The sequence below is a fragment of the Lederbergia citrisecunda genome (genome assembly GCF_018343695.1).
Taxonomy (GTDB): Bacteria; Bacillota; Bacilli; order Bacillales; family Bacillaceae_C; genus Lederbergia; species Lederbergia citrisecunda.
In genome coordinates, this window is the sequence record NZ_JAGYPJ010000001.1 from 4,165,772 (window position 1) to 4,221,630 (window position 55,859).

51 protein-coding genes and 2 other annotated features are annotated in these 55,859 nt (G+C 38.6%); of the genes, 28 read left to right on the top strand and 23 right to left on the bottom strand.

The features are described 5' to 3' along the window. Positions 1-115: 115 nt before the first annotated feature. A complete protein-coding gene (locus tag KHA93_RS20470) occupies positions 116-1,465 on the bottom strand; it encodes a spore germination protein (protein WP_213112407.1) in 1,350 nt (449 codons plus the stop codon). A gap of 706 nt (positions 1,466-2,171) precedes the next feature. On the opposite strand from KHA93_RS20470, the gene ltaS reads away from it, so the two are divergent. Further along, positions 2,172-4,094: a lipoteichoic acid synthase gene (gene ltaS, locus KHA93_RS20475; RefSeq protein WP_213112408.1), complete on the top strand. Its 1,923-nt coding sequence runs from the start codon at positions 2,172-2,174 to the stop codon at positions 4,092-4,094. Between the two features lie 473 nt (positions 4,095-4,567). Here ltaS and KHA93_RS20480 read toward each other — a convergent pair whose 3' ends face one another. The 7 genes from KHA93_RS20480 to KHA93_RS20510 form a co-directional block, all read right to left on the bottom strand. Continuing rightward, on the bottom strand, positions 4,568-5,170 hold the full coding sequence (locus KHA93_RS20480; RefSeq protein ID WP_213112409.1) for an alpha/beta hydrolase: 603 nt from the start codon (positions 5,168-5,170) through the stop codon (positions 4,568-4,570). A 14-nt stretch (positions 5,171-5,184) separates the two neighbouring features. Continuing rightward, a complete protein-coding gene (locus KHA93_RS20485; RefSeq protein ID WP_213112410.1) occupies positions 5,185-6,156 on the bottom strand; it encodes a ring-cleaving dioxygenase in 972 nt (323 codons plus the stop codon). 125 nt (positions 6,157-6,281) lie between these two features. Further along, complete coding sequence (locus KHA93_RS20490; RefSeq protein ID WP_213112411.1) at positions 6,282-7,688, bottom strand: glycoside hydrolase family 18 protein; 1,407 nt, start codon at positions 7,686-7,688, stop codon at positions 6,282-6,284. Positions 7,689-7,804: 116 nt separating this feature from the next. Further along, on the bottom strand, positions 7,805-9,556 hold the full coding sequence (locus tag KHA93_RS20495) for a DHA2 family efflux MFS transporter permease subunit (protein ID WP_213112412.1): 1,752 nt from the start codon (positions 9,554-9,556) through the stop codon (positions 7,805-7,807). Positions 9,557-9,565: 9 nt separating this feature from the next. Continuing rightward, a complete protein-coding gene (locus tag KHA93_RS20500) occupies positions 9,566-10,213 on the bottom strand; it encodes an efflux RND transporter periplasmic adaptor subunit (protein ID WP_213112413.1) in 648 nt (215 codons plus the stop codon). A gap of 151 nt (positions 10,214-10,364) precedes the next feature. After that, positions 10,365-10,559 carry a hypothetical protein gene (locus tag KHA93_RS20505; protein WP_213112414.1) on the bottom strand — a complete coding sequence of 65 codons (195 nt, stop codon included), beginning with the start codon at positions 10,557-10,559 and terminating at the stop codon, positions 10,365-10,367. Between the two features lie 69 nt (positions 10,560-10,628). Continuing rightward, a complete protein-coding gene (locus tag KHA93_RS20510; RefSeq protein ID WP_213112415.1) occupies positions 10,629-11,198 on the bottom strand; it encodes a helix-turn-helix domain-containing protein in 570 nt (189 codons plus the stop codon). A gap of 147 nt (positions 11,199-11,345) precedes the next feature. Here KHA93_RS20510 and KHA93_RS20515 point away from each other — a divergent pair, with 147 nt between their 5' ends. Continuing rightward, positions 11,346-12,038: an AzlC family ABC transporter permease gene (locus KHA93_RS20515; protein WP_213112416.1), complete on the top strand. Its 693-nt coding sequence runs from the start codon at positions 11,346-11,348 to the stop codon at positions 12,036-12,038. Beyond that, positions 12,031-12,342, top strand: a complete 312-nt coding sequence (locus tag KHA93_RS20520) for an AzlD domain-containing protein (RefSeq protein ID WP_213112417.1) — start codon at positions 12,031-12,033, stop codon at positions 12,340-12,342. The genes KHA93_RS20515 and KHA93_RS20520 overlap by 8 nt, the downstream gene beginning before the upstream one ends. On the opposite strand, the gene KHA93_RS20525 is transcribed toward KHA93_RS20520, so the two are convergent. The 3 genes from KHA93_RS20525 to pxpB are packed head-to-tail and all read right to left on the bottom strand — an operon-like array spanning position 12,322 to position 14,735. Beyond that, positions 12,322-13,089, bottom strand: a complete 768-nt coding sequence (locus KHA93_RS20525; protein WP_213112418.1) for a 5-oxoprolinase subunit PxpA — start codon at positions 13,087-13,089, stop codon at positions 12,322-12,324. The genes KHA93_RS20520 and KHA93_RS20525 overlap by 21 nt on opposite strands. After that, positions 13,082-14,041: a 5-oxoprolinase subunit C family protein gene (locus KHA93_RS20530; RefSeq protein WP_213112419.1), complete on the bottom strand. Its 960-nt coding sequence runs from the start codon at positions 14,039-14,041 to the stop codon at positions 13,082-13,084. Before KHA93_RS20530 ends, KHA93_RS20525 begins: the two co-directional genes overlap by 8 nt. Next, positions 14,031-14,735, bottom strand: a complete 705-nt coding sequence (pxpB, locus tag KHA93_RS20535; RefSeq protein WP_213112420.1) for a 5-oxoprolinase subunit PxpB — start codon at positions 14,733-14,735, stop codon at positions 14,031-14,033. Before pxpB ends, KHA93_RS20530 begins: the two co-directional genes overlap by 11 nt. Positions 14,736-14,995: 260 nt before the next feature. Between pxpB and KHA93_RS20540 the strand changes: the two genes are divergently transcribed. After that, a complete protein-coding gene (locus KHA93_RS20540) occupies positions 14,996-15,901 on the top strand; it encodes a dienelactone hydrolase family protein (protein WP_213112421.1) in 906 nt (301 codons plus the stop codon). Between the two features lie 361 nt (positions 15,902-16,262). On the opposite strand, the gene KHA93_RS20545 is transcribed toward KHA93_RS20540, so the two are convergent. Beyond that, the gene (locus KHA93_RS20545; RefSeq protein WP_213113058.1) at positions 16,263-17,114 is read right to left on the bottom strand and encodes an undecaprenyl-diphosphate phosphatase; all 852 of its coding nucleotides are present in this window, start codon (positions 17,112-17,114) and stop codon (positions 16,263-16,265) included. A 363-nt stretch (positions 17,115-17,477) separates the two neighbouring features. Here KHA93_RS20545 and KHA93_RS20550 point away from each other — a divergent pair, with 363 nt between their 5' ends. After that, positions 17,478-18,812 (top strand): hemolysin family protein, encoded by a 1,335-nt coding sequence (locus tag KHA93_RS20550; RefSeq protein ID WP_213112422.1) that lies wholly within the window; start codon positions 17,478-17,480, stop codon positions 18,810-18,812. Positions 18,813-18,955: 143 nt separating this feature from the next. Then, complete coding sequence (locus KHA93_RS20555) at positions 18,956-19,414, top strand: flavin reductase family protein (protein WP_213112423.1); 459 nt, start codon at positions 18,956-18,958, stop codon at positions 19,412-19,414. A 223-nt stretch (positions 19,415-19,637) separates the two neighbouring features. Here KHA93_RS20555 and KHA93_RS20560 read toward each other — a convergent pair whose 3' ends face one another. The 3 genes from KHA93_RS20560 to KHA93_RS20570 are packed head-to-tail and all read right to left on the bottom strand — an operon-like array spanning position 19,638 to position 22,823. Further along, positions 19,638-21,161: a glycine betaine uptake BCCT transporter gene (locus tag KHA93_RS20560; protein ID WP_213112424.1), complete on the bottom strand. Its 1,524-nt coding sequence runs from the start codon at positions 21,159-21,161 to the stop codon at positions 19,638-19,640. Positions 21,162-21,213: 52 nt separating this feature from the next. Continuing rightward, positions 21,214-21,816: a nucleotidyltransferase family protein gene (locus KHA93_RS20565; RefSeq protein WP_213112425.1), complete on the bottom strand. Its 603-nt coding sequence runs from the start codon at positions 21,814-21,816 to the stop codon at positions 21,214-21,216. Beyond that, complete coding sequence (locus tag KHA93_RS20570; protein WP_213112426.1) at positions 21,813-22,823, bottom strand: XdhC family protein; 1,011 nt, start codon at positions 22,821-22,823, stop codon at positions 21,813-21,815. The genes KHA93_RS20565 and KHA93_RS20570 overlap by 4 nt, the downstream gene beginning before the upstream one ends. A gap of 117 nt (positions 22,824-22,940) precedes the next feature. Here KHA93_RS20570 and KHA93_RS20575 point away from each other — a divergent pair, with 117 nt between their 5' ends. Together KHA93_RS20575 and KHA93_RS20580 are read left to right on the top strand one after the other, a co-directional pair. Next, complete coding sequence (locus KHA93_RS20575) at positions 22,941-23,816, top strand: YIEGIA family protein (RefSeq protein ID WP_213112427.1); 876 nt, start codon at positions 22,941-22,943, stop codon at positions 23,814-23,816. Positions 23,817-23,831: 15 nt separating this feature from the next. Beyond that, positions 23,832-24,023, top strand: coding sequence for a capping complex subunit for YIEGIA (locus KHA93_RS20580; RefSeq protein WP_213112428.1), 192 nt, complete (start codon positions 23,832-23,834; stop codon positions 24,021-24,023). 48 nt (positions 24,024-24,071) lie between these two features. Here KHA93_RS20580 and KHA93_RS20585 read toward each other — a convergent pair whose 3' ends face one another. Next, complete coding sequence (locus KHA93_RS20585; protein ID WP_213112429.1) at positions 24,072-25,529, bottom strand: carbon starvation CstA family protein; 1,458 nt, start codon at positions 25,527-25,529, stop codon at positions 24,072-24,074. A 254-nt stretch (positions 25,530-25,783) separates the two neighbouring features. On the opposite strand from KHA93_RS20585, the gene KHA93_RS20590 reads away from it, so the two are divergent. From KHA93_RS20590 to KHA93_RS20600, 3 genes are read left to right on the top strand one after another with little or no spacing between them, the layout of a single operon-like run. Continuing rightward, positions 25,784-26,734 (top strand): ABC transporter permease, encoded by a 951-nt coding sequence (locus KHA93_RS20590; protein ID WP_213112430.1) that lies wholly within the window; start codon positions 25,784-25,786, stop codon positions 26,732-26,734. Further along, entirely contained in the window at positions 26,727-27,677 is a 951-nt protein-coding gene (locus KHA93_RS20595; RefSeq protein WP_213112431.1) for an iron chelate uptake ABC transporter family permease subunit, read from the top strand. Before KHA93_RS20590 ends, KHA93_RS20595 begins: the two co-directional genes overlap by 8 nt. Beyond that, a complete protein-coding gene (locus tag KHA93_RS20600) occupies positions 27,674-28,435 on the top strand; it encodes an iron ABC transporter ATP-binding protein (RefSeq protein WP_213112432.1) in 762 nt (253 codons plus the stop codon). Before KHA93_RS20595 ends, KHA93_RS20600 begins: the two co-directional genes overlap by 4 nt. 367 nt (positions 28,436-28,802) lie before the next feature. On the opposite strand, the gene KHA93_RS20605 is transcribed toward KHA93_RS20600, so the two are convergent. After that, a complete protein-coding gene (locus KHA93_RS20605) occupies positions 28,803-30,806 on the bottom strand; it encodes a penicillin-binding transpeptidase domain-containing protein (protein WP_213112433.1) in 2,004 nt (667 codons plus the stop codon). 130 nt (positions 30,807-30,936) lie between these two features. Here KHA93_RS20605 and KHA93_RS20610 point away from each other — a divergent pair, with 130 nt between their 5' ends. The 3 genes from KHA93_RS20610 to KHA93_RS20620 all read left to right on the top strand — a co-directional run bounded on the left by KHA93_RS20610 (position 30,937) and on the right by KHA93_RS20620 (position 33,679). Continuing rightward, the gene (locus KHA93_RS20610; protein ID WP_213112434.1) at positions 30,937-31,866 is read left to right on the top strand and encodes a manganese-dependent inorganic pyrophosphatase; all 930 of its coding nucleotides are present in this window, start codon (positions 30,937-30,939) and stop codon (positions 31,864-31,866) included. Positions 31,867-32,101: 235 nt separating this feature from the next. Next, a complete protein-coding gene (pheA, locus tag KHA93_RS20615) occupies positions 32,102-32,935 on the top strand; it encodes a prephenate dehydratase (RefSeq protein WP_233711244.1) in 834 nt (277 codons plus the stop codon). An 18-nt stretch (positions 32,936-32,953) separates the two neighbouring features. After that, the gene (locus KHA93_RS20620) at positions 32,954-33,679 is read left to right on the top strand and encodes a DsbA family oxidoreductase (RefSeq protein ID WP_213112436.1); all 726 of its coding nucleotides are present in this window, start codon (positions 32,954-32,956) and stop codon (positions 33,677-33,679) included. Positions 33,680-33,705: 26 nt separating this feature from the next. On the opposite strand, the gene KHA93_RS20625 is transcribed toward KHA93_RS20620, so the two are convergent. Next, positions 33,706-34,164: a threonine/serine exporter family protein gene (locus KHA93_RS20625; RefSeq protein WP_213112437.1), complete on the bottom strand. Its 459-nt coding sequence runs from the start codon at positions 34,162-34,164 to the stop codon at positions 33,706-33,708. 15 nt (positions 34,165-34,179) lie between these two features. Next, entirely contained in the window at positions 34,180-34,935 is a 756-nt protein-coding gene (locus KHA93_RS20630) for a threonine/serine exporter family protein (RefSeq protein WP_267917569.1), read from the bottom strand. A gap of 186 nt (positions 34,936-35,121) precedes the next feature. On the opposite strand from KHA93_RS20630, the gene KHA93_RS23385 reads away from it, so the two are divergent. Continuing rightward, complete coding sequence (locus KHA93_RS23385) at positions 35,122-35,538, top strand: hypothetical protein (RefSeq protein ID WP_233711246.1); 417 nt, start codon at positions 35,122-35,124, stop codon at positions 35,536-35,538. Between the two features lie 53 nt (positions 35,539-35,591). Here the strand turns inward: KHA93_RS23385 and KHA93_RS20640 are convergent, their stop codons facing one another. Then, positions 35,592-36,539, bottom strand: coding sequence for an urea transporter (locus tag KHA93_RS20640; protein ID WP_233711248.1), 948 nt, complete (start codon positions 36,537-36,539; stop codon positions 35,592-35,594). 184 nt (positions 36,540-36,723) lie between these two features. Here KHA93_RS20640 and KHA93_RS20645 point away from each other — a divergent pair, with 184 nt between their 5' ends. From KHA93_RS20645 to KHA93_RS20680, 8 genes are all read left to right on the top strand, one after another. Continuing rightward, entirely contained in the window at positions 36,724-37,026 is a 303-nt protein-coding gene (locus KHA93_RS20645; RefSeq protein WP_213112439.1) for an urease subunit gamma, read from the top strand. Between the two features lie 22 nt (positions 37,027-37,048). Continuing rightward, complete coding sequence (ureB, locus tag KHA93_RS20650) at positions 37,049-37,372, top strand: urease subunit beta (protein WP_213112440.1); 324 nt, start codon at positions 37,049-37,051, stop codon at positions 37,370-37,372. Then, positions 37,369-39,078 (top strand): urease subunit alpha, encoded by a 1,710-nt coding sequence (gene ureC / locus KHA93_RS20655; protein WP_213112441.1) that lies wholly within the window; start codon positions 37,369-37,371, stop codon positions 39,076-39,078. Before ureB ends, ureC begins: the two co-directional genes overlap by 4 nt. 10 nt (positions 39,079-39,088) lie before the next feature. Next, on the top strand, positions 39,089-39,544 hold the full coding sequence (gene ureE, locus KHA93_RS20660; RefSeq protein ID WP_213112442.1) for an urease accessory protein UreE: 456 nt from the start codon (positions 39,089-39,091) through the stop codon (positions 39,542-39,544). Then, positions 39,537-40,223 (top strand): urease accessory protein UreF, encoded by a 687-nt coding sequence (locus KHA93_RS20665; RefSeq protein WP_213112443.1) that lies wholly within the window; start codon positions 39,537-39,539, stop codon positions 40,221-40,223. Before ureE ends, KHA93_RS20665 begins: the two co-directional genes overlap by 8 nt. An 855-nt stretch (positions 40,224-41,078) precedes the next feature. Beyond that, entirely contained in the window at positions 41,079-41,690 is a 612-nt protein-coding gene (gene ureG / locus KHA93_RS20670; RefSeq protein WP_213112444.1) for an urease accessory protein UreG, read from the top strand. Position 41,691: 1 nt separating this feature from the next. Then, entirely contained in the window at positions 41,692-42,516 is an 825-nt protein-coding gene (locus KHA93_RS20675) for an urease accessory protein UreD (protein WP_213112445.1), read from the top strand. Positions 42,517-42,590: 74 nt separating this feature from the next. Next, the gene (locus KHA93_RS20680; protein ID WP_213112446.1) at positions 42,591-43,262 is read left to right on the top strand and encodes an urease accessory protein UreH domain-containing protein; all 672 of its coding nucleotides are present in this window, start codon (positions 42,591-42,593) and stop codon (positions 43,260-43,262) included. 60 nt (positions 43,263-43,322) lie between these two features. Here KHA93_RS20680 and KHA93_RS20685 read toward each other — a convergent pair whose 3' ends face one another. Further along, a complete protein-coding gene (locus KHA93_RS20685) occupies positions 43,323-44,255 on the bottom strand; it encodes a sensor histidine kinase (protein ID WP_213112447.1) in 933 nt (310 codons plus the stop codon). Between the two features lie 9 nt (positions 44,256-44,264). Then, positions 44,265-44,963 carry a LytR/AlgR family response regulator transcription factor gene (locus KHA93_RS20690; protein WP_213112448.1) on the bottom strand — a complete coding sequence of 233 codons (699 nt, stop codon included), beginning with the start codon at positions 44,961-44,963 and terminating at the stop codon, positions 44,265-44,267. A 451-nt stretch (positions 44,964-45,414) separates the two neighbouring features. Here KHA93_RS20690 and KHA93_RS20695 point away from each other — a divergent pair, with 451 nt between their 5' ends. From KHA93_RS20695 to trpE, 3 genes are all read left to right on the top strand, one after another. Beyond that, complete coding sequence (locus KHA93_RS20695) at positions 45,415-46,161, top strand: ATP-binding cassette domain-containing protein (protein ID WP_213112449.1); 747 nt, start codon at positions 45,415-45,417, stop codon at positions 46,159-46,161. After that, on the top strand, positions 46,154-47,317 hold the full coding sequence (locus KHA93_RS20700) for an ABC transporter permease (RefSeq protein WP_213112450.1): 1,164 nt from the start codon (positions 46,154-46,156) through the stop codon (positions 47,315-47,317). The genes KHA93_RS20695 and KHA93_RS20700 overlap by 8 nt, the downstream gene beginning before the upstream one ends. A gap of 51 nt (positions 47,318-47,368) precedes the next feature. Then, positions 47,369-47,616 (top strand) — a binding site (T-box leader). Positions 47,617-47,647: 31 nt separating this feature from the next. Next, positions 47,648-47,896: a binding site (T-box leader), on the top strand. 67 nt (positions 47,897-47,963) lie between these two features. Then, a complete protein-coding gene (gene trpE, locus KHA93_RS20705; RefSeq protein WP_213112451.1) occupies positions 47,964-49,349 on the top strand; it encodes an anthranilate synthase component I in 1,386 nt (461 codons plus the stop codon). 222 nt (positions 49,350-49,571) lie between these two features. Here trpE and KHA93_RS20710 read toward each other — a convergent pair whose 3' ends face one another. Further along, positions 49,572-51,065 carry a peptide MFS transporter gene (locus KHA93_RS20710; RefSeq protein WP_213112452.1) on the bottom strand — a complete coding sequence of 498 codons (1,494 nt, stop codon included), beginning with the start codon at positions 51,063-51,065 and terminating at the stop codon, positions 49,572-49,574. Between the two features lie 636 nt (positions 51,066-51,701). On the opposite strand from KHA93_RS20710, the gene KHA93_RS20715 reads away from it, so the two are divergent. After that, on the top strand, positions 51,702-53,459 hold the full coding sequence (locus tag KHA93_RS20715; protein WP_213112453.1) for an ABC transporter ATP-binding protein: 1,758 nt from the start codon (positions 51,702-51,704) through the stop codon (positions 53,457-53,459). Then, on the top strand, positions 53,459-55,474 hold the full coding sequence (locus tag KHA93_RS20720) for an ABC transporter ATP-binding protein (RefSeq protein WP_233711250.1): 2,016 nt from the start codon (positions 53,459-53,461) through the stop codon (positions 55,472-55,474). Before KHA93_RS20715 ends, KHA93_RS20720 begins: the two co-directional genes overlap by 1 nt. Positions 55,475-55,859 lie beyond the last annotated feature (385 nt).

A 55,859-nucleotide genomic window follows, 5' to 3' on the forward strand; every position in this document is an offset into this window, starting at 1 on the left:
CGTCAACTAGTAATCATCTTGACCAAAAGACAAATGCCGCAAACGTGCACGACCTGTGCCAACGTTAAAGGCCATATAGGATAACGTCTTAAACAAGGTGCTTGAGCTTTTGTCCCTATGTTTCTTCCTTTTTTCCTTGTATAAAGAGTTTAAAGTAATCTTCCCCGAAACTATTTTTATTCGCCATAAACATTACAAAACCAATTAATGATAATGCGAGACCTGCCATACCAGCGATTGTTGAGAAAAACAAAATGACATATCTTGCTACCCTAATGGCAAAACTCATTTCATTAATGGGGATGACAAATGTAGAAATCGCTACTGCAGAAACGATAATAATCATAATATTTGACGTTAAAGCCGCTTCCGTAGCGGCTGTACCTAAAATTAACCCCCCGACCGTCGTTGCTGTTGCACTGACGGCTTTCGGAAGGCGAATACTCGCCTCGGTTAATAGTTCCATAACAATGAGCATTAATAATACTTCTATATAAGAAGGGTATGGTACTCCTACACGACTTCCAGCTACTGATAATGCTAATTCTGAACGGAAAATATCTGGATTATAGGAAGTTACTCCGACATATAAGCCAGGTAGTGCAAGGCAATTAAAAAAACCGATATATCGAAGAAAAGTAGTGAATTTTGTGATCCAATAGGGATGATAATTATCTTCCATTGCAGTCATAAAATCAAAAAAGACTGCAGGAGCAAGGATTGCGTTTGAATCACCATCCAACAGGATTATGACTTTTCCACCTGATAAATTATAACTAATGCGATCCGTCCTTTCGGTTAACAACGTATTTGGCAAAAGAGTACGTTTTTTGTTGTTTAGATAGCGAACTACATCGGCACTTGCGAGAAAAACGTCATTGTCCAGGGAATGAATCCTTGATTTTATATCTAATAGTGCTTCTTTTTTTACTGTTTCTTGATCATATACTACTGCTAAAGACTGATTTGATTTATTACCAATTGTAAACATATCAATTTTGAGGGAAGGATGATGATACCGTTGGCGGATCATATTAAGATTAGTCATAATATCTTCGCTTAGAGCATATTGTGGTCCTTGAATTGTTGGCTCAACATTACTTAGGAGCGGTACATCTGTATGTACCTTTTTAAAATCAAATAAGAGGACAGTCCCATTGACCCCAATTGCCACACTACCCTTAGATAATTCTTGTAGAACTTGTTCTTCGGAAAGTATTTCCTGTTGGTTTGTAAGTGAAGTCAGGTAAGCCTCAATATTTTCCATGGAATTCATTTCGAAAAATGGCTTAATAACTATACTTTGAAGTTTTTCCCCATCAACAACTGTTTTAATATATATAAGTTCTATTTGTTTATTTTCGATATGAAGTGGAGTATGGGTAAAATCAAAGGTTGATTGTAATTGCTCGGTAAGCCATGGAAAGGTAGTGGACACATTTAATTTTTTTTCTTTTTTTAGCATAGTAGATTTACCACTCCATAAAATATCGTGATATAGAATAGCATCACCAATGAAATGAAATTTATGTAAAAACTTGTATAAAAAAACATACAAAAGGGAAAAAAGTTTAAGTTATAATTGGATAATATCGCTCTGTTTTTTGAATATTATCTTTTAGTAGTTTCAAGTAGGACATGTCATTTAGAATTCATCGTGTTTCCAGTGTTTGTGCTACAAGAAGTTCGATGCTAAATGATTTCAATAGCGACCGTTGAAAAGCTAATAATAATGTTTGAAAATCCGGCTATAATGGTTGATAGGATAAAAGGACTAGCAATAAAAACTGAAGTTTCTGTCATTTTTATTGCTTATTGTGGTTACTTTTTTGCTAAAACGGGGTATCCAATTTTTATAATCAATTTTCAAGTGTTGTGTCTTTAACAAACATAGGAGAATGACTAATAATGTTCCTAAGTATTTTGACATCTATCAAGTTTGGCTAAAGTTTTACATATTTTACATTCTTTTGTCATTGATGTGGAAGGGTGCACGAAAGATCAAGACATGGCATGTATGTATAAATAATAGTCAATATCAATGCAGAAGTGGTGCGTTAGATCATCTGCTTATTTTTATGGGTTCCAACTATTTCCACTGGATTTTTTTTGAAAAAGCAGTATAATATTTACGTTCATTTTAATTTTAAAAGATTAAGGGGTTGTTTGAGTTGGAAAGACTTAAAAAGTTTGGCGTAAGTCTTAATGACAAGAACGTCCAATTCTTTCTAATAGCTGTTATCCTTTTTTGGATTAAGACGTATATAACGTATCGAATAGAATTTAATTTAGGAATTGATAATGGATTGCAACAATTTTTGCTTTTCATTAATCCGATCAGCTCTACTTTATTTTTTCTCGGGCTATCGTTTTTGAGCAAGAAAAAACGTTGGGGAGCAATATTAGTTGGAATTGAGTTTGTAATGTCTTTTTGGCTTTATGCGAATGTTGTGTATTACCGGTTTTTTAACGACTTTATTACGTTGCCGGTTATTTCACAGCTAAAAGTAAATGGGGGCCAAACAGATAGTGCATTGTCGTTAATGTCACCGTTTGATGTGTTTTATTTCACGGATACGATTATTCTTTTATTATTGTTAGTTTCAAAAAGATTTTCATTGAAGGAACGTTCAAATAAAAAGATCGCTTTGGTACCTCTAACGCTTGCTGTTGCCATTTTTATGGTTAACTTGTCGTTGGCGGAAGCGGATCGGCCTGAGTTGCTTACAAGATCGTTTGACCGTAACTATCTTGTGAAATACCTAGGAATCAATAACTTTTCGATTTATGATGGAATCCAAAGTACAAGATCTTCAATGCAAAGAACTTTTGCAAGCAGCGATGATTTAACAGAAATCGAAAATAACATAAAAGCGAATTTTGCGAAGCCAAATCCTGTCTATTTTGGCAAGGCTAAAGGGATGAATGTGGTTTATATATCACTCGAATCATTACAGTCTTTTATCATTGACTATAAATTAAATGGTCAAGAAGTAACCCCATTTATGAATTCACTTGTACGAAATGGTGATGCTTTTTATTTCGATAACTTTTTTCACCAAACAGGACAAGGAAAGACATCTGATGCAGAGTTTATGATGGAAAACTCATTATTCCCGTTATCACAAGGATCTGTATTTATTAATAAAGCGCAGAATACGTACCAATCAGCACCTGCGATATTAAAATCTAGAGGATATACATCCGCGGCTTTTCACGGAAATTATAAAACATTCTGGAATAGAAATGAAATGTATAGAGCATTTGGATTCGACCACTTTTTCGACGCGACGTACTATGATATGGCGACGGAAAATGTTAAAAACTATGGGATGAAAGATAAACCGTTTTTGAAAGAATCCATGCCTTTATTGGAATCACTCCCAGAACCGTTTTATTCAAAATTTATTTTGCTATCAAATCACTTTCCATTTGCAATGGATGAAGGGGACACAGATTTTCCAGCTGGAGATTTCGGCGATAAAGTAGTAAATCAATATTTCCAATCCGCTCATTATATGGACCAGGCTTTGGAACAATTTTTCAATGATTTAAAGGCTGATGGTCTATATGACAAAACCGTTATTGTGATGTACGGGGATCATTACGGAATTTCCGAAAACCACAATGATGCGATGGCTCAAGTAACGGGAGAAGAGATTACGCCATTTAAAAATACACAGCTACAGCGTGTGCCACTTTTTATCCACGTACCTGGAATGCAAGGAAAAACGATTCATAAATATAGTGGTGAAGTAGATGTCATGCCAACGGTTCTTCATTTGCTTGGTGTTAATACAAACGATTATTTGCAAATAGGTAATGACATATTCTCTTCTGAATATAAGGAATTAGTACCTTTCCGAAATGGAGATTTTGTCTCACCTGAAGTGACGCAGGTAAATGGTAATTGTTATGCAACGGATACAGGTGAAGAATTGGATGTTCAACCTTGTGAATCACTTGATCAGATCACCAAAGAAAAATTGGAACTATCCGATCGCATAGTTACGAAAGACTTATTGCGATTCTATAAGCCAGATGGATTTGTACCAATCAATCCTGATGACTATCAATATAATAATGCAAAGTAATTAGTAAAGCGTAAGACCCAGCCCTCTTATTATTCTGCTTTTTAGTGGAATGATGAGGGGCTTTTTTAGTTTGAATAACTTTTTCAATAGGGTACTTAATATTGAGTGGATGAGACATACATAAATTTTTGAATTGGACAAAAAAAGAGAAAGGCCAGTGACTTTGTCCATCATAGAGCTTATGTTGGACAGAATGAGGGGAGCTTGAGAGATTTTGTCCGTCATAGTGTTTATATTGGACAGAATGAAGGAAGGGCGAGTGATTTTGTCCATCGTAGAACTTATAATGGACAGAATTAGATTAAGGGCGAATAAGTTTGACCAATATAGTGCTTATATTGGGTAAATCAGCGTAAGAGTGGAGACTTTGTCCAAGACAAGGAAATTAGTCCAAAAAAACTTATTTGGGACGGACTCCAAATAAGTTTTTAAAGGGAAGAATCTAGTTTTTGCTTAAAACTAAAAGAGCAACATTAGATTTTCAAAAACCACTCCGCCGCTTTTTCTACTTCGCCTCTTGTTAACTGGTGACCATAATTTTCCCAATGAATTTGTACATCAGCACCTGCGTTTTGCAATATTTCCATCAAATCATTTGATTCTTGAGGAGTACATAATGGATCATTTTTACCTGCACCAATAAAAACTTTTGATCCACTTAAGTCCGGAAGTTCAATCCCACGTCGTGGTACCATTGGATGGAAAAGGATGGCTGCCTTCAAGCTATCCTTATAATGAAAAAGTAAGCTTCCAGCGATATTGGCACCGTTAGAGTATCCAATGGCGACTACATTATTTCGATCAAATTGGTATTCCTTTGCACTTTCATCAATAAATAAATTCAATTCCTCTGTGCGTGAAACTAAATCTTCTTCATCAAACACACCTTCTGCTAATCGACGGAAGAAACGAGGCATTCCATTTTCCATCACATTGCCTCTAACCCCGAGGAGAGAAGAATGAGGAGAAATCATTTTTCCAATATTGATTAAATCGTGTTCTGTCCCGCCTGTTCCATGGAGGAGAAGGAGGGTAGGGGCATTAGGATCCTGCCCCTGTTCAAAAATATGCTTCATGTTCAAACCTCCACTCAAATATTAGTATCCAATGGTTTTAATCGTGCTTCGATTTGTTCTCGTTGTGGTTCTAAAAATGGTGGAAGCGCAAGTGATTCACCTAAATGATCAATATGCTCGTCCGTATCAAAACCCGGTCCGTCCGTTGCAAGCTCAAATAAAATGCCGTTAGGCTCCCTGAAGTACAGTGAACGGAAGTAAAAACGGTCGACAAAACCAGAATTCGGAAATCTTGCAGCGCGAATTTTCTTGATCCATTCACGTAATTCATCTTCATCTTCTACACGGAAGGCTACGTGGTGAACACCACCTCGACCTAATCTTTCTGGTGGAAGATCGTTTCTTTCTTCTAGGTGTACTTCAGCACCGCTGCCACCTTCTCCTGTTTCAAAGACGATAATATCAGGTTGTCCTTCAATAGGGGATGGATATTGTCCAGCCTTACGAAATCCAAGCAATTCAGTTAAAACGATGGCTGTTGGTTCTGCGTTTCGAACTGTTAATTTTACCGGCCCTAATCCTGTTACACCATGCTCCCGTGGAACGACGCTTTTTTCCCAAGGGACTCCAGCAGCGACTCCAATATTTTGCTCGTCCGAAACAAGAATAAGACGTTGACCTTCGGGATCTTGAAACGCTAATGTTGCACGACCAGCACGCTCTTTTATTTCTTCGTGCTCAACGCCGAGTTCATCAAAACGCTTTTTCCAAAAATGTAGTGTTTCATCTTTTTTTACTCTAAGGGAGAGTGCAGATATACTGCTTACACCTTCATGATTACGTGCAGCATTTGGAATTTCAAAAAAGGTCAATTCCGTTCCGGGATTTCCTCTTTCATCACCGTAGAAAAGATGATATACAGACGTGTCATCTTGGTTTACGGTCTTTTTAACAAGTCTCATTCCTAACACATTTGTATAAAAATCTACGTTTAACTTAGCATCTGCTGTCATAGCAGAAACGTGATGAATTCCTTTAAGTTGCATGTATAAACCCTCCTTATCAGTGGTTAAGCTTATTGTACAATAATCACCTTAACTAGTCAATTATAAGTTACTTACATTTTGTAAGTTAACAAACATGAAATGCCGAAACAAAAATGTCTCGGCTCTTATACTTTTCTAACGATAAAATTATTCTCGAGCAGGAGCCAATTTTGCGGGAATGGATATCCTAGCACCCAGTAACTGATTCCGCGCAATCCATGATCTTTTGCTAAATCAAATTTCGCTTGAGCGCTGCGGGCATCTTCAAACCATACTTCATGCTGTCTGCCTTGTTCATCTGTGTAACGATAGTATGGTGTTTGCGTAATCCGATCGTATTGAATCGCTGCATTATATTTGTTCGCTCGTCGGATGGCTTCTTGCATATCAAAAGTCTCCGCTTCTTGGCCTTTAACATGTGGTAGCAGCCAATCTCGAGCATATAGCTGAAAGCCCATAAAAATTTTATTTTTTGGTATAACGGTAACAGCATAATCAATGACGCGTCTGATTTGGTTGAGAGGAGAAATTGCCTGGGGTGGACCAAATCTGTATCCCCATTCATATGTCATGAGAACGACAAAATCAACAATTCTTCCATGAGCATCATAATCGTGTGCTTCATATAACAATCCCTTTTGTTCACTGCTTGTTTTTGGGGCCAATGCTGTTGAAACAAAATAGCCTAATGGATGGAGGCGATTGACGGCCCGTTGTAAAAATTGATTATACAGCTCGCGATCCGTTTGGCGAACATTTTCAAAATCAATATTTAATCCACGATAACCTTTCGCTTTCATAATATTGATAGCATTGGTTAAAAGCCTTTCTTGGAGCTGTACGTTGGATAGGATGGTGTGGGCAAGAGTTGTGCCAGGGTCTTGAAAAGTGAAATTGGTAATACACATAATGGGCGCAACATTATTTTCCCCTGCTGCTTGGATGGCTTGTTCGTCTCGAATAGATGATAGACTTCCATCTGCCTGCATAATATACCCAAATGGGGTCATATACGTTAAATGTTCCCCAACTTCAAGAACTTCTCTACCACCAGTTTCTCCCATATTGATAATGTAGGCATTCACATCAATAGTCGGTTTTGGAAAAGGAATTATTAAGCGAGTTCCTATAAAAATAGTCATCTGGGTTAAATGATTTGCCCGCATGATTTCGCGGACAGTCGTCCCAAACCGCTGCGCAATCGTAGCTAAAGTATCTCCTGCTTGGACAACATACGTTCTTGGAGGTATGATGAGCTCTGTGCCAATATTAAGCATCGACGGATGTGTTAATTGATTCATTTGAATGATGGATTGAATCGGGACCCCATATTTTTGCGCAATTTTCCAAAGTGTTTCTCCACTCCTGACAACATGCTGCGTTGCTTCAATAGGAATGACAAGGGACTGACCTACTAACAACTTATTAGGATTTGGTAATTGGTTTGCTGCTGCAATGTTTTGAACAGTAATTCCATAATGGTTGGCAATACTCCATAAAGTATCTCCCCTTCGAACTACATCAATAATCATCGAACCACCCCTAATCTGGTCATATGACTAATGTATGCTCGAGAAATCAGTGGAAGACTAGAAAAGAAAGAATCCATTCAATCGTAAAAAACCCCCTTAGGGGGATTGAAATTCGTTTATTCAGTTATAGAAGGTTTTGCCCGTTTAATAAAGAACGCCAGCAGCAACGCAACCCCAGCAATTCCTGTGGCAACAACAAAAGCATCATTAATCCCACTAATGGTTGCATGTTTTACTGCTTCACCGTATATCAAGGATGTTGCAAGGCTTTGCCCTTGATTAACCGGGATTCCAGCAATAGCTGAAAGCCCGTGTCCTAGTTCAGCAATTTTATTGGCTAAGTATGGATTTGTACTTGTGATTACATTCGAATAGTTTGCAGTATGGTATGCACTTCTCGTCGTCATCACTGTTACAAGGAATGCAGTTCCAATGCTACCTGCAACCGTTCTTGCTGTATTGGAAGCGGACGTACCATGCCCTGCTAGTTTGGTCGGAAGCTGATTCATTCCTTCAGTTGTTACTGTCATAGATAAAAAGGACATACCGAACATCCGCATCACATATAAAAGCATAATGAAACCATAAGATGTGGTAATCGATAATGTCGTGAATTGCCATGTTGTAATAACCGTTACTATAAGTCCGAAAACAGCTAGCCATCTGGCACCTATTTTATCAAAGAGCCAACCTGATATCGGCATCATGATAGCCATGACAATTGCACCGGGGAGCATTAATAAACCAGAATCCAACGCGGAAAAACCACGAATATTTTGTAAATATATTGGCAGTAGGAGCATTGCAGCAAACATAGCCATATTGATGATCGCCCCAATAACGGTCGTCAATGCGAAAATATCATATTTGAAAACTCGTAGCTCCAGCATCGGTTCATCCGCCGTCAATTCTCGCCAAATAAAGGCAATTAAACCGATAACACCTATTATGAGGGTTACTAGTACAATGGTGCTGCCCCAACCATTATTCCCAGCTTCACTAAAGCCGTAAAGTAAAAATCCTAAGCCTATAGTGGAGAAAATAAAACCATATGTGTCAAATTTAGGTTTAGTAATTTCAGTAACATCAGCCATCCAGAAAAACGCCAATATTAAAGCGATAACCCCGAATGGGATTACGATATCAAATAGAATTCTCCAAGAATAATGACCAATCAACCAGCCTGATAAAGTTGGGCCGATAGCAGGTGCAAATAGTATGGCAACTCCGAATAATCCCATCGCAGCGCCACGCTTTTCCTTAGGAAAAATGGTTAAGAAGACGGTCATCAATAACGGCATGATGATTCCTGCACCTGCAGCCTGAACAACTCTCCCTAGCATGAGAATGGAAAAGGAGGTCGATATAGAGCAAATAACCGAACCAACTGTAAAAGCTGATACAGCTGAAAGAAATAACTTTCTTGTTCCGAGTCTCGCTATTAAAAAAGCGGTAATTGGTATAAATATTCCATTCGTAAGCATGTACCCCGTTGAAAGCCATTGTACAGTACTTGCGGAAATACTTAAGTCGTTCATGATATGAGGGATTGCTACATTTAGCAATGTTTGGTTCAAAATAGCAACGAAGGCTCCGAGCATCATTGCTGAAACTATTTTTCCGCGTTGATTTTCAAATCTGGCTGGATTTATAGTATCTTTTCCTTGTGGAACAGTGTCTTTTTCATCAAGGTCACTTACGACAATAGACGTTGTCAATGCATCTTGGTCATCTGTTTCATCAATCTCTAATGCCGGAATGCTTTTTTGAGTGCTTGTAGCCTTCTTATCCGTTTTCCACAACATGAAATTAACTACAGTTAGCAGAAGAATGGAAAGAAGAATATAACCTGCGATGTATATGGACATGTTTATCACCTACTTATGAATTCGCACAGTTACATTCATACCAGGAATTAATTTTTCCGCAAAACCTTCAATGTTTATTTTTACAGGAATGACTTGTGTTTGTTTCGTATAATTTCCTGATGCGTTGCTAGATGGCAAAAGTGAAAATGTACTGGCTGTTGCCAGTCCTATTTCCTCAACCGTACCGTATAAAGTCGTATTCGGATAAGCATCAACATAAATATCAACATCCTGGCCTACTTTTAAATCTCTTAGATTTGTTTCTTCGATGTTGGCTGTTACCCAAAGTTGATTTAAATCATAACTAATAGCAAGAGGTGTTCCTGCACCAATGATAGTGTTTTTCACTGCATTCGTTTGAACGATTGTACCGTCTGTTGGAGCTTTAATATCCACTTCAATTGGACCTTGGTCTCCATTCATCACTACCTTTCCAAGATGATCGTCCTTACTAAAGGAATCACCTGTTTTTACTTTCCAACTAATTAATTGGCCACTCACTGGGGAAGCAATATTCACTTGCTGCCCGGCAATTTGAGCATTGTTCGTCGTTATATAGGTAGCTTTCTGATTATAGTAATAGTACCCAGCAAATCCTCCTCCAACTAGGATGATAAGTAAAATAACGTTTAAAAGAATCATTCGTTTTGCGTTCATGATGTGTATCCTCCCTGAACTGGCAGCCTATTGTTTTAGTATATTGAATATTTGTTCATGTATACTTAATAGCTAATCAATATCCTTTTTTGGCAGTATTGAAATTTCATTAAGTTTAGGATTCACTATTCACAACTTGTCCCGGTTTTCCTCAAGATAACCGAATAGTAATGGAACGACGATCATGAAGCGAGGTATGACTTTTTATAAGCCATTTCTGATCTATTCCACCTGATTTCTGTGCAAAAACTAGGTCATTTTCTCCATCATCATGAATGTAAATTATGTTTTCATATATGGTCGTGTCAACCCATGAGTAGAAGGAAGCATTTGCTATTTTGCCCATTTTTACTACATTTGCTATAGCTTCATCATTTTTTCAAATACGGGAGGATAACCTCTAGTATCTATTTTGTTAAAAGTTATGATAAGAAATGACAAAATGTAAAACTGTTAAGTCAGAAGTGGGGTTGGAATATGTATGCAGAAGATCCCCTTTAAAACGAATAGAATCATGCTCATTCAAGTGATGCATGTCACCGTCTACATCTATCATTAGCTGACCCGACATCACTGTAACAAATTCTATAACACCTGGTTGGTGTGCTTCTGAGATATACTCACTATTCGGTTTTAGGTATCCTCTATAAAGTTCAAATCCATTGGATCGAAACAGCGGTTCAGCGACAAATACTTCGTCTGAACTTTTCAATTGTAAACCGTCCTTTTTGCGTACAATGGAGACATTGGATTCCATCGATAACAATGCAGATATCGATATTTTTAACCCATCTGCAATCTTCCAGATGACCGATAAAGTCGGGTTAGCTTCCCCTTGTTCAATTTTGATTAAGGTTAACTTACTTACGCCAATTTGTTTTGCAAAAGCTTCTATACTCATTCCTTTACTCATCCGATACTGCCGTAAATTAGCTCCAATTCGTTTACCTATATCTCCATCTTCCCCAAAATGCTCGATATTCATGATTTTCCTCCAAATTACATTTTGTATATTATAATATACTGTTTTTATAAATAAAGTATACTAAAACAGACTTTTATTTATTATAATATAATATTAGTAAACTTTATTATGCCGTTTCTTAGGTTTAAAGAGAAGGGGTTCAGAAAGGTGAAAGATTCAATTAGTGTGGTAAAAACGGGTATAACAGAAGCGCTACCTTTAGCCATTGCCATTGGAGCGTATGGCTTATCATACGGGGTTCTCGCAAACCAAGCCCATTTAACTTTGACGAGTACTGTAGCGATGTCCTTGCTTGTATTTTCGGGGTCCGTCCAATTAGTAACTGTTGCCATGTTGGTAGGTGGAGCAACAGTACCGAGCATTTTTTTGACTACTTTATTATTAAATCTGCGAAATTTGCTATACGGAGCCGCTCTTGCGGAAGGTCTTTCTTCGGTTAAAAGGAAATGGAGATGGGTATTATCATTTGGTGTATCAGATGAATCATTTGTTTTGGCGAGTACACGATTTAAGAAATATGGCCCCAATCCTGTTTATTTCGGGACCGTTATAGCGACATTCTATATCGCATGGATTCTATCTTCATATATTGGAGCGTTTATCGGCGGGCAATTTAATCCGATAAAATGGGGGTTAGACTTAGCGTTTCCGGTTACTTTTGCAGCGCTGATTATTCCTTCCCTAAAAGGAAGACCAATTATTGCTACAGCGCTCATGGCAGCAACGATTGTCTGTGGACTCGAATATTTTTTTCCAGGAAATGAATTTACCATTATTATAGCGGGAATTGCATCCCCGCTAGTCGGCCTCTATTTAGGAAGGAGGAACAAGAATGCTTAATTGGATTCTAATTGGTTTATTAGCTGTTTCTACCTTTTTATCAAGGATTATTGGCGTGAGTGTGATGGCCGGACGTGAAATGAATCCAACTTTGCGTTTATATTTTAGTTACGTTCCGATTGCAATTATGTCTGCTCTTATTGTGAAGCAAATTTTTATAACAACAAATGAGCAACTGGTCATTTCACTTCCCGTTCTAATAGCATGCCTTGCCGCTGCTGTTTCTATTAAACTAACAAAAGTGTTCCTTCCTTCGGTCGTGATTGGGGTTTTGTTTGGATTATTAGCGCGCTATTTGTTCTGAATTTATAAAAATGCTCTTATTAGCAAAAACCTCATGGATTTTTTGAGCAAATGTCAAAGCGTTTGCTCCATCTCCATGAATACAAATGGTATCTGCCTTGATACTAATGTCATTTCCAGCTACGGAAGTAACCTTTTGTTCCTTTACCATTTTGACGACTTGCGAAATGGCGTCATCAGTATTTGCAATAAGGGCGTTCAACTGAGATCTTGGGGTAAGAATGCCATCAGGTTGGTAGGTACGATCGGCGAACACCTCGTTTGCGGTCGCAAGTCCTATTTTTTGCCCAGCTTTGATTAGCTCACTGTCGGCTAATCCATATAATAGTAGTTGAGGATCAAAATGATAAACTGCTTCAGCTATTGCTGTGGCTAGTTTTTCATTAACAGCTGCCATATTGTATAAGGCTCCATGTGGTTTAACATGATGTAAATAACCGCCTTGTGCTTTTATAAAAGCGTTTAAAGCTCCTACTTGATACAGCACGATTTCATATGTTTCTTGCGGAGATATTGACATATTCCTTCTGCCAAATCCTTGAAGATCGGGAAACCCTGGATGGGCTCCGATACTCACTCGGTACTCTAGCGCTAGTTTAACCGTCTTATTCATTGTTGCAGGATCCCCTGCATGAAAACCGCAAGCAATATTTGCTGATGAAATATAGCGCATGATTTCTTCGTCATATCCTAAAGTGTAATTGCCAAAACTTTCGCCCATATCGCAATTCAAATCTACTTTATACATGTTGAAAATTCCTCCATTTTATTAGACAAGCGGCTTTTATTATCGCTAGGTCTTTTTGTTGTGCCAATAAAAGTTGTTGTGCTTCTTTTAATGAAATTTCTTTAAAGTGAATATGTTCTCCTGGACGGATTTGACTTAATCTTGGTAGATCGCTGCTTATTATTTCACCAATTTTCGGATAACCTCCTGTCGGCTGTCGGTCTGCCATTAAAATAATCGGCTCCCCGTTTGGCGGTACTTGAATCGAGCCATAGGTTGTTCCTTCTGTAATAAGCTCAAAGTTTTCTTTTGTACTTAGCTTGGGACCTGCTAAACGATAACCCATACGATCAGAATTTGGGCTAACGATAAAATTGGATTCCAAAAATGCTTGCTTTGCTTCGGTTGTAAATAAATCATATTGCCTGCCTTTTACGAATCGAATAGGGGGCTGTTTATCGTGTATATAGGTTCCGAACTTAAATGATAAGCCCCATGAAAACCGTTTGAAGGAGTATGACTGATTGATAGGAATAACATCTCCCGTTTGTAAAGGTCGTCCCATTTTAGCTCTAGCGTTCGTGCTTTTACTTCCAAGTATGTCTAGGAGAGAAAATCCGTCTTTAACCCCTAAATATGTTCTAACTCCAGTTTGAGCTCTTCCAAATGTAACGATATCACCTTTACTCACGTGTATAGGCTTTCTAGGTTCAATTGCTTTTCCGTTTAGTTTTGGCGACATGTTTGCACCAAAAAACGCAATGATTGTATTCTCATCAAATCGGATTGTGGGTCCGACGAGAGTCATTTCTAAAACAGCTTCATTTTCGTAGTTGCCGAGGAGGATGTTTACAAGACGCGCTGCCACCCGATCCATTGCTCCTCCAACAGGAACGCCGTAAGCTTGCCATCCATTTCGACCAAGATCCTGAATAGTCGTAAAAGCCCCGTTTTTTATGATTTTAAGAGCCATTATTGTCCTCCAGCGCATCAAATTCTTGTTTGCAGATAGGGACAAAGCGGACTTCGTCTCCTGGTAAAAGTAAGGATGGTGATGTGGTGTTCGGATTGAAAAGTTCTACTGGAGTTCTACCGATTATTTGCCAGCCTCCAGGGCTTTCAAAAGGATAGACGCCAGTTTGTTTTCCTGCGATTCCAACTGCCCCTTTTGGAACTTTCAATCTTGGTGAAGTTCGACGTGGAGTTGCTATTTTTTCGTTCATGCCACCTAGAAAAGGAAAACCTGGAGCAAAGCCTAAAAAATATACATGGTATAACGTCTTGCTGTGAATGTTGATCACATCATTTTTAGTCAATCCATTATGAGAGGCGACGTAATTTAAATCCATAGCATAACCATCCTCATAACAAACGGGTATATCGACGATTTTTGCTTTTTGCTTTTTATATGTAGACAGATTGTAAACTCTCTGTTCAAGTTCCTTTTTTACAGTTTCATAGGGAAAGTCAGTACCTACAGAAGCTGGTTCATAAAATATCGTCAATGTCGTATAGGCAGGAACGGCTTCTATAAAACCCGGAAATGGTTGTTTCATTATTGTTTTTTTCATTTCCAAGATTGTATGATTTGTTTCCAAATTAATTTTTTCTCCAAATTCAATGACAATGGCGCTATCACCAAGTGGAGAATAAGAAATATGTTTCATTATTGAACACCCACCTTAGATCATTGCATGATTTCCAGAATAATAGCAGGACTTCGGGATTGGATTGCCGAATTTTATGTACTAATTGCGGAATGTTTAAGTTAATTGCAGAGATTTAAAATAAATTGCACGACTTTGAAAGTTTAATCACACGACCATCAAAAATGCACAACTTCCTAATTTAATGTACAACTCTTAAAGAAAGTCTTTCATTTCGATGGTACCATTCATGTAAAGTCTATCACAAGGAGATGATTCGGATGACAATAGAAACACGTCGGGAGGAACTATACAATTTGCTTGGCAATCTCCCTTCGCGATCTAAACCAATTTCGTCAAAAAAACTAAAGGAAGATCCGTTGCCACATTACATATTAGAAGAATGGCTTCTTGATTTAAACGGAGAGGAGCCAGTTCCAGCTTATTTCGTGAGACCAAAAACAGGGGAAGGCCCGTTTCCTACCATCATATTCAATCATTCACACGGTGGTTTTTATGAACTAGGGAAGGACGAACTCATTAAAGGGAATGTTTACTTGCAAAATCCCCCATATGCGGAAGAGTTAACAAAGATGGGATATGCTGTCCTTAGCATCGATGCATGGGGATTCGGGCAAAGAAGAGGGAGGACGGAAGGCGAAATATTTAAGGAAATGCTTTGGAAAGGTCAAGTAATGTGGGGAAAAATGGTTTTTGATAGTTTGCGTGCGGTAGACTACTGTGTATCTCGTCCTGATGTTGATAAAAATAGAATTGGTACTATGGGGATTTCGATGGGAAGTACAATGTCCTGGTGGCTTGCAGCACTTGATCCCAGAATAAAAGTATGTATAGATCTTTGTGGTTTATGTGATTTCCAGTCATTAATAGAAAGCCGCGGGCTTGAAGGCCATGGAATCTATTATTATGTCCCGAATTTGCTCAATCATTTTACAACATCAGAGATCAATGCATTGATAGCACCGCGTCCTCATTTAAGTCTTGCTGGAACCTATGACCGATTAACTCCGGAAAGAGGACTTGATATTATCGATGAGAATTTGAAAATCGTTTATGAGGAATATGGTAATCCTGAAGCTTGGAGGCTACTTCGTTATAATATTGGACACTTCGAAACAGCGGATATGAGGTATGAGGTGAAGGAGTTTTTGAGAAAGTGGTTGTAAATATATTCACCCCTCGTCCATTTAAAATTGTAGTTATTGTCCGAATGAATTGTTCATCGTGCCCTTGGACGTAAAAAAAATGAGCAGGAGGGTCACGACGAAAGATTCCCTTGCCTTTGGAAGAAAAAAATGAGCCAGAAAGTCAAAATGAACTGTTCATCGTGATTTCGGACGTGAAAAATAAGTCTGTTTGTCTCGATAAAAGGCCCAAGCGTTAAAGTGCTTATGATCGTGCAAAAACCATAGTCACTGTCCGATTGGAACGTTCAAAAGTACCCATAATCAAGTAAAAAACCCATTTGCTGTCCAAATGAAGCGTCTCAAAAAGAAAAACCGTGCCACCCTTGGCCCGGTTTTCTTATCACATCACGCTAAAATAAACAATTCCCAAAACAACAGCTAGTACAATTCGATAAATCGCAAAAGGTAGTAATTTAATTCGGCTGATTAAGGCTAAGAAGAATCGAATTGAAATCCATGCAAAGACAAATGCACTGACAAAACCAACAATAAAGAATGGAATGACATCAGCTGTCATGAAGTCTAGTTTTTTAACTAGCGAAACTGCACTTGCTCCAAACATAATCGGCACAGCCATAATAAATGTAAAGTCTGCCGCTGCACGGTGTTTGAGTCCCATTAGTACTCCACCGGAAATGGTTGCACCTGAACGGGAGAAGCCGGGCCATAATGCAATACATTGGAACAGGCCAATTAAAAAGGCTTGTTTGTATGTAATTTCATCTAAAGATGCACCTTCATAATGATTTGATTGCTTCGACTTCCAGTCAGCTAGTATCATTAAAAAGGAACCTGCTATAAGTGCAAGCAATACCGTTTCAATTCTAAATAAGTACTTGTCGATGAAATCTTCAAAAGCAAATCCAAATACAACCGCAGGCAGTAGGCCAACAATCACATGAGTCAGTTTTAAACGTGATTCAGATGGCGACTTTTTCGCTGCACCGCCAACGTTAATCCCTACCAAACTCCAAAGGCGAGACCAAAATACAATGACAACCGCCATGATGGAACCGAGTTGAATTACGACCTTAAAAGTGTTGGCAACCTCAGGAGAACCAAGTATTTCTGCTGATTTTAACAGCATATCATCGACTATGATCATATGCCCTGTTGAAGAAACAGGAGCAAATTCTGTCAAACCTTCTACTAAACCAAGTATTAGCGCTACGATAATATCCCAAACTGTCATCATTCAATCCTCACTTTCGCTACATTTCATAAGTTTACATTTTTTTAGAATAAAAGAAAAGGCGATACTTGTTTTTAAGGAGTAAAGAAAGTATTAATTTTTGTTAATTTCTAGTGAAAGCCGCCATCGATTAACAAACTGCTTGTCTTCTTTTACATAAGTAAAACGCTGAATAAGGACTGTGAATAAAGTTGTCGTCGATGAGCAAGCAAGGTGAGTTTTTCTTAAAAGATAGATAATTAAAAATATACACTTGAAGAGTTCCATAGTATAATTTATTTTATATTAGTCTATCCAATATTATGTTGGATCGACAATTTAAAAACACAGGAGGTGTACACCTTTCGTTGAAAGGTGAACCATTTGGACATAGTCAGTTTAATTTTAATTGGAGTATTGATTGTTTTAACCGCTTTTTTTGTAGCAACGGAATTTGCCATCGTAAAGATTAGAAGTTCTCGTATTGATCAGCTAGTCGAGGAAGGAAAGCCAGGGGCAATAGCAGCGAAGCATGTGACGACACATATGGATGAGTATTTATCTGCTTGTCAGCTAGGAATAACGATAACAGCACTAGGGATAGGTTGGTTAGGTGAACCAGCGATAATGAGTATATTAAAACCTATCTTAGATAAATGGCAAATCGGTGTTTCTGCTTCACACATCATTTCAGTCGCAATCTCTTTTTCTATCATTACCTTTTTACACGTTGTGGTAGGTGAACTCGCACCTAAAACGGTCGCGATTCAAAAAGCTGAAATGGTTGCCTTGCTTTTCGCGAAGCCGATTACTTGGTTTTATAAACTTATGTTTCCATTTATTTGGTTATTAAATGGCTCTGCTCGTTTAATGGTAAGACTTTTTGGTCTTAAGCCAGTTATGGAACATGAAGAATCCCATACGGAAGAAGAGCTTCGCATCATCTTGTCTGATAGCTATAAAAGTGGAGAAATTAATCAGACCGAATTGACTTATGTGAACAATATTTTTAAGTTTGACAACCGAATCGCAAAAGAAATTATGGTACCACGTACAGAAATGATTTCTCTTTCAACCGAGGATAATATTCAAGATTGGATGCAAGTGATTAAAAAGGAAAAGCTCACTCGCTATCCCGTATATGAAGGAGATAAGGATAACATCGTTGGAATCATTAATATAAAAGATATTTTGATGGCGCAAATTAAAAATACGGGACCAGATTCGGATATGAAAATCATTCGATTTTTAAAGCCTGTTATTCTGGTGATTGATACGATTCCTATTCATGATTTATTGCTAAAAATGCAACGGGAACATACGCATATGGCAGTTTTATTAGATGAATATGGTGGAACTAGTGGTCTTGTCACTGTTGAAGATATCATAGAAGAAATTGTCGGTGAGATCCGCGATGAATTCGATACAGATGAAAGGGCAGAGATTACTAAAATTGATGAGGGTCATTATTCTTTCAGTGGGAAGGTCCTTGTCCATGAAATAAATGATTTGCTTGGTACGGAATTATCAGACGAAGAAGTTGACACTCTTGGTGGCTGGATTTTATCTCAAAACTTTGATATATCTGAAGGGGAAAGTATACAAGCCGACGGATTTACATTCACTGTAAAGGAAATTGACGGACACCAAATTCAGTTTGTTGAAGCTAAAAAAGAAGAAGTAATAGAAAAAATCCTTCCACTAGAAATAGAAGCATAACATAATCAAAGACGCACTATTGTGGAACTTCTCCATATATAGTGCGTTTCCATTTTCTATATAACGAGCAAATGGGTGAATTCTTTGGTAAAATGATAATAGTGGTAAAAATATAGATTTTACTGTAAAAAGGAGTAGTTTTGATGGATGACCGCCTTTTTAGAACGGCTATGGGTAGATTTGCAACTGGAGTAACCGTGATTACGACGAAAGTAAATGAAACCATTCATGGTATGACTGCAAATGCCTTTGTGTCCGTTTCCTTGAATCCGAAGCTTATTCTCGTTTCAATTGGAGAACAAGCACAAATGAATGAGTTGTTAAAGGAATCCGGCCATTTTGCCGTGAGTATATTAAATGATAATCAGGAAGACTTGTCTGCTTATTTTGCAGGTCAAATAAATGAAGAAAGAAAGATCGACTTTGATGTTTTTAACGGCATGGATGTCATTAAAGATGCATTAGTCAACATGACCTGCACTGTTCAAAATTCAGTCGTTGCAGGTGACCACACGCTCTTTATTGCAGAAGTCACGGACTTGAGAGTACAGGACGGAGACCCATTACTGTTTTACGGTGGAGCCTATAGAAATATTAAATAAATATAACCCGACAGTCTCTAATAGACTGTCGGGATTTTCTTTAAAAGTAAAGACTATATTATTGCTTAAGCTTTTGCTGTCTACCGATGGAGCCGTCTACTAGCAAACTTATTGTCCTTTTCTTTTGGAGGAAATCAAAGGTCGAAGAAGGAACGTCTATTAAAATGCCGCGTCCTGTGGCGACGTCGACTGTTAGTCGATGAGTAAGTCGCTTGCGCTTTTCTTACTTTGTAGGTACTTTCTTTTCCTTTTGTCGATATCCTAAACCTAATTCTTTTTTCTCCCGAGCTAACGACTTATACAAAGAGAGCATCATGAAGATCATAATAAATGAAAAAGGAAATGCCGCTATGATGAGTGCATTTTGTAAAGCCTGAAGTCCCCCGCTATAAAGAAGAATCGCTGCCATTGCAGAAAGGATGATTCCCCACGTTACTTTCACTCTGTTAGGAGGGGTTAATGAACCGTACGTTGTTTGCATCCCAAGGACAAAGGTAGCCGAATCAGCCGAAGTAATAAAAAAGATGCCAATTAAAATGATTGCGACAATGGAAAGAAAAGTTGTAAAAGGCATCTCATTGAAAACGGCGAACAATACTTCTTCTGTAGCAAATTGTGTTAAATCGATATTCCCCATTTGCTGGACACTAATAGCCGTTGTCCCAAACACTGCAAACCATATAAAGCTAACGATTGTAGGCAGTAGTAATACGCCAATTAAGAGTTCACGAATCGTCCTGCCACGCGATACACGAGCAATGAAAATTCCGACAAACGGAGACCACGATATCCACCAAGCCCAGTAAAAAATCGTCCAATTATTGATCCATTCACGTCGTTCAGGCCTTAAAGGTGCTATTCTAAAACTCATTGAAATAAGATTTTGAAAATATGCACCTATCGTGTCAGTAAATAAATTTAAAATAAATAACCCCGGTCCTATGATGAAAACAAGTATTAATAAAATTAATGCCAAAAGCATATTCGTGTTGCTTAAATATTTGATTCCTTTGCTTAGCCCAGACCAAGCCGACATAATAAATAAGACTGTCACAATAATAATGATGATGACTTGGATATAAAATTTGTTAGGAATGCCAAAAAGATAGGCGAGTCCGCCGTTTATTTGGGTCGCGCCAAATCCTAATGTAGTCGCAACCCCGATGACGGTTGCCGTGACAGCAATAATATCGATGAGTGTCGCAATTTTACCTTTTGAATGTTTTCCTAAAAGGGGACTAAGTGCTGCACTTATAAGTCCTGGCTCATCTTTTCGAAAGTTAAAATAAGCGAGGCTAAGTGCGACTAGAGCATAAATGGCCCAAGCATGAATTCCCCAGTGAAAAAAAGTAAATCTCATCGAATCTTTTAATGCCGCATCTGTTCCAGGAGAGGCAAGCGGTGGTGAGGAAGCAAAATGGGAAAGTGGTTCCGCTGCTCCCCAAAAGACGAGTCCAATTCCCATCCCGGCACTAAAAAGCATCGCAAACCATGTTGGCCGTGAATATTCTGGCATTTCGCCTGTTTTCCCTAATCTAATTGCACCTATTGGGCTAAAAATAAGAAATAAACAAAACAAGACAATGACACTGACGAGTATTAAGTAATACCAACCAAAGCCGGAGGTAATTAAAGCTTCTACATTAGCTGTAGCTTTTTCAAAACGACTTGGCGCAATCACCCCAAAACAGACAGCAATTAAAAGTATAAAAGCAGAAACCCAGAAAACACTGGAAACCTTATTCATGCCGTTCTCCTTCCAAAGATGCATTATAGGTTTTAGTATTTCTAGTATCCGCCTACTTAATTCCACTTAATAAGTTGTCATAGTCTTCTTTTGTATCAATATCTTGAAAATACTTAAATTGATGATAAGGCAGTATCTTTCCTTTATTTAATTGGTCCCCCCGTAATAGTGCCTTTGCGCCGATATCCCCCGAAAGGTTTAATAAATCAGGAAACGTAGTGGCAGATAGTAAAACAGGGGGAGTAATGATATTTTTAAAGGATGCTGCCACAAATTGAAGAGATGGGGTTTTTTTCTTCCATTCAATGATCTCTTCAATCATATGTAAAGGGATGAATGGTTGGTCAGCGAGCATAACTAAAATACCGTCTACCCCATCGGTTTGGGTCGTTCGGATGGCACATTTGAGAGATTCAGATTGTCCCATATGAGCGGAAGGACAATGGATGACCGAGCATTTGGGATGTATTCTGTTTTCAGATGATATCCAATGGGGTTCCTCTTTTACGATAATGTAAATTTTTTCTAATGAAGATTGCAAAGCTGTTCCTAGCGCTACATCCCCGACAGTCGTATTCCTGAATGGGAGTTCCAGTTTATTTTTACCCATACGTGAACTTTTCCCTGCAGCAAGGTACGCGCCTGCCATTTTCATAGCTTTCTCCTACGTGATTGAATCAACTCGGCCATGATGCTAATCGAGATTTCTTTCGGGCCTTCAGCACCAATTTTTAAACCAACAGGAGAATGGAGCCAATCGGGAATTTTTCCTCCCATTAGTCGTTCCGTTCGTTTTTTTGAGCCTAATATACCAATATAAAAAAGCTGTAATTCTTTTAAATGCTCCAACACTTTACGATCACGTTGAAAATCATGCGTCATAATGACTACTGAGTCTAGGTTACTTAGAGGAATACCTTTTAATAAATAGTCAGGTTCTCCGATCCGGAGTGATTGAGCAAAAGGATAATAATTTCTCGTACAATACGCTTCCCGCCAATCCAATATATGAACTGAATATCCTGTATTAGATGCTAAATGTGCAAATGGTCGAACATCCTCTCCAGCGCCAATAATGTAAAGATTCGGTTTCGGCCATATTATTTGCAGAAAAAAAGGTTCGTTCTTAAAACTTTTTAGCTCTGCGTAATGGGAAAGTAGAGGTGTTGTATGTAGTTTTTCAATAAATACTTTGGGGATTTCAAAAGGAAAATGGCCAAAAAAATAATTTGTTTTAGTTGAAAATGCGTATTGCTCAAAGTGTATTAATGATTGAATATATAGGACTGGCTCCATTTTATTTAATTGTTCTTTTAGCGAGATAAGGGAGTGTCGAAATCCATCGTCGATATCCCTCAATAATACCGATACGACTCCATTGCATCCCGCCCCGACGCCCCAACCTAGATCATCCTCCGAGCTTAAATCATACCGTACTATTTCGACCCTTCCAGTAGAAAAAAGTTCACTCGCCCGATACTTCAAATCATTTTCAAGGCAGCCGCCACTAATTACCCCAATTTTAGAACCATCTTCTTCTAGTAACATCCAGGCTCCTTCTTTTCGATAAGACGAACCGTCAACATTGACAATTTGGGCTAGTACAGTCGGTTGGTTATGTTCAATAAATAATATATCAAGTATCTCATGAAGGTAATCCATATACATTCCCCCTACATATTACTCATTATCTTCAAATGCCCCTCATCCTCATAACATATTATTTAAGATATTCGGTTACCATACTTACTATCATTAGTTTATTTAAGGAGTCGGGCAATGAATTATTTATTATCCGTTGTAATTGGGGTTGCGTTCGGTACGGTTTCCCGATTTGTCCTATTACGTACAGATTTTCGGCAGTATCCTACATATCCTCAAGGAAGAATGATTCACTTATCATTCGGTTTTATTGCAGCATTTTTAGGTGCGGTTGCTGTTCCTTCCGTGCTTGACTCTAACTGGACGGCCGTCACTTTTCTTGGACTAGCCGCAACTCAATTCCGTGAAGTTCGAAGAATGGAGCGGGATACACTTGAACAAGTTGACTTAAGCGAGTTGGTGAAGCGAGGAACACCCTTTATTGAAGGGATGGCTCAGGCTTTTGAAAGCAGAAATTATTTAGTCATGTTTACAGCTCTCGTTACAACGATGTTGACTGTTATTAACTTATGGCTTGGAATACTTGGCGGTATCGCCATGCTTTTTGTCGTTAAGCAAAATATGTCTGGAAACATACTAAAATCCATTGCTAACGTTATCGAAGGTGAGATTCGTTTTGAGGGACCTAATTTATTTGTTGGCGATATCCATATTAAAAATGTCGGACTAAAAGTGAACAGAGATATTATTATGGAGCGGGCAGTTGGTGCCATTATCATTCCAAAAAACGAAAATAGCGTCGTAACGTTATCGCATCTTGGTCAACGACAGGCGATGCTTCACCAAGTAGCGAATGTGCTCGGTGCCTATATTGATTCAGGTGAACCGAGTTTTATCCCGCTATCTAAGAGAGATATGGATGATGGCAGGCTTGCTCTATTCATAATGCCGCAAGAAAAGGATTTCAACCAAGTAAAAACAGTTTTGGAAAAAGTTCCTGTTTTAGATAGTGCGATCCGACTCCCAAGCGAAGGAGATAAAGGAAAGAAATGATGAGGAGTGGTAAAAATGCTCGATGAAACAGTTTCGATCGTTGCAGTTGTTACGACGAAAGAAGCAGGCATTAGTGGAGGGGGAGCGCCCTTTTTTATTGTGGAAAATGAAGAAGCTTTGCAAAAGGTAAGCATGAGTCTTGAGAGAATACTTGATGCCGCCGCGAGTGAAATAGACGAAAATACAATTGTTATTGTGGCAAGGTAAAGATTGACGAAAAACCGGACACGAAGTGTGCCCGGTTTTATAAATTAATTAGGATGCTTTGCCCAACCCGTCATCAAGAATAATCGGTTTCAATCCTTTTTCAGCGGCATTAAGTTTTACCCTTAGTCCCATAAAGAACCCAGCAATAATAATAATTGTAATAATACTCGCTACAATGTAGGACATATACATTGATAATTTAAATCCAATTTGTGCGTTTAAAATAAACGTGAATGTCGTCATTGTAATAAAAATGGCCGGAATAGCAGCGATCCAGTAGTTTTTCTTTTGCAGTGCTAGATACATAGCGGCTACCCATAATGCAATCATTGCTGTTGTTTGGTTTGCCCAAGCAAAATATCTCCATAGGATGTTGAAATCGATTTGAGTAAGAATGACAGAGATTGCAAACATTGGAATCGCAATAAATAAACGATTTCCAAATTTCTTTTGGGCTAGCTCAATATAATCTGCTATCACCATACGCGCACTTCTGAAGGCGGTGTCTCCGGATGTGATCGGGAGAACAATAACTCCAAGAACTGCAATCGTTCCAAATACAGCACCAAGTGTTGTGACGGAAACTTCTTTAACAATTCCTGCAGGTCCTACTTCAGCAAGTAACTGGCTTAATGAAGCTCCATTGAAAATGGACATGGCAGCTGCTGCCCAGATCATGGCAATAATGGCTTCAGCAATCATCATTCCATAGAAAATATAACGTCCTTGTGATTCTCTTTGAGTAGTCCGTGAAATGATTGGAGATTGTGTTGCGTGGAACCCAGATAATGCTCCACAAGCAATCGTAATGAAAAGAATAGGGAAAATTGGTAGGTTGTCAGGATGCATATTTGTTAAGGATAACTCAGGAATAGGGTGTCCCTGAAAAATGAGTGCACCACCAATTCCAACAGCACTAATTAATAGAATTAATCCGAAAATTGGATAGAGTTTTCCTATGATTTTATCGATAGGGAGTAATGTAGCTAATAGATAATATACGAAAATAATGGCGATCCAAACGCCGACAGACATCCATCCTTTTGTTAAGTCTCCGAGAAGTTCAGCGGGTGCAGTGACAAACACGGTTCCAACAAGAATAAGCAGGAGAATGGAAAAGGCATTAACAACATGCTTGAAGGCTTTTCCAAGAAACATACCTGCTAGTTCCGGCAAGTGGGCTCCACGATTCCTTAACGAGATCATGCCCGTTAAATAATCATGTACAGCACCTGCAAAGATAGCGCCAAACACAATCCATAAAAAGGCAACAGGTCCATATAATGCTCCCATAATAGGGCCGAAAATAGGTCCAACTCCCGCGATATTCAATAATTGAATTAGCGAGTTGCGCTGTTTGCCCATAGGAACATAATCCAAACCATCTGCGAGTGTATAAGCAGGAGTTTTACGGTTTTCTTTTACCCCGAAAACCTTTTCCACATACTTTCCATATGTGAAATAACTAACCACTAGCAATACGATTGCTGCAAAAAAAGTGATCATGTATATCCCTCCTCATTTTGATGAATGCGCTTTCATTCTATCATGCGGAATCTATCTTGAGTAGAGTAATAAGTTAGAAGTTTTTCATAGCTTGTTATTAAATGATAATGATTATCAGTTGTAAGTTGACTTAAGAAACCCTAGTGTTATAATGAATTTGATGTATTGATAATGATTTTCAATTAAGTTCTTATTTTTTTTTGTGCCTTTTTACCTAGTTGGTAAAGAATTTTTAGTATACGGAGTCTTCTTCTATGAAAACAAAATACTTAATAATTGCATTAATACTGGCATCTTTGCTTTCGTTATTTATTGGTGTCAGTAATATTACTCCTCTTGATTTGCTTCATTTTCAGTCGGAGGAGACGCAGATTTTTCTTATAAGTCGTTTGCCAAGATTAATGGCAATTATCCTTGCTGGATCCGGTATGAGTATAGCTGGACTCATCATGCAGCAGCTCAGCCGCAATAAATTTGTATCACCTACGACAGCTGGAACGCTTGATGCAACAAGACTGGGGATTCTCGTTTCTATGCTATTATTTGCAAATGCCTCAACGCTGGAAAAAATGGTCGTTGCGTTTGCTTTTGCACTTGGCGGAAATTTACTCTTCATGCAAATATTGGACCGAATTAAGTTTAAAGATGCGATTTTTATTCCACTCGTTGGTTTAATGTTTGGAAATATATTATCTTCCATTACAACGTTCTTTGCTTATCGAGCTGACGTCATTCAAAATATGTCCGCTTGGCTACAGGGGGATTTTTCGATGATTATGAAGGGGCGATACGAGCTCCTTTATATAAGCATTCCTGTTCTAATCATTGCCTACTTATATGCAAATCGATTTACGGTAGCAGGGATGGGGGAGGATTTTTCCAAAAATTTAGGTCTTGCTTATAAGCGAGTAGTTAATATCGGGTTAATACTTGTTGCTCTGATTACAGCTACTGTCGTATTGACTGTCGGGATGATTCCGTTTCTAGGTTTGATTATTCCGAATATCGTTTCGATTGCAAAAGGCGACCACTTGCAAAAGACATTGCCGCATACTGCGCTTTTAGGCGCAACTTTCTTGCTCGTATGTGATATTTTGGGCCGTGTACTTATTTATCCGTACGAGATTTCCATCAGTTTAATGGTGGGGGTAATCGGAAGTGGTATTTTCCTATATTTACTGTTCCGGAGGAAGGCGTATGCGTAATTCTATGAAAATTGCAAGCTTAGCACTAGTCGCTGCGAGCTGTGTAGGTATTTATTTATTTCATCAATTAAACGGCAGTTTTGACTACGCCTTGCCTAGAAGAGGGATAAAAGTACTCGCTATGGTGTTGACAGGAGTAGCAATCTCTTATGCAACGGTCGTATTCCAAACGATTACTCACAATCGGATATTAACGCCGAGTATTATGGGACTGGATTCCCTTTATTTACTGATTCAAACGTTGGCGATTTTCTTTTTAGGATCGAACCATATTACGGTTGTGAATAAGCAGGTTAATTTTATTTTATCTGTTCTGACAATGGTTGCTTTTGCTTTACTCATTTATCAGCTTTTATTTAAGAAAGGGCAGCGTCCGATCTATTTTTTACTCTTAGTCGGGATTATCGTCGGGACCTTTTTCCAAAGTATTTCAACGTTTTTGCAAGTGTTGATTGACCCGAATGAATTCCAAATTGTACAAGACAAGATGTTTGCTAGTTTTAATAATGTGAATGGGGATCTAGTTTGGTTATCTCTGCTCGTAATCGGAATTGTGATTTTGATAGGGTGGAGATCCATCCCTTACTTAGATGTATTGTCTTTAGGAAGGGAGACGGCGATTAATCTTGGCGTTGCTTACGATAAAATTGTGAAGCAAATGCTTGTAGTGGCGGCTGTCCTTATTTCGGTTTCGACAGCTCTCGTCGGACCGATCACCTTTTTCGGGTTAATTGTTGCAAATTTATCGTATCAATTTTTTAAAACATATAAACATAACATCTTAATTAGTGGCGCAGCTCTGATGAGTATAATTGCACTCGTTGGTGGACAATGGGTTGTGGAAAGGATTTTTACATTCTCCACAACACTAAGTGTCATTATTAATTTCATAGGCGGAGTGTATTTCATTTATTTATTATTGAAGGAGAGTCGATCCGCATGATACAAGTACGTGGTTTATCGAAAATGTACGGAAAAAAACATGTCGTGGAAGATGTGACAGTTGATATACAAAGAGGGAAAATTACCTCCTTTATTGGACCAAACGGAGCGGGTAAATCAACATTATTATCGATGGTAAGCCGTCTACTTGATGCAGATACGGGAGAAGTGCTTGTTGATAAGACAGATGTCCGTGGGATGAAATCAAATGATTTTTCAAAAAAGGTTTCGATCTTAAAACAATCCAACTACATGAATGTTCGATTGACGATTCGGGAACTTGTTTCGTTCGGAAGATTTCCATACTCGAAAGGGAGACTTACTGCAGAAGATAAGGAAAAAGTAGATGAAGCTCTTGAATACATGGCCCTGACCGATATTGAAGATGCTTATATCGAAGAATTATCCGGTGGCCAGCGGCAACGTGCCTTTATCGCAATGGTCGTTGCTCAAGATACGGATTATATTTTATTAGATGAGCCTTTAAATAACTTGGACATGAAGCATTCCGTACAGATAATGAAAATTTTGCGCAGGTTAGTGGATGAACTGGGAAAAACAGTTGTCATCGTCCTCCACGATATTAATTTTGCGTCTGTTTATTCCGATAGAATTGTCGCTTTAAAAAATGGACGCGTCGTAAAAGATGGACCAACCGAAGAAATCATCCAATCTGACTCTTTGAAAGAGATTTATGATATGGACATTCCAATCCAACAAATGAATAACTGCCGCATTTGCGTGTATTTTAATTCTTAACCTGTTGAGTGCTGTTCAACTTCAGGGGATAAAAAATTTGCAACTTGTCCATGTTCGTCGAAAATACGGCTTGGTGGTAACAAGGAACCAGTTCATGTACCTCAGCTATTAAGAATCTAAGGATGAATGTACCTTGAATCGAAAAAAACTGATTAGAGGGAACAATGCCATTCAATGTGCCCCTAGCTGATAAAAAATTGCTCTGAAGGTAACGATGATCCCTTCAGCGTGCCCTTAGCTGACAAGAAACCGCTCTGAAGGTAACAATGAATTGCTACATGTACCTTTTCGTCTCAAGATTTATGAAAATAATTCAAACCAAAAGGAGTGCCTCAAATCGAACTACTGATTTGAGGCACTCCTTTTTTCATTTCCTTATATCAGTAAAAATATTTTTAACCTTTTCAACAGCACTACTAGTTCCATCTGCTTCTAGCATTAAAGCAACGAGGGTATCTGGATGATCAGGGTTATATGCTACAAACCAGCTATTTTCTTTCCCCTTTTTCCCTTGTTCTACTTTAGCGAACTCTGCGGTTCCTGTTTTTCCAGCAAGCGGATAGCCGTTGATCCTTGCTCCTCTCGCTGTTCCGTGAGGGTCTTCAACTACTTTCCTAAGAGCGGCACCCAAATGGTCGACTTCCTCTTGACTAAGTAAGTTTTCCTTCCAAATTTCTCCTTGTTTTTCGTCCGTAAGCAAGATTGGCTTGATCATATTTCCATTATTCGTAAAAATTGTAAAGGCTGAGGCAAGATGGAGTACATTCATTTCAACTTGACCTTGGCCATAACTAGAGTCTGCTAATGCAATATCTGAGTCAATATTTCCGAAACTTGATGTATGCATTGGGTATGCAAATGGCATATCTTCGTCAAATCCAAAGGCTTTCAAACCCGCTACAAACTTATCTTTACCAAGTTCTAATGTCGTTTGGGCAAAATAAATATTATCGGAATAGATTAATGCTTTTTCAAGATCAATCGGTACTCCGGGATCGCTTACCCTAGTTACTTTGTAGTTCCCCCAAGAAGCATCTTTCTGCCAAGATAAATCTTTAATAGGAAGTGCTGTTTTCCAATCAAGCGTTCCTTCTTTTAATCCAATGGCCGCTGTAATTGGTTTAAGTACAGAACCTGGCGCAAAAGTTGAATTAAATCGATTTAACATTGGTTTATCTGGATTTTCCTCAATGGCTTTCCATTCTTCATTCGTTGCACCTAAAGTTAGTGTATTAGGATCGTAGCTTGGACTGCTTACTAACGCCAATGTTTCTCCTGTAACAGGATTGATCGCTGCAGCTGTACCAGGCTTTCCACCTAATTGGTCAAAAATGGTTACTTGAAGTGCACTGTCAATTGTTAACTGAACATCTTCTCCGTCTTTCACTTCTTTTTCAGCAAGGACTACTTCACTGCCATCTTCCTTTTGAATGACGATTTTTATACCAGGTTCGCCTCTTAGCCGATCTTCAAATACTTTTTCTAGCCCCCGCCTACCAATCATATCTGAGGCAGAGTATCCTTTACCTTTATTTTCTTCCAAATCATCAGATGTGACAGGGGAGATATTACCTGTTAAGTGGGCAGCTCTCGCTCCAAGCGGATACACTCTCGCTTCAACGTCCATTCCAATAACACCTGGAACTTGACCTACTTTTTCACGAAGCTCCATATTGTCTTTTGGAATTGTCTTAATTGGAACAAAGCTATCAGGCTGGACCCAAGATTGTCCTAATGCTTTCTCAATTTGTTCGGTGCTAACACCTAAGACTTCGGACACTTGTTTAACGCTTTTCTCCTCTTGTCCTTCCATATCTTTCGGAACTAGACCAATTTGTCTCGCCACTCCATTTTCTGCAAGAGCAATACCGTTTCGATCCAAAATGGAACCTCGTTTAGGAGAAGTAGTTGGAACCGAGATTTTATCTCCTTCTTCAAGCTCTGGAAAAATAAAACTCGTATCCCAATTCAATCGCCATTCCTTTTTTTCGTCTACATCTTCCTTCACAAATTCCGCTTTATGGTTAAAAGCTATTTCACCAGCGAGGCTTTCCATGTTTACGTCGAATGGAAATTCAATATCAGTTGCCTCTTTATCTGTTTCTTCCTCTGGTTTCTTGAATTGAACTTTTAATTTTTTTATCTCTAAATCTTCGTATATTTTTTTATAGCGATCCACAAAGTCTTCTTTTGTAACATTCTCTGTTGATTCGGTGGATAAAAACTCATACATTTTATCGAATTTTTGCTCGTTCCAAAGTTTTATATAATCCGCAAAACGATCTTCAGGTTTAGGTTCTTTTTCTTTATTACAAGCAACCAATAAGGAACTAAGTATTAAACATAATGAAATCAAAACGAATTTTTTCATCCTCAAACCTCCCCTTGTCGTTTATTGTAACATTTTAGAGTCTTGAAAAAAAACAACTCGTTTTTTCAAACTTCAATCTATATGTTAAAATGAAACAAGTTAATGATTACATAAAGCAAGGAGAAGACAAATGGAGAAAATTCTTATTTTCGGTCATAAGAACCCTGATACTGATACAATCTGCTCAGCGATTGTGTATGCAGACATTAAATCTAGATTAAAGCAAAATGTTGAAGCTGTACGTTTAGGAGAAGTAAATGGTGAGACACAATTTGCACTGGATACATTTAATGTAGTGGCACCGCGCCTTGTTAATACCGTTGCAAATGAAACGGACAAAGTGATTTTGGTAGATCATAATGAACGTCAACAAAGCGCTGCAGACATTGAACAAGTACGCGTGGTTGAGGTAATTGATCATCATAGAATTGCTAATTTTGAAACAAGCGACCCACTATATTTCCGTGCAGAACCTGTCGGATGTACTGCGACTATTTTGAAAAAGATTTATAAGGAAAATGGTTTGGAAATCGAAAAACCAATGGCGGGCCTTATGCTCTCAGCAATTATTTCCGATTCCTTACTGTTTAAATCACCAACATGCACTGAAGAAGATATAGCAGCTGCACGGGAACTAGCTGATATTGCTGGGGTAGATGCAGACAGCTACGGAATGAACATGCTAAAAGCAGGTGCAGATGTAAGTACCAAAACGATTGAACAACTGCTTTCAGTAGATGCTAAAGAATTTACGATGGGCAGTGCAAAAGTAGAAATTGCTCAAGTAAACGCAGTTGGTGTTGAGGAAGTTCTTGAACGTAAGGTAGAAATTGAAAAAGCACTTAGCCAAGTAATTGAACAAAAAGGTTTGGATTTGTTCTTATTTGTCGTAACTGATATTTTAACTAATGATTCTACAGCGATCGCAGTAGGGCAAGCGGCAAATGCAGTTGAACAAGCATTTAATGTGACTCTTGAAAATAATAAAGCAGTGTTAAAGGGCGTTGTTTCCCGTAAGAAACAAATTGTGCCTCCATTGACAGACGCATTGAGTAAATAAGAAGAAAAGCGTAAGCGCCTTGGTCATCGACGTACAAACTTCAGGGCCTCTGACTGAGATACAGGAAACACGACGAGGAACGAGCCGATGTTGACTTATCGTAGGGAAGAGGGCAAGAAGTTTGCTAGTCGATAGGCGCTGAAGCTGGACAAAAAGGACAGCGAGATGCTGTCCTTTACTTTTAGAGACAACCTGCATTATAATTTTGAGAATTCAACGTAGTAGCAAAAGGGGTATGTTTATTTTGAAGGTAGGATATTTAGGACCAAAAGGGACTTTTTCAGAAGAAGCGGCATTGCGTTATTTTTCAAATTCCGAAAATGAAACGATTATGTACAGTACCATTTTTGATGTGCTAGAAGCGGTTGACGAAGGGGAAGTCGATAGAGGGATTGTTCCCATTGAAAATGCAATTGAAGGTACGATCACAATGACAACAGATGGGTTAATCAATCATGATGTGTGGATTGAAGGAGAAGCTGTTTTACCTGTTAGGCTGCATTTGTTAGCGGTGGAAGGTGCCAATCTGGAAGATATCAAGGAAATATGGTCCATTCCCCCTGCGTTAGCACAATGCAGGATTTTCACGAAGAAAATGAAGGCGGCAACGAAGCATTTTAGCAGTACATCAGGAGCGGCAGAAGCCCTTAGTACATCAGGAAGATTAGATGCGGGAGCAGTTGCTTCTGAATTAGCTGCTGAAATATTTGGGTTAGAAATTGCAAAAAGGGATATACATGACAACAATTGCAATTCTACAAGATTCCTTATTTTATCAAAAGCACCGAACGGAAATATTCACGAAACGGATAAATCGATGCTTTTGATCACACCAACAGAAGACCGCCCAGGGTTATTGGCTATTATTTTAAACGTATTTTCTTCATTAGACATTAACCTTTCATGGATTGAATCTCGTCCAACTAAAAAGAAGTTGGGGACGTATCGATTTTTCATTGAGGCAGCACTTGGTGTGCACGATTCTAATTTGAAAAAAGCGGTAACGATCCTTGAAGCGTATGGACATGAAGTGAGAGTGCTAGGAAGCTATAAAACGAGAAAACTATAAAAATCGAGGTGCTAAAACATGAAAATAGAAGTATGGTCTGATTTTGTATGCCCATTTTGTTATATTGGTAAACGTCGACTAGAAGAAGCGTTATCTAAGTTTCCACATCGCGATAAGGTGGAAGTAGCATTTCGTAGTTTTGAACTCGATCCAAATACACCGAAGGAGCAAAATGAAAATATCCACGAAATACTAGCTGTAAAATATGGTATGAGTGTGGATGAGGCTAAAAGAATGAATGAAGGCGTTGGTGAGCAGGCAAAAACAGTTGGTCTTACATTCAATTTTGAGCATATGGTGCCAACTAATACATTTGACGCTCATAGGCTAGCTCATTTTGCCAAATTGCAAGGTAAGGATGCGGCCTTAACGGAAGTGTTACTTAAAGCATATTTTACGGATTCTAAGAAACTTAGTGATAAAGAGACTTTAGAGGATTTAGCGGTTACTGTCGGTCTAGAGCGTGAACAGGTAATGTCTGTTCTAAATGATGAAAATGCTTTTGCCGATGATGTACGTTATGACGAAAGAACAGCGCAGCAAATTGGTGTGCGTGGCGTACCATTTTTCGTCATTAACCAAAAATATGCCATCTCTGGTGCGCAAGCTACGGAAACGTTTTTGGGCGCACTTGAAAAAGTATGGCAGGAAGAAAATAGTGCTCCCGTTCTTCAAGATTTATCTGAAGATGTAGATGGAGCAAGCTGCGAGGATGGAAACTGTGCGATTCCAACCGATAAATAAAAATCCGATCTTATGAGGTCGGATTTTTAGATTTTCTTCTGAGATCGTAAACCTTTTGTGATTTTAAGTACAAACTGTACAAGTACTTCTGCAAAGACGAGCCCCATTGCTATCGAGCTTGCTATGATGAAAGCTTTCATAGCAAGTGGGATGGCGTTTGAATAATCATTACTTGCTACATGCCGCATCGCGTCGTAAGCTGTTCCACCAGGTACGAGAGGAATAATTCCCGCTACGATATAAACAATAATTGGTGTTTTATATCGTTTTGCCATGATGTGACCGATAATTGCAACGATAAAGGCACCGCAAAAAGCAGCTTGAACCACGTCAACCCCTGAATCTATCATCACGATATAAACAAACCATCCCGCCATTCCGACGACTCCGCAATGAAACAACGCTTTTCTTGGTGCGTTAAAAATGATCCCGAAGCCAATGGCTGATATCATGCTTAAAATTAAGTGTGGTAAGTAATAAATCATGTTTTTACATCCTTCTTACAGCCATAATGAATATACAACTGCGACACCCGCACCAATTGCCAATGCTGTTAAAAAAGCTTCAGCCCCCTTTGATAACCCTGATACGAAATGACCTGCCATAAGATCGCGGATAGCATTTGTTATCAATAGTCCTGGTACAAGAGGCATGACGGAAGCAATGACAATCAAATCAAGCTGATGTCCCCAACCGTAATTTACAGCAAGCAAACCTAACAGACCAATAATAAAAGAAGCTGAAAACTCTGCAAAAAATTTTACCTTTGCATGATAATGTATAGTTAAAAATGTTGAAAAGCCGATTCCACTCACAATTAAAGCAGGTACATAATCGGCCCAAATTCCTTTAAACATAATTAAAAAACTACCGCTCGCGATAGCAGCTGCCACGATTTGTAGCCAAATGGGGAAGGATAAATTAACCTTTTCTAACTCTTTTAAAGCTAGGAAAGCGTCATTCATATTGAGTACACCATCCGCCATGCTTCTAGAGATATGATTGACTTTAGTGATTTTTTCCAAATCAGTCCCGCGTTCACTAATTCGTACAAATTGCGATGGATCTGAACCTTCCAACGAAAAAATTATCCCAGTCGGTGTTACAAAGCTTTGGCTTTCATTAAATCCGAATGCAGCTGCCATTCTCATCATCGTATCCTCTACACGATACGTTTCAGCTCCACTTTTCATCAAGATTTTCCCTGCCAAAAGGCAAGCCTCAATCAATTTTTGTTCATTTATGTTATGGTCCAATTTTAACAACTCCAAGGACTTTTCCAGAATGTAATTTATTGTAACATTTTTCAATGTGCTTTTCTTAAAAATAGGTTACTTCATAACACAATCTTTTTGCTAAAGTAATTTTTCTGCGACTAGCATTTGAAAAAAGGAACATAATTTAAAGGAAAGGCTACTTGAAAAAATGATAGGAGGATTAATATGGCAGATGATTTTGAAGTAAAGCCTATGTTTGAAGGCCAATATCATGAACGCCCTCAGTTTAAGATAAACATACAAGGTAATGACTATCTGGGTGTTATGCATGATGATGAAATTAAATGGTTTCATCCGCATCCTCATAAAGTTTTAGAAGACGAACATGTGGAAACTATAGAATCACAAATACAAGAAAAATTGAACAACTCAGATGATATTGAAGTAAAGCCTATGTTTGAAGGCCAACATCATGAACGCCCTCAGTTTAAAGTGAATATAAAGGGAAATGATTACTTAGGAGTTTTGCATGAGGATGAAATTAAGTGGTTTCATCCGCATCCACATAAAGATTTTGAGGACGAACATGTAGAAGCTGTAGAATCACAAATACAAAAAAAATTGAACAACATGAAGGATTAACATTCAAGGCATCCGCCCATTTCAATGATCGGATGCCTTTTACTTTTGTTAAATCATAATCGAGGTAATACCTTTCTTGCCCCCAAAATAATCAAAGTGCTTAAAACGAAGGGCATGGTTAGAGCTGGCAATCCATATGGTAGGAGCCATGTTGCTACACTTGCAGTAAGAGGTACAGTCAATATAGCTGCCAAAATACCTGTTAACAAAGGCTGTACCCATTGTTTATTATCATTATACACAGAACCTACAGCTATCATGGCCAGAATTGCATTGTAGCCATACAGCCCCTCATATATTAGCAAATGTTCTGCTCCAAGCCAGTATGAGACAAGTAATGCTACTGCATTCCCTACTACTGCAAAAAGTCCGAGCCGCCATCCAGCCAAAAATACAGCGATAAAAAGTATTATCCCCGACAAAGTATTATCGAGAAAAAAAATTTGCCCGATGCCACTAAAAGTCCCTTCGATCCAGTTGATATCACCTTCAATATTTAATTTCCAATTTGATAAATCTTGAGGAACTAATTCCTTGGTTAAATTAATAACTTTTAATCTATATGTAACAAGCAACATAAACCATGTCAAAATAATAAAGGGAGTTGTAAGAACTGGGAGTTCCAAATACTTCATAGTATGCATCATGCTCGCCGTTAATATTGCTGTAACTGCTGCGCCAAAAAGAGCAATGATCCAATGATAAGGTCCGCTCATATACAAAGTTAAAGCTATTCCTGTTAATACGGAGTTATAACCGAATAGACCTTGTTTTATTTTTGCTTCATCTGCCCCTCCTATTTTTCCAATAAAAGTCCCTATTATGGATGATAAAAGTGAGACAACTCCTAGAAGGAATGACGTACTTGTTATGGCAATCAATATGATGACCCCAGTTAGAGCATTTTCAATTAAAATCACTTGTGAAATACCTTTTAAAGAAGTAATAAGAAATTGGAAAATGTCCCCTTCCATCCATCCCTTGCGATGATTATTTTTCATAATAATGTCCCTTTCCATTTATCCTCATCATTCTTTAATTAAAATTCCCATTAGTTGCTGTTTAATCCATATTAAATGTAAATACATTTTTAATTTTATTTTTTTCCAAGAGTAAATTTTATTTTTATGTAAATAATATTCAAAGTGTGTTGGTAAATAATTCAAGAATTAGGAGGTTATTACGATGCTATTATCACCCCGGGAGATAGACAAACTCATGATAGTGGTAGCTGCGGATCTTGCCAGAAGGCGGAAAGAACGTGGATTAAAATTAAATTATCCAGAATCAGTAGCACTAATTACTCATGAGGTACTTGAAGGGGCACGGGACGGTAAAACCGTTGCCGAGTTGATGGAGTATGGAGGAACCATCCTATCGAGTGATGATGTCATGGATGGTATTCCGGGCATGATTGAGGATATTCAAGTGGAAGCCACGTTTCCAGACGGTACAAAACTAGTGACTGTACATAATCCAATACGCTGATCACCGAAGGAGGAACGTATTAATGGAACCAGGAGAATTAATCTTAAAGGAAGAAGACATATTCATCAATGAAGGGAAAGCAATATCCAAAGTCTCTGTAACGAATTCGGGGGACAGGCCTGTTCAAATAGGATCGCATTTTCATTTTTATGAAGTGAATGAAGCACTTCAGTTCAATAGAGAAGATGCTTTTGGAAAACGACTAAATGTTCCTGCCGGTGCGGCGGTTAGGTTTGAACCTGGAGATGAAAAAGAAGTAGAACTAATCCCGTATGGTGGGGAACAAAAAGTTTATGGATTTAACAATAAAGTAGATGGTTCGGTAGAAAGAGGTGCCAAAAAATGAGTGAAATGTCCAGAAAGCAATATGCTCAAATGTATGGCCCTACTACAGGAGATTCCATTCGTTTAGCAGATACAGATCTTTTCATCCAAGTTGAGAAAGATTATACAACTTATGGGGAGGAGGTTGTGTTTGGAGGTGGAAAAGTTATTCGTGACGGCATGGGCCAAAACCCTCTTGTTACAAGGGGAGATGGTATCCCGGACGTAGTAATTACGAATGCAGTTATCCTGGATTATACCGGGATTGTTAAAGCGGATATTGCCATTCGGGATGGAAAGATTTATAAGATTGGAAAAGCGGGAAATCCGCTCGTAATGGACAATGTCGATATTGTCATTGGTGCTTCTACAGAAATAATTGCTGGAGAAGGAATGATCGTTACAGCAGGTGGGATTGATACACATGTTCACTTTATTAACCCCACACAAATTGAAACGGCTCTTGCCTCAGGTCTTACAACGTTAATAGGAGGCGGAACAGGACCAGCAGCAGGATCAAAGGCTACAACTGTAACGCCAGGTGAATGGAATATTCACCGAATGCTTGAGGCAGCGGAAGCGATGCCCATTAATGTTGGTTTTACTGGAAAGGGACAAGCGGCAACGGAAGAGCCGCTAGCAGAGCAAGTTCGGGCAGGAGTAATTGGGCTAAAAGTCCATGAAGATTGGGGAGCTACTTCGTCAGCCCTTGACTACGCATTAAGAGTGGCTGATAAGTTTGATGTACAGATTGCTCTCCATGCAGACACCTTGAATGAAGGTGGATTTATGGAAAATACGATGGCAGCCATTAAAGACCGCGTCATTCATATGTATCATACAGAAGGAGCTGGTGGTGGACATGCTCCTGACTTAATTAAATCAGCTAGCTTTATGAATGTCCTCCCGTCTTCGACAAATCCAACTATGCCATACACAATTAATACAGTGGATGAGCACTTGGACATGTTGATGGTTTGTCATCACTTGAACCCTTCCATTCCAGAAGATCTCGCTTTTGCAGATTCACGTATCAGAAAAGAAACGATTGCCGCGGAAGATATTCTTCAAGATATGGGTGTATTTAGTATGGTTAGCTCTGATGCACAAGCAATGGGGCGAGTTGGAGAGGTGATTCTACGTACCTGGCAAGTGGCCGATAAAATGAAAAAACAAAGGGGCATAATGGAAGGAGACAGCCAATTTTCCGATAATAACCGCGCCAAGCGCTATATCGCAAAATATACGATAAATCCTGCCATTACCCATGGTATTTCAGAATATGTAGGATCTGTAGAGGTAGGAAAAATAGCGGATCTTGTCATTTGGTCCCCTTCATTTTTCGGAATGAAGCCGGCAATGGTTTTAAAAAATGGATTTGTTGTAGAAAGTCTTATGGGTGACGCCAATGCATCTATCCCTACTCCTCAGCCGGTGATTTACCGACCAATGTATGCCCAATATGGGAAGGCACTGTCCAACAGCTCAATTACGTTTATATCTCAAGCGGCTTATGATATTAAGGTACACGAGAAACTTGGATTGAAAAAGATGGTTCTTCCTGTTCGAGGGATTCGAAAATTAACGAAAAAGGATATGAAGCTCAATTCCGAAACACCGGAAATTACAGTTGATCCTCAAACGTATGAAGTAAGAGTAAATGGAGAATTAATTACATGTGATCCTGTGGATATTGTTCCTATGGGTCAACGATATTTCCTTTTCTGAGGTGAAAATATTGATAGTCGAACAAATCATCACAAATATTGAAGATATGGAAAGAGAAGAAATCGAAAAACGCCATATTGAAAAGGTGTATCTCGAGAGTACTAATTTAGTAAAGCGGATTCAAAGAGTAAAAACAGATCACGGAAAAGAAATTGGTATCCGATTAAAGGATCCACGTGACCTCGTCGCCGGTGACGTCCTTTTTATGGATGACAAAAATTTAATCTTGATTGATGTCGTATCAGATGATTTGCTTGTAATTAGTCCCAGAAATATGTACGAGATGGGGAATATTGCTCATCAATTGGGGAATCGACATCTTCCTGCCCAATTTGAAGATGAGGATATGTTAGTCCAATATGATTACCTTGTTGAAGAATTACTTCAGGAATTGAATATTCCTTTTAAGCGTGAAGATCGAAAAGTAAAACAGGCTTTTCGCCATATAGGGCATAGCCATGGATAAATATCTTCTCTCCTTATTTCAATTGTGCGATTCTAATTTCCCTACAGGTGCATTTAGCCACTCATATGGTCTTGAAACCTATATTCAGAATAATCATGTGAAGGATGACGAGTCTTTTCTGAATTGGCTACATGTGTATGTAAACGAGCAGCTCATCTACTCAGATGGGCTTGCTTGTAAATTAGTATATGATGCACTTCAAAAGGGAGATACGGAACATATTTGGAAAATGGATCGCCTTTTAACTGTACAAAATTTACCCCGGGAAACGAGAGAAGGTACTCAAAGAATTGGAGAACGGATGTTAAAGCTCGTCAAAGCGTTATATGATATTCCGATTTTAACAGAATATGAAGAACGCATTAGAAGGAAGATCTCTTTTGGGCATCCGTCTATCGTGTTTACTACGGTAGGGTATCATTTAGGAATCTCGTCAGAAACTACGACTTTGTTTTATCTATATTCTACTATTTTAAGTCTCGTTCAAAATGCAGTGAGGGCAATACCATTGGGACAAACGTCAGGTCAGAAGATCATCCAGCAATTTCAACATTCTCTAGTAGAAGCTACTGAAAAAATTTCAAGCTTGACAGAAGAGGATTTTGGAATCGTCTCTCCTGGCCTTGAATTGTCGCAAATGAATCACGAACGTGTGAATGTTCGTATTTTTATGTCTTAAAAATGGACTCTCGGAATTTTAAGGAGTAAATCTGCCAAATTTCCAAAAATCTAGGTAGTGCGTGGTTGATTTCCGCTGCAGTTGCTCGCTTTCCGCGGGGCGGGCGGTGAGACTCCTCGGCGTAAACGCCTGTGGGGTCTCACCTGTCCCGCTGATCCCGCTGGAGTCTCGCACTTTCGCTCCAATCAACCTTCAAAAGATTTTGTTTTTGAAGCAACAATCCCTTGGAAAAGAGACTTTAAAAAAGATTAAGCCGTTGAAGAGAAAATATGACTGTTAAGGAACAATAGTTCATATTTTTGATGAGCATACCAAGCTTAAATGTGTTGGCACATTATGATGGCATATATCCTTATGTACCACATTTTTGTAGACTGATGCCCCCAGATACCAAGTGATAATCTATTTTTTTTCCCTTTTGTTTAAATGTTCTTCGGATGTTCGGCGGTTATAAATGAGCTGCCACTTTTAAAGTCAAGTATTTTCGACAAAAATTGAAACAAAGTTTCTTTGTATAAATAACAAACGTAAGTCTTTCACGGAAATCGTATGAAAAGAAGAGATTTGAGAGCAAGGTATAAACAGGCTCCTTACCATAAGCAAAAGAATATCTCAGTTGATTGGAGTGGAAGGCGGCGACTCCTGGGGGATCAGCGTGTCAGGTGAGATCCCGCAAGGCGCGAAGCGACTGAGGAGGCTCACCGCACGCCCCCCGGAACGCCTCCGCCTGGAACGGAAATCAACGGTAGTAGGCTCTCGTGTAGTGTGTAGATTATTTATATCATTCAAAATCTTGTACCATCTGACCCGGTGAATGCCGAAAAGTCTATAAAAATGTTTAAAGGAAGTGTTTGTATGGAACCGATTAAAATTGGAGTAGGGGGCCCTGTTGGGGCAGGTAAAACAATGCTAGTTGAAAAGTTGACTCGTCATTTGAAAGATGATATTAGTATGGCGGTCGTCACAAATGATATTTACACGAAGGAAGACGCCAAGTTTTTGATGCAAAATGGAGTACTGGATGATGATCGTATTATTGGAGTGGAAACAGGGGGATGCCCGCATACGGCTATTCGTGAAGATGCATCTATGAATTTTGCCGCCATTGATGAATTAAAAGAACGGCACCCTGACGTGGAGCTCATTTTTGTTGAGAGCGGCGGTGATAATCTTGCAGCTACTTTCAGTCCCGAGCTCGTTGACTTTTCAATTTATATTATTGATGTTGCCCAAGGTGAAAAAATTCCTCGTAAGGGTGGACAAGGGATGATTAAATCTGACCTTTTTATTATCAATAAAACAGATTTGGCCCCTTATGTAGGTGCAAGTTTAGAAGTCATGGAATCTGATACAAAGGTTTTCCGAGGTGATAAACCGTTTGGTTTTACAAATTTAAAAGATAATCAGGGACTGGACGAAGTGATTGATTGGATTAAGCAACATGCATTATTAAAAGGATTAGACTAATATGGAAGATTGGACAGGAATTTTAAAACTGGATGTCGAAGATAGGAAGGGGAAGACAGTTGCCAAGAACGTGTACTTTCAAGGAGCCTTTAAAGTGATGAGGCCGGTTTATCATGACGATTCCGGTCAAGCATGCTATTACTTACTAAACCCTGGCGGAGGCTATTTGGATGGGGATCGCTATCGAATGCAAATTACGTTGGAAAAAGATGCGAAACTTACGATAACAACACAATCTGCAACAAAAATATATAAAACTCCAAAAAGTTATGCTTATCAAGAAACGGATGTTTTCTTGAAAGAAGGAAGCTACCTGGAATACATTCCTGATCCACTTATTGCATATCGACATGCACGCTATAAGCAAAAAAATGTATTTCGATTAGAAAAAGGAGCTACACTTTTTTACTCTGATATTATTACTCCTGGATGGTCTCCAGAAGGTGAATCCTTTAGTTATGATTTGCTACAATTAATAAATGAAGTATACATCGATAATGAATTAGTGGTATATGATCATATAAAGCTGCATCCAAAAAATCAAAAAATGATTGCGCTTGGCTTAATGGAAGGCTTCTCTCATCTAGGTTCCATCATTGTCATCGGTGAGCACACTAGTAATGAACTTCTAGACAGGTTATATCAAGATATACATACGGATCGACATGACTACATGATGGGGATATCCTTGCTACCAGTTTCAGGTTTCACTGTTCGTGTACTCGCTCATTCAACTCAAACGATAGAAGGAATATTCGCTGATTATCATCATATGATTAGTGAAGAGTGGTTTAAGAAAAAGCCTAGCTTCTTAAGAAAATATTAATGTTTATCACCCGGCGATGAAGTGTGTTGGCGGGTTTTAAACATGAATGAGCTAAAAAGAGGGAGGAGAAAGGTATGGAGGTTACTTTACTATCAGTATTAACACTAGGTTTTATTTTGGGGATTAAGCATGCAATTGAACCAGATCATGTGATTGCAGTCTCTACGATTGCGAGCCGGAGTAAAAAGTTGTGGCACGCTTCGCTAGCAGGTGTATTTTGGGGCATAGGGCATACTGCTACGCTTTTTATTATTGGGATTATTTTAATTTTAATGAAAAACGAAATATCAGATAAATGGTCATTGACTCTGGAGTTTTTTGTTGGAATTATGCTAGTGTACTTAGGGACAGTCAGCATATTATCGGTTAGAAAAGAAAAAGAAGATACACATACCCATCATACTCATCTTCCAAAAGATGTGAAAAAGAAGCAAGGATACTATAAATCTCTTATTGTGGGTTTAATCCATGGACTTGCAGGCAGCGCCGCGATGGTATTACTTACGATGAGCACAGTTCATACCGTTTGGCACGGTGTCTTGTTTATTTTAATCTTTGGATTAGGAACTATAGCCGGCATGCTATTCTTTACTACGCTTATTGGGATTCCATTTATTTTAAGCATTAACCGTTTTTCAATGAGTCGTTCTCTTATTTTCTTGACAGGTGGAATTAGTGCATTGTTTGGACTATATTACATGTATGATTTAGGATTTAATGAAGGCTTATTCGCATTATGGATTTAGTAACAATTAAAAACAAGAAGCCCATCAGTGGTGAAGGGCTTCTTTTTCATTCTATTATTCTCACAAACCTGAAAGTTCTCGTACGTCAGGTATTTTAATTTTCAAAGTAAATTCATTCTCAATAACAGAAAAATCAAGCATTCCATTATGTTTTCTTACGATACGCATGATTTCTTGAGTACCAATTCCTTCATGGTTCCCAGTTTTTGTAGAAATTGACCTATTTGTAAATATTCTATCAATTGTTTGGTCATCGAGGGACAATGAGTCATTTTTACAAATAATAATCCATATACCGCTTTGCTTGCGGCAAGAAAAGAGGATTGTTCCCTGTTGACCTGATGCAATACTATAATCATAGGCTGCATCAATACTATTCTCCAATATGTTTCCAATAAAAGAAATAATCTCATATTCATATAGCGGCGAGCCGGAAATAGCATGCTGGATATGATATTCCAGATTCACACCTTTTTCAATGGCTTGTTCATTATAAGCATAAAGCGCCCCGGCTACGACGTTTGATTCACCTCGTAAAATATTATCTATTTGTGTATAACGAGAATGTAATGTAGATCTATACTCCTCTGAAGACGAATCCGAATGTAAAAGTGCAGAAGCATGTTTTTGTAAATCATGACGCTGTTTTCGAAGTTCATATAATAATGCCATTTGCTGTTCGTAGTTCGATGAAAGCAGTAAATGTTTTTCCTGTTCTTCATGTATTGATGTACGCATGAAAAAAAGAGCTGCGAATGGAAGAACAATCCCGAGTGTTATGTAAGGTGTATTTGTTAAAAAGGCAGCCATTATCCAAAAAAGCTGCATAATGCTGGTTACCATTTTCCATAAAAAAGGAAGTGGTTCTTTTTTATATAAATAAAATTGGACGAACGTAGCGCCTGCCAACAATATTGCGATAAGAATACTATTTATTGAAACCACCCATACGATGGCAAGCAACCATGGAATAAGTAAGAGAAGCAACTGCATGTTTCCACCTCAAAAATAATACTTTTGCAAATAGTCCATTTTTTCTTTCGTCAGCATGGCAATTTGCTTCGTACCTTCAAACGTCACGCTGTATGATTTTTTTGTGTAAATAGAAAAACTTTTGACAAAATGAAGATTGATAATGAAGGAGCGATGGGAACGAATGAAGTTATTTTCCCTGAGGCTTCCTTCCAGTTCATTCATCGTCATATACGTTTCATATGACTGATTCGTTGTATAAATAGTTGTGGAACGTCCCGTTCGTTCAGCAAAAATTATATCTTTTTTAGGAATCATTTCGATATGCCCTTTTTGTTTCAAAATAAGTCTTCCTGTCAAATTGCCCGCATGCTGCTTTTCACGATATTTTGCAAGAGCTTGCAGGAGCCTTTCTTTTTTATACGGTTTCAAAATATAATCATGGACATTCAATTCAAAGGCATGAACGGCATACCCACTTTTAGCCGTAACAAAGATAACGGTAATCAAAAGGCCATGTGTTTGTATGAAATCTGCTAGTTCGTACCCTGAAATCCCTGGCATTTCAATATCTGCTATTAATAAATCAATCTTGTTTTTTTGAATCTCCGCGTATGCTTCCTCAGGATTGGTCGTCGCAAAAATGAGTTCGACATCCTCTTCCTCTTGTAATATAAATTTTAATTTATCTAAGTCGATCGTTCGATCATCAACAATGCCTACTTTCATTTATTGAAAACCCCTTTGAAAATACTATCTTTCATTATAAGACATTTTATAGCAGTTATAGAAAATATTATTTTTTTAGGCCTGGATTTTGAATGTATTTTGTCCCTGTCTAGCTCCGGCGCCTATCGACTAGCAAACTTCCAGTCATTTTCTTTTGCGTAAGTCAACATCAATTCGTCCTTTTGGACTCATCGTGTTTCCTTTATCTCAGTCAGAGGCCAAAAGAAAAACGTCGATTAAAACCGCCACGTCCTTATGTCTTCATCGACGGACCCACATCCTGTGGGGCCTGTACGTCGATGGCAAGACTCCTGAGCTTTTCTAAAACCGGTTCATAAAGATTTCAACCCCTTTCGCGACATGTAAATCCCTCTTTGCGACATAATGGCAGACCCAATATTCTTTCTGCCTTACAATACAGGTAGACATTGAAACGAAGGAGAGGAATGGCATGATCGTCGTTGATCAAGTATCAAAACAATTTAAAGATAAAAAACAAGTAGTGAAAGCCATTGATTATTTATCGCTTCGTATTAAAGAAGGGCATGTTGTAGGGCTGATTGGTGAAAATGGAGCAGGAAAAACGACTCTGCTTCGCATGCTCTGTACGCTGATAGAGCCTGACGAAGGAACCATCACATTGGATGGAGAAAACTTATATGAGAATAAGGAAAAAGTGAGATCTAGACTGGGGGTATTGTTTGGATCAGAAACGGGTCTTTACAATCGATTGACTGCTCGTGAGAATTTAGAGTATTTCGGTAGTCTATATGGGATGTCTCCTCATGATATTAAAAACCAAATTGAGATGTTGGCGAAACGATTTGGCATGCGTAAATATTTGGACCGAAAAGTTGAAGGATTTTCTAAAGGGATGAGACAAAAGGTTGCGATAGCACGTACGCTTATCCACGATCCGGACATTGTTCTTTTCGATGAACCGACAACTGGCCTTGATATAACTTCATCCAATATTTTTAGAGAATTTATATATGAATATAAAAGTGAGGGGAAGACGATTGTGTTTTCAACTCATATTATGGATGAAATTGCTCAGCTGTGCGAGGACGTGATTATGATGCATAAAGGGCAGATGGTTTATGAAGGAAGTCTTGACGACCTATATGCTCAGGAAAACAGCAGGGATTTGAATTATTTATTTACTTCAAAAGTAGTAAGAGGTGATTTATATGTTTAAAACTATTTTTCTTAAAGAAATGAAAGATGTGCTACGGGATAAACGCAGTATTACCTTACTTATTATTTTCCCTTTACTGATGATGGCAGGACTTACATTTTTTTATGATAAAATTCTTACATCCAATCACGATGAGGATTTTATTATGGCTGTTGATGAAGGATTAGATTCTGAATTGATTACACAGTTAGAAAAGTATATGCCAACTTTGACGATAGAGAAATCACAAGATGTGCAAAAAGCAATTGAGGAAAAAGAGGTTCAGATTGGGATTCAGCTTGATAAGGATTGGAAACAAAGGTTAGAAGACCAGGAAGCAATTTCAGTAAACATTATTTTTGATCCAGGTAGCCAAGATTCTTCCAACGCCTCAAATATTGTGATGGCAGGACTTAACCAATGGCAGCAAGAAGCTGTTCAACTGAGGTTAGCAGGTCAAAATATTGATAGCAGTGTTCTAGAAGTTTTTCAAATTGAAACAAAAACGACCAAAGATGAAGATAACGCAATTGCATCTTTTATGCTGGCAATTTTGATCCCATTACTGATCCCGATGGCGATTGCCAATGGATCTTACCCATCGGCAACCGAGCTGTTTGCAGGTGAAAAGGAAAAGAAAACGATTGAAGCATTGCTCATTACACCTGTTAAACCTATCAAAATATTATTGGCAAAATGGATGACGATTTCATTACTCGGAATATTCACTGGTGTACTATGTATAGCCTTACTAAGTCTATTTGTCAATTTTACAACAGAACTCAAAAAAGGAATGGCAGTCATCGCCAACCCTGTTCCATTTGTCATCATGAGTATTGTCTTAATCGTGTTGTTTGCCATTTTCTTTGCTGAAATTGAAATGATTTTAAGCATGATGGCGAACTCAGTAAAGGAAGCAGGTCATTATATGACACCTGTAATAGGGATGATTACACTTCCAATGCTGTTTATGTTTTTTGCAGGTGAAGCATTAAGCCTTCCACTTTATGCTGTTCCATTTATGAATTTGTTCATATTTGTTCGTGATGCGTTTAGTGGGCAGTTAACTGTCGGCGCATTTGGACTTGCGGCAGGAAGCTACGCTTTGTTAATTATTATCTTATTCCCTATTGCAGCAAAGCTTTTTAGCAATCATCGTTTAATGTTAGGAAAATAATGATTGACATTACAGAAGATTTTTATTATTATCATAAACAATCAAATACATTTTTAGGCAATGAGGAAGAAGAGTAGCTTGTGTGACGCTAAAGAGAGCCGGTGGTTGGTGCAAATCGGTGTGATTCATGCAGGTGAATGGGCTTCTGAGCTTCCAAACCGAACCGTATTTAATTGGTGTAGGCTTTGGCGAAAATCCCGTCGATATAAGGGAACACGCATAAATGCATTTAGGCATTGTGCGGAAGAGAGCTAATTTTTGGCTAAATAAAGGTGGCACCACGGTCCTTCGTCCTTTGGATGAGGGGCCTTTTTGCGTTCAATTAAATAATTTAAAGCGTTGAGCAAGAGTAGTATGTGTAAGTGAATCGTTACAGAGAGCCGGTGTTGGTGTGAATCCGGTACGAAAACTTATACGGAATGGACTTGTGAGTGATTTCCTGAATATGAGTAGGGAAATTCGGTTTTCCGCCGTTATATGGATAGGGCATCGGAGGTGATCTCCCGTGCTTGAAAGAGATGGGGATTGTAGCAGGAAATCTCCAATACGAGGTGGCACCGCGGTTATATCGCCCTCAGATGGACACTAATTTGTGTTTGTCTGGGGGCTTTTTGTATTCCGAAAATATTAGGAAGGGGAAAAGAAAATGCAAACAAAAGAAGTCAACTTTAAAATGAGAAAAATGAATGGGGATGTATTAACACCAATTAATATTTTCTTACGACTCGAAGGAACGAAAAAGTTTTTATTGGAAAGTTCACTAAAGCATAGTGAACAAGGGCGCTATTCGTTTATTGGTGTGAATCCTGTAATGGAAATAATCGGGAACGGAAACGAGGCATTGGTCGTTTCATCAACGGAAACGAAGAAGCAAATAGGATTGCCACTTGATATTATTCAGAAAACACTGCCGAAACTAGATTTAGAACTTCCCTTTCCTTTTTATGGCGGGGCAGTAGGGTATGTTGGCTACGATGCAATTCGGCAGTATGTTGATGTTGGCGATGTGTTGAATGATGAAATAAATATGCCGGACATTCATTTTATGGTGTATGAGGATGCCATTGTCTATGATCACTTGGCTCAGTCCATCTATATTCTTGCGATTGATTTACATGGAAATCGTACGGAGGAAGAATTAGAACAGCGCATCAATGAAATAGAGACGCAAATTTCCCGGAAAGAACAAGATGAATCATTAACTGATTGTAAGATTGAATTCACTCCTCAACTAGAAAAAGAAGAATTCATCCGCAAGGTAGAGGCTGCACAAGAGTTTATTAAAAAAGGCGAAATAGAGCAAGTCGTTTTGTCGCAAAGAATGATTGGGAAGGTAGGGGCAGACCCATTTCATTTCTACCGAGTATTGAGAAATTCGAATCCTTCACCTTATATGTTTTACGTTGATTTTGACGAATACGTCGTTTTAGGCGCATCTCCTGAAAGCTTTATTAAAACGAGTGGACGAATCGTTTCAACCAATCCGATTGCCGGTACAAGAAGGCGTGGAGAAACTCAAGCTGAAGACCTTGCATTAGAAGCAGAACTTTTAGCCGATGAAAAAGAATTGTCCGAACATCGAATGCTTGTAGATTTAAGTTGCGAGGATCTAAGCCAAATATGTTTAGATGATACAATCAACATTAAACGACATATGAAAATAGAACGTTATCGACATGTTATGCATATTGTTTCTGAAATGGAAGGGGCGTTGGCAGAAGGAAAAACCGGTATCGACGCACTGATTTCCTGCCTTCCTGCAGGTACTGTGTCCGGTGCTCCAAAACCTCGGGCCATGCAAATCATCAATGATCTTGAAGAAGTGAAACGTGGCGTATATGCAGGTGCAATTGGCTACATTAATGCAAATGGTGATGTTGATTTTGCCATTGCAATTCGTTCTCTCGTAATCAAAGATCAACATGCCTATTTGCAGGCTGGTGCTGGTATCGTTGCTGAGTCCATCCCTAAGTATGAATATATGGAGACAATCAATAAGGCAAGAGCGCTTCTCAGTCCGAAGCCGTATTAAACAAGGGAACCCACTATCCAGTAAAATGGATAATGGGTTTTCCTTTCTTATCGTTTACCAGGAAGAAATAGTTTACGTCTAGCTCTAGCGCCTAGCAAACTTTAGGTGCTTTCCTACGATATGTCAACATCGGCTCGCCTTTTAGGCTCACCGTGTTTCCTTTATCTCGTCAGAACCATAAAAAGTTTTTACGTCGCTGAACAGGCGCTTGCGCTTTTGTTCTTACCGTGTCCCTTTCATGTAAGTCGAAATTTTTGGGGACATCGCAAACAAAATAAGTCCTAGTAGAATAGAAATAACGCCAATGGCACCGAAGTAGATGATTTCTGTTTCGGGCTTGTACAGCTTTACAAGTTGGGCATTTATTGCTTGTGCGGATGCATTGGATAAAAACCATAGACTCATCGTCTGTGCTGAAAAAGCAGCAGGCGCCAACTTCGTTGTGGCGGAGAGTCCAACAGGTGATAGCAATAATTCACCAATTACTACGAGAAAGAAGCTGAGTACAAGCCACATAGGGTTAACAAGACTTTCAACTCCGTTGATATAGGCAGGAGCAATCATCACGATAAAAGAAAGTCCTGCAAAAATGAGGCCAATTGAGAATTTCATTGGAGTCGATGGCTGACGGTTGCCTAGTTTCACCCACATCCATGCAAATATTGGTGCGAAAATAACGATAAATAATGGATTTAGCGATTGAAACCATGATGATTCCAATTTCATTCCTGCAAAATTCAATTGAGTCCGTTGGTCTGCGTATTGAGCTAAAATAATAGATCCTTGTTCTTCTATGGCCCAGAACATAATTGCAGCAATAAACAAAGGGATGTATGCAATCAGATTAGATCGTTCATCAGCCGTTGTTTTTTTACTACGAAACATCATAATAAAATAAACAGCCGGTATTAAAATTCCAAAGATACTTATGAGCATTGTGAACCGGTCAATTGTTAACATTCCGGTATAAATGGAAATAGCTCCAATTATTATGATGACTACTATGCTTATACCAAATCTAAAAAAAATTTTTCTCTTTTCATCATCAGAAAGTGGGTTTGGCACTTGTGACCCCGCAAGCCCCAAATATTTCTTTCTAGTTGCAAGAAAAATAACTAATCCGATAAACATACCGATTGCTGCAACTCCAAAGCCAAGGTGAAAATTGTATTTTTGTCCAAGAGTCCCAACAATAAGTGGAGCAATCAACGCACCTAAATTAATCCCCATAACGAAAATACTGAAGCCTGCATCACGACGATTATCATCTTTACTGTATAAATCACCGACAACACTTGAGACATTAGGTTTTAAAAGGCCAGTTCCAATTACAATCAAGGCCATGGATAAAAACAATGCCGCGATTCCACCTGGAAAGGACAATGCAATATGGCCGAACATTATTAAGATCCCACCAAAGAAGACGGTTCTTTTTGTACCTAATAGTCGATCCGCTATCCAACCACCGATGATACCGGACATATAGACGAGGGATCCGTATATTGCCATGATGGAAGCGGCCGTCGTTTGGTTCATGCCTAGTCCGCCTTCGGAAATGGCGTAGTACATATAATAAATTAGGATGGCCCTCATTCCATAATAAGAAAAACGTTCCCAAAACTCCGTGAAGAATAAGGTGAATAACCCTTTAGGGTGACCGAAAAATCCTTTCTGTGGCACACTTTCAGCGATTTCTTGATTATTATTATGGTCCATTAGATTTTCCCCTTTAATTTTTTACTTAGTTATTCTTTTCCACCTTTTTTAAAGTAAAAAACATAAGAATAGGTATAATATTAGGGTTTTCCTTTCCAGTGGAAGTAGCTTTTGATGAGCAAGGAGCTTTCGCTTTTCTTAGTGTTTCCACTTTATTCATAAAGATTCTTCGAACGACCGTATATTGTTTTTTAAATCTGACTATCCTGATATTATGAAAATTTTTTCCATTAGTTAATTGACATGACAAATTCTCTCGTGCTACCATATGAACATTCGGAACAATCAATAATTAGAAAGGGAGGCTGATCATGATGAAAAAGTTAATTGTAAACAAACAACAAATGAATATGAATTCAGCCTGCCGTTTAATAGCATGATTTGACTTAAGATTTGAGCAAAGACGCGGGCTGTAAAATACCCGTGTCTTTTTTATGTGAGCATAGCTGCGCATATTTATAGGCGCACTATGCTTTTTTTCGTTTTCTTTGGGGAACAAGTGTTTTTACACTTTTTATATAAAAAAATTCGGGGAGGAAAAACAAATGTTGATTTTTATTTTATTGATGAAGACAGTGGAGCTGGAGAGTGGGTAGCTTTCACTTGGATGGTTGGCAAAAAAGGGGGGTATAAAAAATGTTTAGCGTATTAACAAAATTAGGTTGGTTTTTTAAACAGCATTGGAAGCGTTATACGATAGCGCTTGTATTGCTTGGTTTTGCAAATTTATTTGAAGTGATTCCACCAATGATTTTAGGTTCCGCCATCGATAATATCTTTCTCGGATCTCTAACATTCAAGACGTTATTAATGTATATAGCGATATTAGGTGGTGGAGCATTAATAAACTATGCCATTACGTATGTTTGGCAGCATCAATTATTCGGCGGTGCTTTCATTGTGGAGAAAATGCTCCGCTCCCGCTTCATGAATCACTTATTAAAAATGACTCCAACATTTTTTGAAAAAAATAGAACCGGGGATTTAATGGCAAGAGGTACAAATGATTTGCGAGCGATTTCCTTAACAGCAGGTTTTGGAATATTGACATTATTTGACTCTACCATGTATATGATCACGATATTACTAACAATGGGATTCCTTGTTTCTTGGAAACTTACATTTGCGGCTGTTTTACCCTTACCTATTCTTGCATGGGTTATTACAGTCCTAGGTAATAAAATCCATAAGCGATTCACGGCTGCACAAGATGCTTTTGGGGATATGAATGATCGTGTCCTTGAATCTGTTTCAGGTGTAAGGGTCACCCGTGCTTACGTTCAAGAAAAAGCGAGTGAAGCTGATTTTCAAAATATGACAGAAGATGTTTACCAAAAAAATATACATGTAGAAAGAATAGATGCCCTATTTAATCCGGCAACAAAAATAATTACAGGGATTAGCTATATCATCGGTCTTTCTTACGGAACATATTTAGTATTTCACCAAGAAATATCATTAGGTCTCTTAGTTTCTTTCAATGTTTACTTAGGGATGCTCACTTGGCCAATGTTTGCCATTGGTGAATTGATAAATATAATGCAGCGAGGAAATGCATCACTCGACCGTGTTCAAGAGACATTGAACTACGAGGAAGATGTAAAAGACCCAGCCGCTCCAAAATTGATAGAGCAACCGGAAAATATTCACCTCTCAAAGGTCACATTCCGTTATCCATCTTCTAAAATTGATAATTTGGCTAACTTGAATGTTCATATTAAACGTGGGTCTACTATTGGGGTTGTCGGAAAAACTGGAAGTGGAAAGACAACATTTATTAAACAGTTTTTACGCGAGTATCCTTTAGGCGACGGGGATATCTACATTTCAGATGTAAGTATGAAAGAGCAGTCGAAAGAACAGGTTCGTCGTTGGATCGGTTATGTTCCGCAGGATCATGTTTTGTTTTCGAGAAGTGTAAGGGAGAATATCCTCTTCGGTGATGATCAAGCAACAGAAGCGGATCTTAAAAAAGCGATTTACCTTGCTTATTTTGAAAAGGATTTAGAAATGCTGCCAGAAGGCTTGGAAACCCTTGTCGGAGAAAAAGGAGTAGCCCTTTCTGGAGGACAAAAGCAAAGAATTTCAATTGCGCGTGCGCTAATTAAAAATCCAGAATTTTTAATACTAGATGACTCTTTATCTGCAGTAGATGCCAAGACAGAGTCTCGGATTATTAGAAATATTCGCGAGGAGCGAAGCGGGAAAACAACCATTATTACAACACATCGTCTATCTGCGGTCGAACATGCTGACTGGATTATTGTCTTTGATGATGGAAAAATCGTTGAGGAAGGAACACATGAAGATCTGTTGCAAGCAGATGGATGGTATAAAGAACAATTTGACAGGCAACAGGTTGAAGACTCGCTTCTACAGGAGGTGAATGCATAATGACTGGAAAAAGATTATATAACTATGCATTGTATTTTAAAGGCATTATTATAGCAGCGTTGACGATGCTGACTGTTTCAGTCGGTGCGGACGTCATTGGTCCATTTGTGGCGAAGAAGCTGATTGATGAACATATTTTGGGGATTGAAGATCATTGGCTAGAGTCAAGCCAAGGGAAATCATCGGTGGAATATGAGGGGAAATCATATGTAAGGGAACTGTATGCCACTGATGAGGCTTTGGTGAAAAACGAAAATAAGGCAACAATTTTACAAGTTGATAGAAAGTTTTATTTTGTAAATGACGTAGTTCCATTTGAAGGGGACCGCAGTATTAATGGTGATAAGCTGTCAATTACGTCGAAAAGTGAAACGAAAGAATTTACAGCGAAAAAACTTTCGATCAACGATACACTTGCTTTTTATAAGCCTGAAATCCCTGCTATTACGAAGTTACTAGCTTTCTACTTTAGTTTATTCGTTATTGCGGCAATCTTTAATTATGGACAGTACTTTTATTTGCAAAAAGCAGCCAATCGCATCATTCAAAAAATGCGTATAGATGTATTTGCACACGTACAACGCTTGCCTATCCGCTACTTTGATGATTTGCCTGCTGGAAAAGTTGTTGCTCGCATCACGAATGATACGGAAGCAATTCGTGAATTATATGTAGCGGTATTATCAAACTTCTTTACCGGAATCATCTATATTATTGGGATCTACACTGCGATGTTCATTCTTGATGTAAAGCTAGCCTTGCTATGTATGCTTCTCATACCTATTTTATTTGCATGGATGATTTTTTATAGAAAATATGCTTCTAAATATAATCATGTCATTCGTTCCAAAGTAAGTGATCTTAATGCGATGATTAATGAATCGATTCAAGGAATGACGATTATTCAGGCTTTCCGTCGTGAGAAGCAAATGAGCGCGGAATTTGAAGAAATGAATGAGACGCATTTTCGCTACCAAAATAAACTTCTTATTTTAAACTCTTTATCGTCCCATAATTTCGTTGGGGTGTTAAAAAATCTTGTTTTTGTAGGATTTATATGGTATTTCGGAAGTAATTCGCTCGGAGCGCATTCAGTCGTCACAATTGGTGTTTTATATGCCTATGTTGATTATATCAACCGATTATTTTGGCCAGTTATGAACATCGTCAATCAATTCTCTAATCTCGAGCAAGCTTTAGTTGCGGGGCAACGAGTTTTTCGATTGCTTGATGAACAGGGAGAAGAGGTCAGCACTGAAAGAATGGAGCGATATAAAGGAAATGTCACCTTTGACCATGTTTATTTTGGATATAAAGAAAATGAATATGTGTTAAAGGATATCAATTTTGAAGCAAATCAAGGGGAAACAGTGGCACTAGTCGGTCATACAGGTTCCGGAAAAAGCTCAATTATGAATGTTTTATTCCGTTTTTATGATTGCAATAAAGGCGAAATTAGAGTTGATGGAAAAAATATACAGGACCTTCCAAAACAAACTCTACGTGAGCATATGGGAATTGTCTTGCAGGATCCTTACTTATTTACAGGTACAATTGCTTCAAATGTAAGCTTGAATGATCCGCGTATATCTCGTGAGAAAGTTGAAGCTGCATTGAAAGCAGTCGGAGCAGATCGCGTCTTGAAAAACTTAGAAAAGGGAATTGATGAACCAGTCGTTGAGAAAGGAAGTACCCTTTCCTCCGGTCAACGCCAGTTAATTTCCTTTGCTCGTGCATTAGCGTTTGATCCAGCGATTCTCATTTTGGATGAAGCGACTTCCAGCATTGACACGGAAACTGAAACGATTATTCAGGAAGCGATGGATGTATTGAAAAAAGGACGAACGACATTTATTATCGCCCATCGATTATCCACAATCAAAAATGCCGATCAGATTTTAGTCCTTGATCGCGGAACTATTGTGGAACGAGGCAATCACGATGAGTTAATGGAGAAAAAAGGTAAATATTACCAAATGTATCAGCTTCAGCAAGGCCAGAAGCTTGGTGCTTAATAGAAAAGCGTAAGCGCCTGTCCATCGACGTACGGGCCCACAGGATGTGGGTCCGTCGACGTCGCCACAGGACGTGGCGATTTTAGTCGACGTTCCTTTTTCGGACTTCGACTGAGATAAAGGAAACACGCGAAACGAAGTGGAGCGATGTTGACTTATCGTAGGGAGAAGTCATGTAGTTCGCTAGTAGATAGGCGCTGAAGCTGGACAAAGAAAAGCGTAAGCGCCTGTCCATCGATGTACGGGCCCACAGGATGTGGGTCCGTCGACGTCGCCACAGGACGTGGCGATTTTAGTCGACGTTCCTTTTTCGGACTTCGACTGAGATAAAGGAAACACGCGAAACGAAGTGGAGCGATGTTGACTTATCGTAGGCGCTGAAGCT

Bases quoted from the DNA above. Each gene is read 5' to 3' on its own strand.
- KHA93_RS20470 (WP_213112407.1), bottom strand. From the start codon at position 1,465: ATGCTAAAAAAAGAAAAAAAATTAAATGTGTCCACTACCTTTCCATGG.
- KHA93_RS20480 (WP_213112409.1), bottom strand. From the start codon at position 5,170: ATGAAGCATATTTTTGAACAGGGGCAGGATCCTAATGCCCCTACCCTC.
- KHA93_RS20485 (WP_213112410.1), bottom strand. From the start codon at position 6,156: ATGCAACTTAAAGGAATTCATCACGTTTCTGCTATGACAGCAGATGCT.
- KHA93_RS20490 (WP_213112411.1), bottom strand. From the start codon at position 7,688: ATGATTATTGATGTAGTTCGAAGGGGAGATACTTTATGGAGTATTGCC.
- KHA93_RS20495 (WP_213112412.1), bottom strand. From the start codon at position 9,556: ATGTCCATATACATCGCAGGTTATATTCTTCTTTCCATTCTTCTGCTA.
- KHA93_RS20500 (WP_213112413.1), bottom strand. From the start codon at position 10,213: ATGAACGCAAAACGAATGATTCTTTTAAACGTTATTTTACTTATCATC.
- KHA93_RS20505 (WP_213112414.1), bottom strand. From the start codon at position 10,559: ATGGGCAAAATAGCAAATGCTTCCTTCTACTCATGGGTTGACACGACC.
- KHA93_RS20510 (WP_213112415.1), bottom strand. From the start codon at position 11,198: ATGAATATCGAGCATTTTGGGGAAGATGGAGATATAGGTAAACGAATT.
- KHA93_RS20520 (WP_213112417.1), top strand. From the start codon at position 12,031: ATGCTTAATTGGATTCTAATTGGTTTATTAGCTGTTTCTACCTTTTTA.
- KHA93_RS20525 (WP_213112418.1), bottom strand. From the start codon at position 13,089: ATGTATAAAGTAGATTTGAATTGCGATATGGGCGAAAGTTTTGGCAAT.
- KHA93_RS20530 (WP_213112419.1), bottom strand. From the start codon at position 14,041: ATGGCTCTTAAAATCATAAAAAACGGGGCTTTTACGACTATTCAGGAT.
- pxpB (WP_213112420.1), bottom strand. From the start codon at position 14,735: ATGAAACATATTTCTTATTCTCCACTTGGTGATAGCGCCATTGTCATT.
- KHA93_RS20540 (WP_213112421.1), top strand. From the start codon at position 14,996: ATGACAATAGAAACACGTCGGGAGGAACTATACAATTTGCTTGGCAAT.
- KHA93_RS20545 (WP_213113058.1), bottom strand. From the start codon at position 17,114: ATGACAGTTTGGGATATTATCGTAGCGCTAATACTTGGTTTAGTAGAA.
- KHA93_RS20555 (WP_213112423.1), top strand. From the start codon at position 18,956: ATGGATGACCGCCTTTTTAGAACGGCTATGGGTAGATTTGCAACTGGA.
- KHA93_RS20560 (WP_213112424.1), bottom strand. From the start codon at position 21,161: ATGAATAAGGTTTCCAGTGTTTTCTGGGTTTCTGCTTTTATACTTTTA.
- KHA93_RS20565 (WP_213112425.1), bottom strand. From the start codon at position 21,816: ATGAAAATGGCAGGCGCGTACCTTGCTGCAGGGAAAAGTTCACGTATG.
- KHA93_RS20570 (WP_213112426.1), bottom strand. From the start codon at position 22,823: ATGGATTACCTTCATGAGATACTTGATATATTATTTATTGAACATAAC.
- KHA93_RS20575 (WP_213112427.1), top strand. From the start codon at position 22,941: ATGAATTATTTATTATCCGTTGTAATTGGGGTTGCGTTCGGTACGGTT.
- KHA93_RS20580 (WP_213112428.1), top strand. From the start codon at position 23,832: ATGCTCGATGAAACAGTTTCGATCGTTGCAGTTGTTACGACGAAAGAA.
- KHA93_RS20585 (WP_213112429.1), bottom strand. From the start codon at position 25,529: ATGATCACTTTTTTTGCAGCAATCGTATTGCTAGTGGTTAGTTATTTC.
- KHA93_RS20590 (WP_213112430.1), top strand. From the start codon at position 25,784: ATGAAAACAAAATACTTAATAATTGCATTAATACTGGCATCTTTGCTT.
- KHA93_RS20595 (WP_213112431.1), top strand. From the start codon at position 26,727: ATGCGTAATTCTATGAAAATTGCAAGCTTAGCACTAGTCGCTGCGAGC.
- KHA93_RS20600 (WP_213112432.1), top strand. From the start codon at position 27,674: ATGATACAAGTACGTGGTTTATCGAAAATGTACGGAAAAAAACATGTC.
- KHA93_RS20605 (WP_213112433.1), bottom strand. From the start codon at position 30,806: ATGAAAAAATTCGTTTTGATTTCATTATGTTTAATACTTAGTTCCTTA.
- KHA93_RS20610 (WP_213112434.1), top strand. From the start codon at position 30,937: ATGGAGAAAATTCTTATTTTCGGTCATAAGAACCCTGATACTGATACA.
- pheA (WP_233711244.1), top strand. From the start codon at position 32,102: ATGTTTATTTTGAAGGTAGGATATTTAGGACCAAAAGGGACTTTTTCA.
- KHA93_RS20620 (WP_213112436.1), top strand. From the start codon at position 32,954: ATGAAAATAGAAGTATGGTCTGATTTTGTATGCCCATTTTGTTATATT.
- KHA93_RS20625 (WP_213112437.1), bottom strand. From the start codon at position 34,164: ATGATTTATTACTTACCACACTTAATTTTAAGCATGATATCAGCCATT.
- KHA93_RS23385 (WP_233711246.1), top strand. From the start codon at position 35,122: ATGGCAGATGATTTTGAAGTAAAGCCTATGTTTGAAGGCCAATATCAT.
- KHA93_RS20640 (WP_233711248.1), bottom strand. From the start codon at position 36,539: ATGAAAAATAATCATCGCAAGGGATGGATGGAAGGGGACATTTTCCAA.
- KHA93_RS20645 (WP_213112439.1), top strand. From the start codon at position 36,724: ATGCTATTATCACCCCGGGAGATAGACAAACTCATGATAGTGGTAGCT.
- ureB (WP_213112440.1), top strand. From the start codon at position 37,049: ATGGAACCAGGAGAATTAATCTTAAAGGAAGAAGACATATTCATCAAT.
- ureC (WP_213112441.1), top strand. From the start codon at position 37,369: ATGAGTGAAATGTCCAGAAAGCAATATGCTCAAATGTATGGCCCTACT.
- KHA93_RS20665 (WP_213112443.1), top strand. From the start codon at position 39,537: ATGGATAAATATCTTCTCTCCTTATTTCAATTGTGCGATTCTAATTTC.
- ureG (WP_213112444.1), top strand. From the start codon at position 41,079: ATGGAACCGATTAAAATTGGAGTAGGGGGCCCTGTTGGGGCAGGTAAA.
- KHA93_RS20675 (WP_213112445.1), top strand. From the start codon at position 41,692: ATGGAAGATTGGACAGGAATTTTAAAACTGGATGTCGAAGATAGGAAG.
- KHA93_RS20680 (WP_213112446.1), top strand. From the start codon at position 42,591: ATGGAGGTTACTTTACTATCAGTATTAACACTAGGTTTTATTTTGGGG.
- KHA93_RS20685 (WP_213112447.1), bottom strand. From the start codon at position 44,255: ATGCAGTTGCTTCTCTTACTTATTCCATGGTTGCTTGCCATCGTATGG.
- KHA93_RS20690 (WP_213112448.1), bottom strand. From the start codon at position 44,963: ATGAAAGTAGGCATTGTTGATGATCGAACGATCGACTTAGATAAATTA.
- KHA93_RS20695 (WP_213112449.1), top strand. From the start codon at position 45,415: ATGATCGTCGTTGATCAAGTATCAAAACAATTTAAAGATAAAAAACAA.
- KHA93_RS20700 (WP_213112450.1), top strand. From the start codon at position 46,154: ATGTTTAAAACTATTTTTCTTAAAGAAATGAAAGATGTGCTACGGGAT.
- trpE (WP_213112451.1), top strand. From the start codon at position 47,964: ATGCAAACAAAAGAAGTCAACTTTAAAATGAGAAAAATGAATGGGGAT.
- KHA93_RS20710 (WP_213112452.1), bottom strand. From the start codon at position 51,065: ATGGACCATAATAATAATCAAGAAATCGCTGAAAGTGTGCCACAGAAA.
- KHA93_RS20715 (WP_213112453.1), top strand. From the start codon at position 51,702: ATGTTTAGCGTATTAACAAAATTAGGTTGGTTTTTTAAACAGCATTGG.
- KHA93_RS20720 (WP_233711250.1), top strand. From the start codon at position 53,459: ATGACTGGAAAAAGATTATATAACTATGCATTGTATTTTAAAGGCATT.